Raw genomic sequence first — 57,160 nt, forward strand, 5'->3', positions numbered from 1 at the left:
CTCGTCGAGCATCCCGTACTGCGGCCCGGTCGTACCGGCACGGCAGGCGTGCTCCCACTCGGCTTCGGTCGGCAGCCGGTATCCGTCGGCGGATGCGTCCCACTCGATGCCTTCGCTGTCGGCAGGGAGGTGGTAGGCGGGCGTGAACCCGTCGCGCAGGGACAGGGCGTTGCAGAACCGTGCCGCGTCCCACCAGGAAACGCACTCAACGGGCAACTGGTCCCCCTGGGCGGTGCTCGGCCGCCGGCCGGCGATCTGTGCATACAACGCCTGGGTGACCGGGAATGCCGCGAGCTGGTAGGGCGCAAGCTCGACCGACCAACTGCGCCGCGTCCGCCGGTCCGACAGCGTTACCTGCCCCGGCGGGATGGCGACCATCTCGTTTCCCGCGACCACGTCCATGATCAGGAGATCCTACCGAGACGTGTCAGTTCGCCAAGGCGGGGCCGGCCACATCAAGTGAGACAGCGACCGGCGTCCAAGCGCCCGGAGCCAGACCAACTGAGACTCTCGGCGCCGAGGCGTCCCAAACGATCTGGTCGCCGCAGGGAACAGCTCTGCCCACAGTCCAGATCATCCGAGACGGGACACCTGCCCTGAATCTCCCTGGTCGCCGCGACGCTGCACCGCCTACGCTCCATCCCATGCGCAGCGTGTTCGTGTTCCCCGCAGGTGAGCGAGCCGAGACCGTCGCCTCGCTCGATCAGTACCTGCCCCAGCAGCGTGATCCGTGGACTCTGGACGGCAACCTCTACATCAACATCGACGATGAGGAAGCCGGGTACCTCTTCTCCGACTGGGATCCCGACGATGTCGCAGTCCTCGAAGTGGCCGTCGGGCATCACCCCGGCTGGGCAGTGCAGATCGATATCTCCGGGCGGATCGATGGCACTGCGGAGGTCCACCGACTGGTCGCGCTGCTGCTTGAGCACGGAGGTGTTGCGATTGACGACTACTCCGCCCACCCCTGGACTCTGCAGGAAGTCGAGTCCGGGACCGTGATCGACGGCCTGGGCTTCTTCGACTTCCTCACCTACCACGAACTCCACGGCGAACACTGACATCGCGGGCTCGAGCACCGTTCAGGCAAGTTCAGAGAAGTCACCCATTGCCGGTAAACCCGGCGCCTACCTGCCCCGAACTGGTCTTTTGCTTCGGCGATCGTGCGGCGGGTGGTGTGTTCCCCGCCGGTGAAGCCCATCGCGGCGATCCTCTCGTGCACCACGTCCGCGCGGGCCCGACGGCGCTGGTCGGGGTACTGGCCGGCGGCCCGCATCTTCACGTACCGGGCCACCGTGTGGTGATCGCACCCGGCCGGCTCGGCCGCGGCACGGCAACTGCCCGTGAGGTCGTGTGCCTCAAGGATCTCCTCGTGTCGAACGGAAGTCGCGATCGCCTCTGGCACCACGTAGTTCAGAGAAGGCGCGGGAGCCGTAGCCCCGCGATGCCGATGTCACCGGTCCTGGATACGCCGGAAGGGCCGGTCGGCCTCCAGTTCGAAGGCGATCTCCAGCAGCTTCCGTTCACCGCCGGCGGCGGCGGAGAACATGACGCCGATGGGTAGCCCGTCCGCCGTCGCACTCACGGCGGGCACCGAGATCGACGGAGTGCCGACGATGTTGTCGAGCGGTGTGAACGCTACGTACGCGAGGAGCCGTTCCATCAGCGTCGAGTAGGGAACGTTCGGGCTGAGGTGGCCGATCGGTGGCGTGGTGTGGGCGAGCACGGGCGACATCACGAGGTCGAGCCCACGGAAGGACGCCGCATGCGCCTCCTTCGTACGCTTCAGTCGTCGCACCACGCCGGGAGTCCGCCGCCAGTTCCGCAGATAGTCCTCGCGCAGCCCCTGGCACAGGGCGTCCATGCGGCGCCGGTCGAAGTCCGCCCCGAGGCTGCGGCCCGTGACACCGAGGAGGAAGGACAGCATCCCCCAGTACGTGAGGAAGTCGCTGGTGAAGTTCGGGTCCAAGTCCAACTCCACCGGTTCCACGGTGTGTCCGAGCCGTCCGAGCGTGGCCACGGTCTCCGTGACCGCCGCCCGGGTCGCCGCGTCGGTGTGAGCTCCGTTCGGCGAGTCCAGCAGGAACCCGATGCGCAACCGTCGCTCCGAGGGGCCTTCGACCAGGCCGATGGGCGGCAGCCCGGGACTCCGCCGGTGCGTCTCCGCGGCGGCGAGGAACGCGGCGGTGTCCCGCACCGAACGGCTCACGATTCCGTCGGAGACGATGTCGATCGGCAGCCGACGGCCCAGCTCACTCCCCACGACGCGGCCACGGGTCGGCTTGAGGCCGACGAGTCCGCAGCAGGCCGCGGGTATCCGGATCGAGCCACCGCCGTCGTTGGCGTGCGCGACCGGCACGGCACCGGCGGCGACCAGTGCCGCGCTGCCGCCCGACGAACCGCCCGCCGAGTAGCCCGTGTTCCACGGGTTGCGCACCGGCTCCGCACCGTCGTACTCGGTGCTCGCGTTGAACCCGAACTCGGGCAGCCGGGTCTTGCCCAGCACCGTGACACCGCTGCTCAGGAGCTGCTGGGCGAACGGTGCGTGCCGCCGCGCCGGCCTCGGCCGGAAGGCGGCGCTGCCGTGGCCCGTGGGCAGCCCCTGGTAGTCGGTGTTGTCCTTGACGAACGTCGGCACCCCGGCGAAGGCACCGCCCGTTCCGGCGGCGTGCGCCGGGCTGTCGACCTGCACCTGAACCGCGCCCAGCCGCGCGTCGACCGCCCGCACCCGCTCCACGGCGTCCCGGGCGACCTCGGCGGGGGACACCTCACCCCGCCGGATCGCCTCGGCGAGGCCGACGGCGTCGTGCTCTCCCAAGGAGTCGTCCCGGAAAGCATGAACGATGGTCCGTTCATCGAAAGTCGTCACCGGTGCCTCAGCATCTGCCGTGTGGATGGTCGTCCGCCATCATTCCTTACCGGCAAGTAACACGCGAGGATTTCGCCAACCAATTCGAATTAGCTCAGGAGACGACACGCCTCGGGCCAGCTAGGCCACAGCTTCCGCCGCCGCCTTCTCCGTCACCTCGCTCTCCTCGTTCTCCCCGCCCTCCTCCGTCGACCGACGCCCGCGCATCCACACGTACACCGGGATCCCGGCGAACAGGAACAGCACCCCCTGGTAGACCGCCGCGTACCCCGCGCCCGCGATCAGCCAGAAGGAGAAGGCGAAGGAGAGGCCGGCGACGATCAGGTCGCGGACCAGGCCCGCCGGACGGACCCGGTCCCGCGTGCCCCTGGCGAGCCAGTACAGCTGGGCCGCCGCTGAGAGGAGGTACGGGAAGCAGCCCGTGAACGTCGTGATCAGGACCAGGACGCGGAACGTGGTGTCCGGGCCCGCCGTGTAGTTGAAGGCGATGAGGGTCGTGCCGAGGATCGCGCACGCCAGGACGCCGAACCCGGGCACCCCGCCCTTGCCGACCTTCGCGAACGGTGCCGGGAAGAGGCCGTCGCGAGCCGCCGCGTACGGCATCTGCGCGGCGAGCAGGATCCAGCCGTTGAGGCAGCCGACGATCGACGCCACGGCCACCAGCGCGATGGCCGTGCCGCCCCAGCTGCCGCCGGTGATCGTGTTCACGGCGTCGGCGAAGGGGGCGCCGGAGTCGACGAGCTTGTCGTGCGGGACCAGGCCGAAGACGGCGACCGTGCCGAGGATGTAGACGAGGGCCGAGCCCAGCGTGCCCAGGACGCTGGCGCGGCCGACGTTGCGCTCGGGGTCCTCCACCTCACCCGCGCTGACCGCCGCCGACTCGACGCCGAGGAAGCTGTACAGAAGCAGCGCGGCGGAGGCGGCCAGGGCGCCGGGCACGCTGTCGCCGGACGCGTTGAAGGCGCCGAAGTTGTCCGTGTCGATGAAGAACAGGCCGACCGTGGCGACCACCAGCAGCGGCACGAACTTGAGGATCGTCGACACGATCTGTACGCGCCCGACCCACCGGGTGCCCGCGAAGTTCGCGGCGGCCGGCAGCCAGAGGGCCAGGATCGCGACCAGCGCGCCCAGGGCGTGGCTGTCGTTCAGGGGGATCAGTACGTCGACGTAACCCACTACCGCCACCGCCAGGGCGGCGATGCTGACCCAGGTCATCGTCCAGTACGACCACGCCGACAGGAAGCCCGCGAAGGGGCCGAACGCGTCGCGCGGGTACACGTACAGGCCGCCGGTGACCGGGCTGCGGCGGGCCAGCTTGCCGAAGAGCAGGGCGAGCAGTACCGCGCCGATCGACAGGATCAGGAAGGCGAGCAGGCTCACCGAGCCGTACGGGGCGACCGCGGCCGGCAGGACGAAGATGCCGCCGCCGATGATGTTGCCCATCACGAGCGCGGTGGCGGCGGCCAGACCGAAGGTGCGGCGGGGTGTGTTCTCGGTCGGCGCGGTCGGAGTCAGTTCCGGCTCGTCTGCCTCGGTGGTGCTGGGAGCAGTCATGACACTTCCGGTGGGCGGGGAGGGACGGGGAGGGGAGGAGAGGAGAGGGTGTGGGGAGGGCGTGATCGTAACTCGCCATCCCACATTGTGGTCCATCTGTTCATGTACTGGACACATGCGGCCGTCGGGTGCGCGGTCGACTAGCGTCGAGGCATGACCAGCGAGACCAGTGAAGCCGCCCGCTCCTCCGCCGACGCCTCATTCTCCGCCGCCCTGGCCTCGGGCGCGCCTCTCGTCCTCGACGGTGGCATGTCCAACCAACTGCGGTTCGCCGGGCACGATCTGAACGACGAGCTGTGGTCGGCGCGGCTGCTCGTCGAGCAGCCCGAGGCGATCGTCGACGCGCACCTCGCCTACTACGAGGCGGGCGCGGACATCGCGATCACCTCCAGCTACCAGGCCACCTTCGCGGGCTTCGCCAAGCGGGGCATCGGCCGCGAGCGGGCCGCCGAGCTGCTCGCGTCGAGCGTGGAGCTGGCCCGCGAGGCCGCGCGCCGGGCGAAGGCGGAGCGGCCGTTGTGGGTGGCGGCGTCCGTCGGGCCGTACGGGGCGATGCTCGCGGACGGCTCCGAGTACCGGGGGCGGTACGGGCTGAGCGTGGCGGAGCTGGAGCGTTTCCACCGGCCTCGGGTGGAGGTGCTGGCCGCCGCCGGGCCCGACGTCCTGGCCCTGGAGACGGTCCCCGACCTCGACGAGGCCGACGCCCTGCTGCGCGCGGTGCGCGGGCTCGGGGTGCCGGTGTGGCTGTCGTACAGCGTGGCCGGGGAGCGGACGCGGGCCGGGCAGCCGTTGGCGGAGGCGTTCGCGCCGGCCGCCGAGGCGGACGAGGTCGTCGCGGTCGGCGTGAACTGCTGTGTGCCCGAGGACGTGGACGGCGCCGTGGAACTGGCGGCCCGCGTGACCGGCAAGCCGGTCGTGGTCTATCCGAACAGCGGCGAGGTCTGGGACGCCGACGCCCGTACCTGGACCGGCAGTTCGACCTTCGCCGCCGGTCAGGTGACGGGCTGGCGGGACGCGGGCGCGCGGCTGATCGGCGGATGCTGCCGGGTGGGGCCGCAGGCGATAACGTCGATCGCCGACACGCTGCGGTGACGACGTCGTACGCGGCGCACCTCCCCGTAGCAACTGGTTCCACCCGTCACGCCCCCTACAACCGGGCGTAGGCCCGTACGTCCGCGTCCACGTCCACGTCTCCCGCCATCGAGGCGAGGGCGTCGGCGACTCCCGGTCGCCCGTCGTGGCGGCGCAGCGCCCGGACGGCGGCCTTGCGCACGTCGGCGAAACGGGTCGGACAGTGCGCCGGCCAGGGCGGGAACCGCCAATGCCGGTGCCGCCGCGCCGAGTGCCGTGGCCGCGCCCGAACGGACCTGCCAGGCGGGGTCGTTGAGCGCTGCGGCGGCAGCCGTGTCCAGCGGGGGCGGGCAGCCGGTGGTCGCGACCTGTTCGGGGTGGACCTCGCCGAGGACATTCACGGCGCCGCCCGTCGGTTCGAAGCCCTCGGCCGGAACCGGGTAGGGCGCCACCGGCCGGGTCAGGAACTCCATCGAACCGTCCGCCGCCGTACGGAGGTTGAGGTGCACCGGCCAGTCCGTATCGTCGCGCTGCGGGATGTCGCAGCCGCTCCACGTACAGCACTTGGGCGCGCGGCTCCGGTCCGAGCCGGGCGGCGACCGGCCCGGGTGCGGGGACCGGGCTCATGGTGCGGACCTCGTCGGTGACGTGGCCGTGCTCGGGCAGGGTCTCGGCGAGGCCCGTCAGGCGGTCCAGGCCGTGCGGGTACTTCTGACAGGTGACGACCGTCCCGACCCCGGGCAGCCGCTCGACCATTCGTTCGGTGCGGAGCAGGTCCCGTGCCTGGCGCACGGTGTTGCGGGACGCTCCGTAGTCGGCGCCGATGGCGTCCTCGTGCGGGAGTGCGCCGTCAGGGAAGCCCTCGGTCAGATGCTGGTGGCGCAGCAGGTCGGCGAGTGCCGTGCCCGGTCGGCGCGCAGCCGGCGGCGCCGCGTGGCCGCGACGGGCGCGGTGTGATCGCGAGCGCGGTCGGCGGGCATCGGGGCTCCAGGGTGGCCCGGGGGGCCGATTCCCCCGGACCATGACCGTGGGCCGCCCCCCGATGGTGTTGCGGCACCCTGTCACCGGTCGTTCACCGGTGTGAACCGGCGGTTTGCCGTCGCGAGCGGCAGATCCGCCACCTGGCCGGATCCCGCCTGGTGGCGGTGATCAGCGCCGGGGAACGCCGCCGGGGCGGCGCAGCCGACGTACGACGGACAGCGGTTCCGCACCCCGAAGGGGCAACCGGGGCCGCGCGGCCGACCGGGGTTCGGGCTCCGGAGCCGTCGGGGGCATGGAGGCGCGGTCGGCGGCCCACAGGGCCAGTTCGCGGTCGCGCGGGCCTTCTACGGTGTGCGGGTCGCCGTCGCCGAAGACGCGCACCGGGTGCGAGGCGTCCCACGGCTGCCAGCCCGGGTCGCCGTCGACGGCGAAGCGCACCCACGCCCTGTGCATGACCTCGGCGAGTTCCTCCGGGGCGCCCTGGCCAGCGAGCTTGGCCGACTCGGGGGCCTGGTGGGTGTCGAACACGAATCCCAGTTCGAGGGCGTGGCAGGCACCCAGACCGGGCTGGGTGGACGGCCAGGCGAACTCGTACGCATACGTCCCGGCCTCGCCCCGGGCGTCGGCGAGCCGGTGCAGCGGTACGCGCAGCAGGTGGTCGGTGACCAGTTGGCCGACGAGGTCGGCCGTGCCGGCGCCCGGGTGCAGGGCGCGGTAGCCGCGCGGGACCTCGGGGCCGCAGTGGCAGCGGGCCATCGCGCCGGCCAGGGCGACCGCGCCGAGCCGGTCGACGCGCTCCATCAGCCCGCCCGGCACCAGCCACAGCCGGTACTCGTCACGGGTCCAGCCCAGGAGCAGGTCGACGTCGGCGGCGACCCCGTCGACCAGGGCCTCCAGCGGGTCGCGGGGTACGAGGTCGCCGTCGACGACGATGCCGAAGGCGGGCCCGCCCAGCACCGGGCTGCTCAGCCGCCCCACCTCGCCCTGGACTCGCAGCAGCAGCTCCCGGTCGACGGCGGCGAAGGCCTCGGCGGTCGCCGGGATCTTCAGCCGGGTCGCCATCCGGCGCACCATCCGCCGTACCTTGTCGCGGTCGCTCGCCTCGGGCGACCCGCTCTGCAGCACCGCCCGCCGGAAGAGCCCCTGGGCCCGTGGGGAGGCGAGGAGCGCGCCGATACTGATCGCGCCGGCCGACTGGCCGAAGACGGTGACGCGGTCGGGGTCGCCGCCGAAGGCCGCGATCGACGCGCGCACCCACTCCAGCGCGGCGAGCTGGTCGCGGAGGCCGGGGTTCGGGGGTGCGTCCGGGAAGAGGCCGTAACCCTCCACGCCCAGGCGGTAGTTGACCGAGACGAGGACCACGCCGTCGCGGGCGAAGGCGTGACCGTCGTAGACGGGCACGGCCGAGGACCCGCGGGTCAGGGCGCCACCGTGGAACCACACCATGACCGGGAGCCGGGCCCCGTGCCCGGGCTCCGGTGTCCAGACGTTGAGGTTGAGGCAGTCGTCGCCGGGCACCACCGGGTCCGACAGCAGCCGGGCGAAGGCCTCGGAGTACGGCGGTTTCGGTGCGGTGGGACCGAAGCCGCCCGCGTCGCGCACCCCGTCCCAGGGGGTGGGCGGCACGGGCGGCCGGAACCGGCGGGGGCCGAAGGGCGGTGCGGCGTACGGGATGCCGCGGAACACGGCGATCCTGTCGCCGCCGTGTCCTTCGCGTCCTTCGTAGCCGGCGTAGCCCTCGTATCTGCCGCGGACGTCCCCGTAGGGCGTCCGAACGACGGGCTGCGTCGATTCATCCGTCATCTGCCCACCAGCTCTCTCGCCGCCGCTCGTGAACCGTTCAGATCAGAGCAACACATGACCTGCCGGTATTCCCGCGGAAGGAGCCATTCGGTGGGTGCGGTGCCGTCAGCCCGCCAGGTTGAGCGTTCAGGGACGGGACCGGTCCTTGTGGCAGGCGAACAGGACCGTCGAGGCCGTCGGAAGTCGATGTGCCCGAGTGGCCACCGATCAAGGTGCGGCTGTACTTCCCACTGTTGGCGCCCTCCTGCGGGGCCCGCGACCGGGGCTGGACCAGCGGCGCGGTCGCGTCCGATTCGTTCAAGACCGGCCCGGGGCGCCCGCCTAACCTGGCCGTATGACTTCACAACCGACCCCACGCCCCACGCCCCGGTTCGACGCCGTCGGCATCGTCACCGCCGATCTGGCGGCCTCCGTCGCGTTCTACCGCAGGCTCGGGCTCGACTTCCCCGAGGGGGCCGAGGATCAACCGCATGTCGAGGCCGAACTCCCGGGCGGGCTACGGCTGTTGCTCGACACCGAGGAGACCGTCCAGTCCTTCCACCCCGGGTGGCGGGCCCCCAGCGGCGGCGGACGGATCGGGCTGGCCATGCTGTGCGGCTCGGCCGCCGACGTCGACTCCCTGTACGAGGAGTTGGTGGGTGCGGGGTATCGGAGCGAGCTGAAACCGTGGGACGCCGTATGGGGACAGCGGTACGCGTCCGTGCTCGACCCGGACGGCAACGGGGTCGACCTGTTCGCGCCCCTGGCCTCCTCCCCCGCCTCCTCCCCCGCCCCCTCCGCCGAGTAGCTTCCCCAGCGGCATCCCCGCCAACTCCCTCACGTCCCGGGCGAGGTGGGCCTGGTCGGCGTACCCCGCGCGAGTCGCCGTCTCCGCGAAGGGCACCCCTTTCCGGGCCAGGGCCAGTGCGCGCTGGAGGCGGAGGATACGGGCCAGCGTCTTGGGGCCGTATCCGAAGGCGGTCAGGGAGCGGCGGTGCAACTGACGGGCGCTCAGGCCCAGTTCGTCGGCCGTGCGCGCGACCGGGCGGCCCGCCCGCAGGGCCGTGACCAGGCCGCCCAGCAGCGGATCCGGCGGGTCCGTGCACGCCGCCCGTTCCAGCGCCAGCTCCTCGAGCGCCGTCGCCGGGTCGGCCACCGCGTCGAAGCGTGCCCTGAGGCGTCGCACCTCGGCCGCTCCCCACAGGTCGGACAACTCGACCCGCCGGTCACGGAGTTCGTGCGCGGGTACGCCCAGCAGGGCCGGCGCCGTACCGGGGTGGAAGCGGACGCCCGCCCAGTGCGCGGGGGCGCCTTCGGAGACGTACGGGCGGGTGTCCGGTCCCGCGACCAGCAGTCGGCCCTCGCTCCACAGCAGGTCCATGCAGCCGTCGGGCAGGACCGGCCGCGCGTCGCCGAGCCCGGCCGGGGTGTTGGTCCACACCGTCGCGCCCGGCAGTCGGGAGGCCCGTTCCTCGTACACGTACGACACGCTACGCCGCCCGGTGTTCTTCAGGGCCGGCGCCGTACATCCGTCCGAAGGCGCCGAGCAGGGCGAAGTCGCTGCCGCAGCCGGCCCGACGGGCGTACAGGGAGGCGTTGAAGGAGCCGGGGTGCGTCACTTCCCGGGAGGGGGGCCCTCTCCCGTCTTGGGTGTGCTCTTCACGTGGGTCCGCAGGCGGGACGTCACGTCCTCCGGGGGCAGGAAGCGCGACCAGCGTTCCGGGAACTCGGAGGGCATGTCGCAGTCGTCGGGGTCGTCATCGGCGTCGCCGTCGGGCTCGTAGGAGTGGACGACGGCCATCCGGGCGACGTACTCGGCGGCCTCCTCCTCACGGATCCGTTCGTTGGCGGCGCGCGCGGCGGCGGTGGCGGCGGCCGGCCAGACGCGGTCGATCGCCGCGTTGACGGCGGCCCCTACGAGCACGGCGAACGCGGACACCCCGACCCACAGGAGGACGGCGACGGCAGCGGCGAGCGATCCGTAGATCGTGGCGCCCTCGATCGTCTTGGTCAGGTAGATGCGCAGCAGGAAGCTGCCGAACACCCACATCGCGAGGGCCATCAGCGCGCCCGGGACGTCCTCGATCCACGGTGAGCGCACCGGGACCGACACATGGAACAGCGTCGTCAGAAAGGCGATGGACAGCAGGATCACGACGGGCCAGTACAGGACCTGTACGAGCGTCTCCGACCATGGCAGGACGTTCAGCACGGCGTCCGGGCCCGCCACCATCAGCGGCAGCGCGACCGAGCCGATCAGCAGCCCCACGACGAACAGCACGAAGGCGACGAGCCGGGTCTTGACGATGCCTCGGACGCCGTCGAGGCCGTACATCACGGTGATGGTGTCGATGAAGACGTTCACCGCGCGCGAGCCGGACCAGAGGGCGAACAGGAACCCTATGGAGATGACGTCGGGCCGGCCGCCCTTCATCACGTCGTTCAGGATCGGCCGGGCGATCTCGGCGACGCCCTTGTCGGACAGGACCGTGCGGGACGCCTCCAGGATGTTCGTCTCCAGGCTGGTGATGGTGTCGGTGCCGGTCCAGTCGTCGACGTAGCCGAGCAGCCCGATCAGGCTCAGCAGCAGTGGCGGCACGGACAGCAGCGTGAAGAAGGCCGCCTCCGCCGCCAGCCCCAGGATCCGGTACTCGACACACGAGTTGACGGTGTCCTTGAGCAACAGCCACGCGGTCCTGCGCTTGGATACGTTCCGGTAGAGGACGCGCGCACGGTGGAGTCGGCCGCTGGGGCTCTCGGGAAGTTCACTTGCTGCCTGCACGCCCTAACGGTATCGGGCGGGCGCCACCCCTCTCACCCTCCGGTGCCCCGGTCAGGGCGCAGCGCCCGTGAGCCGCTCCCTTCCCTCCGTTCCCGTGACGCAGCAGAAAACGACGGGAAACCCAGTGGAAACCGGGCGGAACGATACGGCAGATAAATCGAATACTATTTCTGTCATGCTCTTGGCGGCCATATTCCGGCGCCCGTAAACGGAATACCGCCCGGCAATTACACCTGCCTTACGGAAAGCTTCCTGGTGAGGCAGACGAACAGGCGGTCGCCATCTGTGCGAAAAGTCGTGACTCTGTAACAGGAAAGCGACATTACGCCGGGCCACCTTGACCCCTCCATAACCGGGTCGAAACAATTCGGATTGCATTCACCGGGACACACCCGCCCAAGGGAGTGCGAACCAAGACGACACGGGGGCATCCGGGCTCCGACCAAGCCCGGCCAAGCCGAATTACCCGTGATCCGCACGAAAACGTGCGGGTCGACGCCGTGCCGCACGCCGCGCCCATCGATATTTTCCGCTCACACGTCTCATACGTCATTTCATCCCGCACGCCATTCCCCATATCGCGTCACCTGTCACTTCCGCCCACAGCTGCACCGCGGTCGCACAGCGGACGCGTAATCCATCGTGCCAATTTACGGAGCGACCCATGCCTTTATCGACACCGCGCATTGCCGGTGCAGACGTGGCCCGCGGCCTCGCACTGCTCGGTATGTTCTCCGTGCACGTATTCGGAGCCTTCGGGCCTGACGATTCGCCGACGGTGGCCTGGCAGTTGGCGGGCGGCCGGTCCTCGGCGACCTTCGCGCTGGTGGCCGGAGTCGGCCTCGCCTTCACCACCGGCGGCCGTACCCCCCGTGTCGGCCGCGGCTCGCTCGCGGCGGTCACCGCCCGGGCACTGACCGTCGGTCTGATCGGGCTGCTGCTGGGCTACGCCGCCAACGCGGGCGGCCTCCAGGTCGACGTCATCCTCGCCTTCTACGCCCTGCTGTTCCTGCTCGCCCTGCCCCTGCTGGCCCTGCGGGCACGGACGTTGGCCTGCGTCGCCCTCGCCCTGGGCGTGGTCGCGCCGTTCCTCGTCCAGCTGCTCCGGGGGGCGCTGCCCGAACCCGCCTTCGACGGTGATCCGACGCTCCAGGACGTCGTCACCGACCCGGCCGGTCTTCTCGGCGACCTTCTCGTCCACGGCGCCTATCCGGTCCTGGCGTGGATGGCGTACCTGTGCGCCGGGCTCGCCATCGGGCGCCTCGACCTCTTCGACCGGCGCACCGCGACCCGGCTGCTGACCGGCGGGCTGGCGCTCGCCGCCGCCTCCTGGCTGGCCTGCTCGTTGTGGCTCTTCCGCTGGGGCGGTCTGGAGCGGCTGCGGCAGGCCGAGTTCCCCGACGCGACCGGGCCGCACGCCCGCGACGAGGTCCTGTGGGACAGCCCGGACGGCGGGACCTGGTGGTCGATGATCTCCCGCGCCCCGCACTCCACTTCACCGTTCGACCTGCTGCACACCCTCGGCGCGGCCACAGCCCTGCTCGCGGCGGTCCTGCTGCTGACCCGGATCAGCGTGGTGCGGCGGGCGCTGCTCCCGCTGGCGGCTGCCGGAAGCATGCCGCTGACCCTCTACACCGCGCATGTCCTGTTCCTCGCCACCGGAGCGCTGAACAGCTCCCGTGACCTCCAGTACGCCGTGCTGGTCGCGGGATCACTGCTCTTCGCGGTCGGGTGGCAGCTCGCCAGGGGCCAGGGACCTCTCGAGGCCGTGGTCGCGGGGGCGGCGAGGCGCGCCCGGGCGTGGGAACGGCGACGGGCACAGGGGAACCCGCCCGAGCCGCCGGTCCACCGATCCGAACCGACCGAACTGACCGAACCGACTGAACTGACCGAAAGCCAAGACCAGCACCGCTGAGGAGCTCATCGTGGGGGGAAAAGTGGGGGGAAAACCGATCGAGTTGGCGCCCATGCCGCCGACCGATCCGACCGAGCACACGACCAGGCACACTGCCGAGCGCGCGGCCGAGCAGACAGCTCGGCACACGGCCAGGCACACGACCGGCGCCGGGGGCGGCACCGAGCGGATCCTCGCCGAGGTGCTCGCGGGTGTCGTGAAGACCGACCAAGTCCCGCTCGACAGCCACTTCTTCGACGATCTCGGGGCCAACTCCCTGGTCATGGCGCACTTCTGCGCCCGGGTGAGGAAGCGGGACGATCTGCCGTCGGTGTCGATGAAGGACGTGTACGGCAATCCGACGATCCGGAGTCTGGCGGCGGCGCTCACCGACGCCCCCGCCGAGGCTCCCGTCGCGCCGCCGGCCGAGGCCCCGGCGCCCGGCAGCACCGCACGGTATGTCCTGTGCGGGGCCGCGCAGTTGATCGTCTTCGCCGCGTACTGCTTCCTCGCCGGGCTCGTCACCGTCCAGGGCTACCAGTGGATCAACGCCGGTTCGGGGGCCGTCGACGTCTATCTGCGGTCGGTCGGGTTCGGCGGCGCCGCCTTCGTGGGGATGTGTGTGCTGCCGGTGGTCGCCAAGTGGGTGCTGGTCGGCCGGTGGCAGCGGGCCGAGTTCCCCGTCTGGGGTCTCGCCTATCTGCGCTTCTGGACGGTCAAGTCACTGCTCAACGCCAACCCGATGCGCCTGTTCACCGGGAACCCGCTGTACGTGCTCTACCTCCGGGCGCTCGGCGCGCGGATCGGCAAGGGCGTCACCATCCTCTCGCCGGCCCTCCCGGTCTGCACGGACCTGCTCACGGTCGGCGCGGGCACGATCATCCGAAAGGACTCCTACCTCCTCTGCTACCAGGTCGTCGCCGGACGCGTCCGGACCGGCCCGGTGACCCTCGGCAGGGACGTCCACATCGGCGAGAAGACCGTCCTCGACATCGGTACGTCGATGGGTGACGGATCCCAACTCGGACACGCCTCAGCGCTGTTCGAGGGCCAGGCGGTGCCGGCCGGCCTGCGCTGGCACGGCTCGCCCGCCCAGCCCACGGACGTTGACTACGTACGGATCCCCGGGGCCCGCTGCACCACCGCCCGACGGGCCGCCTACGGTCTCGCCAGTCTTCTCCAACTCCTGCTGGTGTACGTGCCGTTGGCGTTCGGCGGCGGCTTTCTGCTGCTCGACCTGGCGCCCCGTCTCGAAGTGCTGGTCGATCCGGACGTGGCCGACATGACCTCGGTCCGCTTCTATGCCGAGGCCATGGGCCTCTCCCTCGCGCTCTTCGCCGCCGTGATCGTCGTCGGAGCCGTGACCGTGTCCCTGGTCCCCCGGCTGCTGAACCTGGTGATCCGGCCCGAGCGGGTCTATCCGCTGTACGGCCTGCACTACGGGGCGCAGCGGGCCGTCGCCCGGCTGACCAACCTCAAGTTCTTCAAGTGGCTGTGCGGCGACAGCTCGTACATCGTCCACTACCTGCGGGCCATCGGCTACGACCTCTCGTACGTCGAGCAGACCGGCTCCAACTTCGGTACGGAGATGCAGCACGAGAACCCGTACCTGGTCTCCGTCGGCCGCGGCACGATGGTCGCCGACGGACTGTCGGTCCTCAACGCCGACTACTCCGCCACGTCCTTCCGCGTCTCACGGGCGGTGATCGGACCGCACAGCTTCCTCGGCAACCACATCGCGTACCCCGTCGGGGGCCGCACCGGCCACAACGTCCTGCTGGCGACCAAGGTGATGGTGCCGCTCGACGGCGAACTCCGGGAGAACGTCGGCCTGTTGGGCTCGCCGTCCTTCGAGATCCCGCGGTCGGTGGAGCGCGACACCGACTTCGACCATCTGCGTGAGGGTGACGAGTTCCGCCGCCGTCTCGCCGCGAAGAACCGCTACAACCTGCGCTCGATGGGCCTGTTCCTGTTCGTCCGCTGGCTGCACTCCTTCCTCCTGACGGTGCTCGGCTTCGCCGCGTTCGCCGTGTACGGCACGCACGGCATCGCCGCCGGCGCGCTGGTCGGCGCGTCCCTGGTCCTCGGGCTCGGGCTCACCGCCGGGTACTACGTGCTGGTCGAGCGGCTCATCACCCGGTTCCGGCGCCTGGTGCCGCGGTTGGTCTCCATCTACGACCCGCACTTCTGGTGGCAGGAACGGCTGTGGAAGGTGCCGGTCGAATTCCTCGTCGTGTTCAACGGGACGCCGTTCAAGAGCCTGCTGTGGCGGCTGATGGGCGTCCGCATCGGGCGCCGGGTCTTCGACGACGGCGCCATCATCACCGAGCGCACGCTCACCACTATCGGCGACGACTGCACGCTCGGCGCCCACAGCAAGATCCAGGCCCACTCGCAGGAGGACGGCACCTACAAGTCCGACCACATCGTCCTCGGCCCGGGCGTCACGCTCGGCACCGGCGCACTCGTCCACTACGGCGTGTCGATGGGCGACGGGTCCCAACTCGCCCCGGACTCCTTCCTGATGAAGGGCGAGGACGTGCCGTGCCTGGCCCGCTGGGGCGGCAACCCCGCGGTGGCCCTGCGCAGCGACCAGGTCGCACCGGCCGGACAGACCGACCAGACCGCACACACCGCACAGATTTCGACGGGGGCAGTCCGATGAACACGATCCCACGCTGGATACCCGGCCCGGTGCCGGGCAGGAGCCCGCAGGACGGGCGCCACTCGGTGTACGCCGAGTACGAAGTCCCGCTCGAGGCGAGCCTGTTGCGGTCGGCCTCGTTCGAGTCCGCGCTGCTCGCCGCGCATGCCAAGGTGCTCGCCGCGCTCTCCGGTGAGCGGGAGGTCACCACCGGGTACGTGGCGGTGAAGGGCGGGCGGCCCGTGCCCCGCCGGATGCTGGTCGGCCCCGGCTCCTGGCGGGATCTGCTGGCACTGACGGACCTCGCCGACGAGGTGGGCGAGACGGAAGAGCCGACGTACGAGACCGTGCTCGACCCGCACGGCGGCGCCCCCTCCGACGAGAGCGCCGACCGCACCGTGTTGCACCTGAGCGTCGGCGAGCGCACCCTTCGGCTGCGCCACCGCACCGATGTCCTCGACACGAGCGCGGCTGCCCGGATCGCCGGCTACCACCTCACCGCGCTCTCGCTGATGGCCGCCGACCCGGACGCCGACCACGAGTCGCAGAGCCTGCTGGCGGGAGAGGAACTCGCCTTCCAGCTGGACGGGTTGGCGGGCCCTGACCGTGAACTCCCGGACCGCCGGGTGCACGAGCTGTTCGAGGAGCGGGTACGGCAGCACCCGGACGCGGTCGCGGCCGTACAGGGCGGCACGGAGTGGACCTACCGGGAGCTCAACTCCCGGGCGAACCAGCTCGGCCGGGCGCTGCTGGCCCGCGGGCTGACCCGGGAGGGTGTCGTCGCCGTGGTCACCGAGCGCAACCTCGACTGGATGGCCGCCGTGCTCGGGGTGCTCAAGGCCGGCGGTGTCTATCTGCCGGTCGAGCCGCACTTCCCGGCCGGGCGGATCGCCGCCACCCTCACCCGCGCCGAGTGCGCGTTCGTCGTCACGGAACACGGCAGCACCGCCACGCTCGACGGGACGGGGACGGACGTACCGAGGCTGTACGTCGACGAGATCGCGGCGGAGGGGTACGCGGACGACGACCTCGGGGTGAGCGTCGGTGCAGACCAACTGGCCTACATCTACTTCACGTCCGGGTCGACCGGTGAGCCCAAGGGCGCGATGTGCGAGCACGCGGGCTTCGTCAACCACGTCCTCGCCAAGCTGGAGGACCTGGGCGTCGGCGAGGGGCAGGTGGTCGCGCAGACCGCTCCCCAGTGCTTCGACATCTCGCTGTGGCAGCTGGTGTCCGCGCTGCTCGTCGGCGGCCGGACGCTGCTGGTCGGGCAGGACGTGATCCTGGACGTGCCCCGGTTCGTGGACACGATCGTGGACGCCGGGGTCAATGTGCTCCAGATCGTGCCGTCGTATCTCGAAGCCGTACTGGCCGAGTTGGAGCAACGGCCCCGCGAACTCCCCGCCCTGCACTGTGTGTCGGTCACCGGGGAGGCCGTGAAGCGGGAGCTGGTGCAGCGCTGGTTCGCCGCCCAGCCCGGCATCAAGGTCGCCAACGCCTATGGCCTGACCGAGACTTCGGACGACACCAACCACGAGGTGATGGACCGGGTGCCGGACGGGCCCCGCGTTCCGCTCGGCCGGCCCGTGCGCAACGTACGCGTGTACGTCGTCGACGAGCACCTCGCGCCCGTGCCGCTGGGGGCGCCCGGCGAGATCGTGTTCTCCGGGGTGTGTGTCGGGCGCGGGTACGTCAACGACCCCGAGCGCACTGCCGCGGCGTTCACGCTGGACCCCTACCGGCCCGGTGAGCGGCTCTACCGCAGCGGTGACCACGGGCGCTGGCTGCCCGACGGCAGGCTGGAGTTCCTCGGCCGCCGGGACACCCAGGTGAAGCTGCGGGGCTTCCGGATCGAGACCGGCGAGATCGAGAACGCGCTGCTGCGGGTGCCCGGGGTCCGGGACGGCGCCGTGGTGGTCGTGCGGGGCGTGCGGCTGGTGGCGTTCTGCACCGGCGCCGAACTCGTCGGCGTACAGGAGTGGTTGGCGCGGTCGCTGCCCGCGTACATGGTTCCGTCGGCCGTGCACTGGCGGGAGCGGCTGCCGCTCACCGCCAACGGCAAGACCGACCGCAGGACGCTCACAGCGCTCGCGGAGGAATCCGACTCTGCCGATGCCGGTGCGCGGGGGCCGGAGACCGCCGGCGAGCGGCGGCTGGCCGTCGCCTGGGCCGAGGTGCTCGGCGTTCCGTCAGACCGGATCGGCCGCCTGGACCACTTCTTCGACCGCGGCGGCACCTCGCTGTCGGCGGTCCGGCTCGCGATCGCCCTCAATCGGGCGATCACCCTCAAGGACGTCATCCGCCACCCGGTCCTCGCGGACCTGGCCGAACTGCTCGACGTGCCGGCCGCCACAGCCTGACGACAGCCGTGCGCCGCACCGAAAGGAACGACACCATGACACTCTCGTCCGCTTCATCGACGTCAACGCCCTTGTCCCAGGCCGCACTTCCCGGCATCGAACTGCTCCCCGGCCGGCCCCCGATCCTGCGCACCCCGCCCGTCACCGACCCTGCCGAGTGGGCAGGCGCTCACCGGGACGCGCTGCGGGCGGTCGTCGCCGAGCACGGCTCGCTGCTGGTGCGCGGCCTCGGCCTGCACGAGCCGGCCACGACCGGCGCCGTCCTGCGGCGGCTGGCCGACGGCCTGATGAGCGACCAGGAGGCCTTCGCGCCCCGGCGGCGGTACGCCGACGGCGTGTACTCCTCCTCCAAGTGGCCGCCGAACCAGCCGATGTGCATGCACCACGAGTTGAGCTACGCGCTGGAGTTCCCCGGCCTGCTGCTGTTCGCCTGCCTGGAGGCGCCCGCCGAGGGCGGCGCTACCGGAGTGGCCGACTCGGCCGCCGTGCTCGACGCGCTGCCCGCCGGCCTCGTCCAGCGCTTCGAACGGGAGGGCTGGTTGCTCACCCGGACGTTCAACGACGAGATAGGCGCGACGGTCGCCGAGGCCTTCGGCACCTCCGACCGGGCCTCGGTCGAGCGCTACTGCCGGACCCACGCCATCGAGTTCGCCTGGGAACTGGACGGCTCCCTGCGCACCCGCCAGCGCCGCAGTGCCGTCCTGCGCCACCCGGTCACAGGCCACCGCTGCTGGTTCAACCAGATCGCGTTCCTCAACGAGTGGACGATGGACCCGGAGGTCCACGAGTACCTGGTCGACGTGTACGGCGCCGACGGTCTCCCCTTCAACACCCGTTACGGCAACGGCGATCCCATCGGCGAGGACGTCGTCCAGACCCTCAACGAGGTGTACGCGGCGCACACCGTGCGCGAGCCGTGGCGGGGCGGCGATCTGCTGCTCGTCGACAACATCCGTACGGCGCACAGCCGGGAGCCCTTCGAGGGGCCGCGCGAGATCCTCGCCGCCCTCGCCGACCCGGTCCGCCGCACCGACTCCACCAGCTCAGCCGGCTCCGCAGACTCCACTGAAGGGACAGCCTCATGACCACGAACCCTGTCACGGTCCCGCCGTTCTCGGTCATCTCCGGCGAGCAGGTCCAACAGACTCTCCAGGGGCGGGAGTCCGACGTCGTCGACCTGGTGGAGACGGTGTACCGGCTGCACGGGGCCGGGGACTCGGTGAACCCGCCCTCGTACTTCCTGCGGTTCCCGGACCGTCCGTCGTCGCGGATCATCGCGCTGCCCGCGTCGATCGGCGGGGACGTGCACGTGGACGGGCTGAAGTGGGTCTCCAGCTTCCCGGAGAACGTGGCGGCCGGGATTCCTCGGGCGTCGGCCGTTCTGATCCTCAACGACCATGACACGGGCTATCCGTTCGCCTGCCTGGAGAGCTCCATCATCAGCGCCTCCCGCACGGCGGCCTCGGCCGCGCTGGCCGCCGACCGGCTGAGCCGGGGACGCGTCCGGCCGACCCGGGTCGGGTTCGTCGGCACCGGGCTCATCGCCCGCTACATCCACACCTGTCTGGCCGCCACCGGCTGGGAGTTCGACGAGACGGGCGTGTACGACCTGTCCGCCGACAGCGCGGCCGGCTTCCGGGGTTACCTGGAGCGGTCGGACGGCGGCGGCAAGGTCACCGTGCACGACAGCGCCGAACAGCTCGTCAGGTCGAGCGACTTGCTGGTGTTCGCCACCGTCGCCGCGAAGCCGCACATCCACGACGTGTCGTGGTTCGACCACCATCCGCTCGTCCTGCACGTCTCGTTGCGCGACCTCGCGCCCGAGATCCTGCTCGCCTCGGCGAACTTCGTCGACGACGTCGAGCACTGTCTTAAGGCGGAGACCTCCCCGCACCTGGCCGAACAGCTCACCGGTGGCCGGGAGTTCATCGACGGCACGCTGGACGACGTACTCACCGGACGCACGAAGGTCCCGGTGGACCGGCCGGTGGTGTTCTCGCCCTTCGGCCTCGGAGTGCTCGACCTCGCCGTCGGCAGGTTCGTCCACGACGAGGTGGCCCGCCGCGGCGAACTGCGTGTCATCGACGGCTTCTTCCACGAACTGCGCCGGCACGGCTGAACCCTCCGGGGGGGGCGGTCGCAGCGCCCGGTCACCGGGTGCCGTGCCACAGATCAGGCGTGCCGAGCACAGGCGCGCCGCACACAGGGGGACAACATGCCAGTCATTTCCCAGCCATCGGACTTCAACGAGGATGAGCTCTACGTCGACCTGCGAGCCACCGTGGGGCTGCCCCTCTTCCTGAAGTGCGAGGGCTTCAACTTCGCCGGTTCGATCAAGATGAAGGCCGCCTACGAGATGGTGACGGCCGCCGAACGGGACGGCAGGCTGCGGCCGGGATCCGTTCTCGTGGAGTCCTCGTCGGGCAACCTGGGCGTGGCGCTCAGTGTCCTCGCGGCGAGCCGGGGCTACCGGTTCCTGTGCGTGACGGACTCACGCTGCAACGCGCAGGCGATCCGCACGATGGAGGCGCTGGGCAGCCGGGTGCACGTCATCGACCGGCCCGATCTGCACGGCGGTTTCCTGGGCGCCCGGATCGGCCACGTCCGCGCGCTGTGCGCCTCCGACGAGCGGTATGTCTGGCTCAACCAGTACGCCAACCAGGGGAATTGGCGAGCGCACTACCGTACGACGGCACCGGCTATCGCCCGCCGGTTCCCGGGCCTGGACGTCCTGTTCGTCGGCGCCGGCACCACCGGCACGCTGATGGGCTGCGCGCGCTGGTTCTGGCAGTGGAACCGGCGGGTGCGGATCGTCGCCGTGGACGCCGTCGGCTCGGTCACCTTCGGGGGGCCGCCCGGACCCCGGATGATCCCGGGCCTGGGCACGAGCGTACGGCCGCCGCTGCTCGACGAGTCGTACCTCGACGAGGTGATCCACGTCGAGGAACCGGACGCGGTGCGCGTCTGCCGCCGACTGGCCTCCCGGGGCTTCCTGTTCGGCGGGTCCACGGGCACGGTGATCAGCGGGGCGACCCAGTGGCTGGCCCGGCACGACGGCCGCGACCTCACGGCGGTGGCGATCGCACCGGACCTCGGCGAGCGCTACCTCGACACCGTGTACCATCCCGGCTGGCTGGAGGCCCTCCAGGGCGAGCAGGAGATGGCGTCCCTCGCCTCCGACGAGCTGGCGGCACTCTCCCGGCCGGCCTGACCGGCGACCACGGCTCGGGGTGCTGCGCGGCGGGGGCCGTGTCCGTCAGCGGCCTCCGGCCGCGGGGGTGACCAGGCGCGTACAGACGGTAGGTTCCCTGTATGGCAGCCAGCACCCACACCGTGACCAACCAGGTGCCGCCCCTGGTCGGATATGACGTGTTCACCGCCGACAAGGCCCTGGTCGCGGCCGTCGAACGGCACCTGGACCCCGGGCTTGTGGAGGAGGCCCGGGAGGACCTCTCCGGGCTGGGACGGTCCGCCGGTTCCGCGCAGGTGCAGGAATGGGGAGCGCTCGCCAACGAGAACCCGCCGAAGCTGCGGACGCACGACCGGTACGGCAACCGGATCGACGAGGTGGAGTTCCATCCGGCCTGGCACCGGCTGCTCGGCAAGGGCGTCTCGGCCGGGATGACGGCGGCCTGGACGCGGCCGGGCGGGCATGTGCGGCGGGCCGCCGGGTTCGTGGTCTGGTCGCAGGCCGAGGCGGGCCACGGCTGCCCGCTGTCGATGACCCACGCGGCGGTGCCCGCGCTGCGCACCGACCCGGCGCTCGCCGCCGAGTGGGAACCCCGGCTGACGTCAACCGTCTACGAGGAGGGGCTCGCGCCGGCGGACCGGAAGGCCGGCGTGCTCTTCGGGATGGGCATGACGGAGAAACAGGGCGGCAGCGACGTACGGGCCAACACGACCGTCGCGAGGCCGCTCGCCGAGGACGGGACGTACGAGCTGACGGGCCACAAGTGGTTCTGCTCGGCGCCCATGTCGGACGGTTTCCTGGTGCTGGCGCAGGCTCCCGGCGGCGTGACCTGCTTTCTGCTGCCGCGCGTGCTGGAGGACGGCACGCGCAACGAGTTCCGGATCCAGCGGCTCAAGGACAAGCTGGGCAACCGGTCCAATGCCTCCGCCGAGGTCGAGTTCGACGGGACGTGGGTGCGCCGGGTCGGGGACGAGGGGCGCGGGGTGCGCACCATCATCGAGATGGTCTCGGCGACCCGGCTCGACTGCGTGCTCGGCGCCGCCGCGCTGATGCGGCAGGCGGTCGCCCAGGCCGTGCACCACTGTGCGTACCGCGAGGCCTTCGGCGGAAAGCTCGTCGACAAGCCGCTGATGCGCAACGTGCTGGCCGATCTGGCCCTGGAGTCGGAGGCGGCGACGACGCTCGCGCTGCGGCTGGCCGCCGCCTATGACGACGGGGGCGAGCAGGAACGGGCCTTCCTGCGGCTCGCGTTGCCGGCCGCGAAGTACTGGGTGACGAAGCGCTGCACCCCGCTGGTGGTGGAGGCGTCGGAGTGCCTGGGCGGCAACGGCTATGTCGAGGAGTCGGGCATGCCCCGGCTGCTGCGCGAGTCGCCGCTCAACTCGATCTGGGAGGGCGCCGGGAACGTGCAGGCGCTGGATGTGCTGCGGGCTATCCAGCGGGAGCCCGCCGCGCTCAACGCGTTCCTCCTGGAGGTCGGGAAGGCGCGCGGAGCGGACCACCGCCTGGACGGCGCCATCAAGGACCTGCTGACCGAACTCGCCGACCTGGACGGCATCGAGGGCCGGGCGCGGCGGCTGGTCGAGCGGGTCGCGCTGGTGCTCCAGGGCTCGCTGCTGGTCCGGTTCGCGCCCCCGGAGACAGCCGACGCGTTCTGCGCCTCGCGTCTGGGCGGCGACTGGGGCAACGCCTTCGGCACGCTCCCTCACACCCTGGACCTGGCGTCGGTCGTGGAGCGGGCCCGGCCGGTGGCGTAACCACTCGACCGCTCATGTGGCGGGGGTGGTGCTGCGCCGACACGGCACCACCCCCGCCCACTTGCCCCGCATCGATCGGGAGCACGGACGCCGCGCCGGCGGCGTCGCCCAAGTTTCAGACACCGCAGGGCAGTTCACCAGGGTTGCAGGGGGTTGCAACTTGTTGGCGTCTGTGGACGGACTGTGGTCCTCCGCTCCCCGGGGGCGGCACCATAAGACTTCGAGTCAATACGGGTTGGGAGGACACAGTGGGGAATCCGCCGATGGACGTCGCGCAACTCGCCGCTCGGGACGCGGCGCAGGCGGCGCGGCTGCTCAGCGACGTACGCGCGGCCCGCCTGACCGGCCGGCGACCGCTCCAGGCGCCCCGCCCGGTGATCGGCCAGTCCTGGGACCGCATGCTGCGCGGCGGCGTCGACCCCGACCACGGCGTCCGGACGGGGCTGCTGACCGGCGAGGAACTGGAGCGGCGGCGCGAGATCTCCCGGCTGCGGCATGTCCTCCCGGTGCTGCGCCAGGGGCTGTTGTCGGTCGCGGACGCCGCTCAGCACATCATGCTCGTCGCGGACGGGGACGGCCGGGTGCTGTGGCGCGAGGGCAGTACGCCGGTGCTGCGCAGGGCCGACCTGTTCGGGTTCGAGCCCGGCGCCGACATGGCCGAGGAGGTCGTCGGCACCAACGGTGTGGGCACCCCGGCGGTCGCCCGGCGCGCCGTACAGGTCTTCGCCTCCGAGCACTTCGTACGGTCGCTCGCCACCTGGACGTGCACGGGCGCCCCCATCCTGGACCCCCGCGACGGCAGGCTGATCGGCGTGGTGGATGTCAGCGGCCCGCTGGAGACCGTGCACCCCGCCACGCTCTCCTGGGTCGACTCGGTCGCCAAGCTCGCCGAGGCACGGCTGCGGGAGCGGCACCACCAGTCGCTGGAGCGGCTGCGCTCGTCGGCGGCGCCGGTGCTGGCGCGGCTCGGCGGGCGGGCCCTGGCTGTGGACCGGGACGGCTGGACGGCCGCGGTCACCGGCCTGCCGTACACGAACCGTGTCGCCCTGCCCAAGGCGCTGTCCCCGGGCCGCCGTCTGCTGCCGGCGCTCGGACTGTGCGCCGTGGAGCCGCTGACCGGCGGCTGGCTGATCCGCGCCACGGACGAGCCCGAACCGCACGGCACCTCACGGATCGTCCTGGACCTGCGCAGACCGCGCCGCTGGTCGGTGGCGGTGTCGGGCCCCGCGGGTTCCTGGACCCATGAACTGAGTCCCCGGCACGCCGAGTTGCTCTACCTCCTGGCCCTGTACCCCACCGGCCGCGGCGCGGCGGGCCTGGCCGACGACGTGTTCGGCGATCCGGCCCGCACGGTGACCGTACGCGCGGAGATGTCGCGGATACGGCGATATCTCGGGGGGTTCCTCGACCATCGCCCGTACCGCTTCAGCGAGGACGCGGAGGTGACCGTCCTCCTTCCGGACGATTCCCGCGACCTGCTGTCCCACTCGACGGCGCCGGCAGTGGTCCGGGGCCGGGAAGCGGAGAAGGACGCCGGGATTCGGACGGCGCCGGACGACACACAGTGACCCGGCCGTGACGCCGGGGTGAGGAAACGGGCCCGAACGGCCCCAGATGCAACACAGGGGTAAGGATTCCGGCGTATTCGACCAGGCCTGGCGCCCCCTGACGTACCATCCATCCCACGGCCCCCCACACTGCGACTCCGGTTCAACCTACGGAACGCGAGCCGCAGTTGGCCTGCCTCGGGAGGATGAATGACGTATCGCGGCAGACACCGCAGGCAGAGAAGGGGCAGAGCGCTGCGCGGCGTTCTCGCCGGAACCGCCCTCGCCCTGACCGCCGCGGCCACCATCGTCAGTGCCTCCCAGGCCGTGAGCAGCGACAACCCGGGGCCCCTGAGATCCATCACGTCCGCCGCCGAACTGAAGGACTTCCAGCTCAAGGAGCACCTGGCGTCGAAGCGTTCGCTCGACCGGCTGGCCACCTCCATGGGCGGCACGGTGGGTGTGAGCAGCGTCCTGGAACACACCAACCGCACACTGCGCGGCGCGGCCGAGTGCGCCCCCACCGAGACCGAGGCACTGCCCGTCGCCCCGACGGCCACCCGCGCGTACTGCTGGGACGACGCCGACTCGGCCAGTCAGCGCTGGCTGCCGCAGTCCGTCACCACCTCCGGCGACGCGGACGAGGACGGCCGCTGGGGCGCCAACCGGGTGATCCTCTCCGGCTGGACGCACAACGACGCCAAAACGGACGAGCCCGAGCTCTCCCGGGGTCTCGCGCGGGTCGCCGTCATCGACGCGAACGACCTGTCCGACATGACGTACCGCTGGGTGCTCCTGGTCGTCCCGACGGAGGACGGCTCGGACTACCGCAAGCTGGCCTCCTCGATCTCCGGCATGGTCTGGTACCAGGACAAGCTGCTGGTCACCGCCTCGGCCACGGACACCGACCAGCAGTCCCTGTACGTCTACGACATGAACCGCATCCAGCGGGCCTCCGTCGACAGCCCGGTGGTCGGCCGGGTGCCCGGCGGCTGGTCGGCGCACGGGTACGGGTATGTCATGCCCGCCGTCGCCTCGTACAGCCTGACCGGTGGCACGTGTGATCCGGCGGCCGACGACCGCACTCCCTGTTTCGGCTCCCTCTCGCTGGACCGCAGCTCCACACCCGACAGCCTGGTCGCGAGCGAGGCCTTCCCGGCCGGCGCCGATCAGCGCAGCCGCCTCTGGCGCTACTCGTTCAGCCGCGCGGGCGACCGTTCCGGCCTCCTCGCCGCCAACCTCTTCGGCCGTGTGAACGCGGTGGAGGCCTACTCGACGAAGGCCACCGGCATCCAGGGCGTGCTGTCCTACCGGTCGGCGGGCGACGAGAAGGCGGACTGGTACGTCGGTCTCGCCCCCAGCGCCAAGGACCGGCACGGCACCCTGTGGCGGCTCGACTCCGAGGGCGCGAAGGCCGCCCGCTGCGGCTCCGATGAGGAGTCGCGCCGCTGCTGGGGCGAACAGGCGGAGTCACTCTCCTACTGGGAGGGCACAGGCGAACTCTGGTCCCTCACGGAACGGGCGTCGGACGAACGCTCCGGCTGGCGCGGCACACCGGTCCCGGAACGGGTCCTGTACGCCGTACCGCTGTCGTCCATCACCGGGTCGCTGAAATAGGTACAGCCCCCACCGGGCCCGCGGGGAAACGAACCATGATTCCCTGACCCTCATGAGCAACATCGCCGTGACCACCTGGTCCCTGGAACAGACCGCGCCGACCGACCTGCTGCCCGCAGCCGGGCCCGACGGGGACGTACGGATCGTCCGCGCCGAAGTGCCCTCCCCCGAGTTCAGCCGCTATCTCTACGCCTCCGTCGGCGGCGACATCCGCTGGACCGACCGGCTGACCTGGACATACGCCCGCTGGCAGGAGCATCTGGAGCGCCCGGGCGTGGAAACGTGGGTCGCCTACGACCACGGCACCCCGGCGGGCTACCTGGAGTTCGAGCCCCAGGACGACGGGGCCGTGGAGATCGTCTACTTCGGGCTGATCCCCGCCTTCCGGGGCCGGCGGATCGGCGGGCACCTGCTGGCGTACGGGACCGCCCGGGCCTGGGACCTCGGGGAACGGTGGCCGGGGCTGGCGCCGACGAAGCGGGTCTGGCTGCATACGTGCAGCAAGGACGGGGAGCACGCGATGGACAACTATCTGCGTCGCGGCTTCACCCTCTTCGACACCAAGGTCGAGGAGGAGAAGGAGGTGGCCGCGCCCGGACCCTGGCCGGGGGCACACCGCATCTGACCTGGTCAGGAGCGGTCGGCCGACAGACGTTCGACCTGTCGTGGACGCGCCATGTGAGCGATGACACTCTCGTCTCACTGTACGAGACAAGGGTGTCCGCATGACGGACAATGCTGGACTGTGTCCAGATCGCCGTGACACGCTTCCGTCATGTCTGGAACTGGGATTGCCTTGGTGAGTCGGCGGCACGTCGACCTCGGCCGTATGTCCAGCGCCATCTGTCCGGCGAGCTGACCAGCTTTCAGCATCGCCGCCCCCTCCCCTTGCCTCAGCCTGCGCAGAGCCGCGCCAGTCTGACCATGCGCCCGTACGCGCAGGTAAGAGCCGCTTTCCGCCTGTCCCAAAGGACTTTGAAACATGGCCGCCACCCCGCAGAACCCTGCCGCCGCGCCCCGCCGCAAGGTGAGCCGTCACCGTGGTGAGGGTCAGTGGGCCGCGGGACACTTCACCCCGCTCAACGGAAACGAGCAGTTCAAGAAGGACGACGACGGTCTCAATGTGCGGACACGCATTGAGACGATCTATTCCAAGCGGGGCTTCGACTCGATCGACCCCAACGATCTGCGTGGCCGGATGCGCTGGTGGGGCCTGTACACGCAGCGCAAGCCCGGGATCGACGGCGGCAAGACCGCGATCCTGGAGCCGGAGGAGCTGGACGACAAGTACTTCATGCTGCGTGTCCGGATCGACGGCGGCCGGCTCACCACCGACCAGCTTCGGGTCATCGGCGAGATCTCGCAGCAGTTCGCGCGCGGCACGGCCGACCTCACGGACCGGCAGAACGTCCAGTACCACTGGATCCGCATCGAGGACGTCCCGGAGATCTGGAACCGGCTGGAGGCGGTCGGCCTGTCCACCACCGAGGCCTGCGGTGACACGCCCCGCGTCATCCTCGGTTCGCCGGTCGCCGGCATCGCCGAGGACGAGATCATCGACGGCACGCCCGCCATCGAGGTGATCCAGCGCCGGATCATCGGCAACAAGGACTTCTCGAACCTGCCCCGCAAGTTCAAGTCCGCGATCTCCGGCTCGCCGCTGCTGGACGTGGCGCACGAGATCAACGACATCGCGTTCGTCGGCGTGGAGCACCCCGAGCACGGCCCCGGCTTCGACGTCTGGGTCGGCGGCGGCCTCTCCACCAACCCGAAGATCGGCCAGCGCCTGGGCGCCTGGGTCCCGCTGGATGAGGTCCCGGACGTCTACGAGGGCGTCATCTCGATCTTCCGCGACCACGGCTACCGGCGGCTGCGCACCCGCGCCCGCCTGAAGTTCCTGCTCGCCGACTGGGGCGTCGAGAAGTTCCGCCAGGTCCTGGAGGACGACTACCTGAAGCGCAAGCTCACCGACGGCCCGGCCCCGGCCCAGCCCGTCGAGCGCTGGCGCGACCACGTCGGTGTGCACCGGCAGAAGGACGGCCGCTTCTACGTCGGTTTCGCCCCGCGCGTCGGCCGCGTGGACGGCACGATCCTCACGAAGATCGCCGAGCTCGCCGAGGCGCACGGCTCGGGCCGCCTCAGCACCACCGTCGAGCAGAAGATGATCGTGCTCGATGTCGAGGAGGGGCAGGTCGACTCGCTCGTCGAGGGTCTGCAGGCGCTCGACCTGACCGTCAACCCGTCCCCGTTCCGGCGCGGCACGATGGCCTGCACCGGCATCGAGTACTGCAAGCTCGCGATCGTCGAGACGAAGGCGCGCGGCGCCTCCCTGATCGACGAACTGGAGCGCCGTATCCCGGAGTTCGACGAGCCGATCACCATCAACATCAACGGTTGCCCGAACGCCTGCGCCCGTATCCAGGTCGCGGACATCGGTCTCAAGGGCCAGTTGGTCCTCAACGACGCGGGCGAGCAGGTCGAGGGCTTCCAGGTCCACCTGGGCGGCGCCCTCGGTCTGGAGGCCGGTTTCGGCCGCAAGGTCCGTGGTCTGAAGGTGACTTCGGACGAGCTGCCGGACTACGTCGAGCGCGTGCTGAAGAACTTCCAGGCGGAGCGCGAGGACGGCGAGCGGTTCGCCACGTGGGCCCTGCGGGCCGGCGAGGAGTCCCTGTCGTGAGCGTCAGCGAACGGCAGCGAACGGAGGGGCCATGAGTGAGCGCGCCGCCCCCTTCTACTGCCCCTACTGCGGCGACGAGGACCTGCGCCCGAACGACCAGGGCCACGGCGCCTGGGAATGCGGAGCCTGCAATCGAGCCTTCCAGTTGAAGTTCCTCGGGCTCCTCGCCCGCGGACTTCAGCACCGGGGAACCGGAGGGGACGAGAAATGACGACGGTTCAGAAAGACCGTACGACCGACGACTTGAAGGCGCTCGCCGAGCAGGCGGGACGTGACCTGGAGGACGCCTCCGCACTGGAGATCCTCACGTGGGCCACAGCCACCTTTGGTAGGAAGTTCTGCGTGACCTCCTCCATGGAGGACGCGGTGGTCGCCCACCTCGCCTCCCGCGCCATGCCCGGTGGCAGCCAAGTCGACGTAGTGTTCCTCGACACCGGCTACCACTTCCCCGAGACCATCGGCACCCGCGACGCGGTCGAGGCCGTGATGGACGTCCGCGTCCTCACCCTCACCCCGGTCCGGACGGTAGCCGAGCAGGACGCCGAGTACGGGCCGAAGCTGCACGAGCGCGACCCGGACCTGTGCTGCAAGCTGCGCAAGGTCGAGCCCCTGGAACGGGGCCTCAAGGAGTACGCGGCCTGGGCGACCGGCCTGCGCCGCGACGATTCCCCGACCCGGGCGAACACCCCGGTCGTCGGCTGGGACGAGAAGCGGCAGAAGGTCAAAATCTCCCCGATCGCCCGCTGGACGCAGGACGACGTGGACGCCTACGTCGCCGAACACGGCGTACTCACCAACCCGTTGCTGATGGACGGCTACGCGTCCGTCGGCTGCGCGCCCTGCACCCGCCGGGTGCTGGAGGGCGAGGACGCGCGCGCCGGCCGCTGGGCGGGCCGCGGCAAGACCGAGTGCGGGCTGCACGGCTGATGACCCAGACCGCGACCCCCGAGGACCAGGAGATACCAGTGACGACCGGAGCCACCGTATGGCTCACGGGTCTGCCGAGCGCCGGCAAGACCACCATCGCGTACGAACTGGCCGGCCGGCTGCGCGAGGAGGGCCACCTCGTCGAGGTGCTGGACGGCGACGAGATCCGCGAGTTCATCTCGGCGGGCCTCGGCTTCAGCCGCGAGGACCGGCACACGAACGTGCAGCGCATCGGCTTCCTCGCCGAGTTGCTCGCCCGTAACGGCGTAAAGACGCTGGTCCCGGTGATCGCGCCGTACGCGGACAGCCGCGAGGCGGTGCGGGGGCGGCACCAGGAGAGCGGCGCCGCGTACGTCGAGGTGCATGTGGCGACTCCGGTCGAGGTGTGCTCCGTACGCGATGTGAAGGGTCTGTACGCCAAGCAGGCCGCGGGTGAACTGACCGGGCTCACCGGGGTCGACGACCCGTACGAGGAACCCGAGACGCCGGATCTGCGGATCGAGTCGCAGGACCAGACCGTCCAGGAGTCCGCGGCGGCCGTCCACGCGCTGCTCGCCGAGAGGGGACTGGCATGACGACGCCCGTTGCCAAGGTCCACGGGGGCGCCACCGACGCCCCGTACACCCTCTCCCACCTGGACGCCCTCGAGTCCGAGGCCGTGCACATCTTCCGTGAGGTGGCGGGTGAGTTCGAGCGGCCGGTGATCCTCTTCTCCGGCGGCAAGGACTCCATCGTCATGCTGCATCTGGCGCTGAAGGCGTTCGCCCCGGCCTCGATCCCGTTCTCGCTGCTGCACGTGGACACCGGGCACAACTTCCCCGAGGTCCTTGAGTACCGCGACCGGGCGGTGGCGGCTCATGGGCTGCGGCTGCATGTCGCCTCCGTGCAGGAGTACATCGACCGCGGGGTGCTGAAGGAACGTCCGGACGGGATCCGTAACCCGCTCCAGACTCTGCCGCTGACGGAGAAGATCCAGGCCGAGAAGTTCGACGCCGTGTTCGGCGGCGGGCGGCGCGACGAGGAGAAGGCCCGGGCGAAGGAACGGGTGTTCTCGCTGCGGGACGAGTTCTCGCAGTGGGACCCGCGCCGGCAGCGCCCGGAGCTGTGGAACCTCTACAACGGGCGGCACGCGCCCGGTGAGCACGTCCGCGTGTTCCCGCTCTCCAACTGGACCGAGCTGGATGTCTGGCAGTACATCGCCCGTGAGGGCATCGAGCTGCCGGACATCTACTTCGCGCACGAGCGTGAGGTGTTCCAGCGGGCCGGGATGTGGCTGACCGCCGGTGAGTGGGGCGGGCCCAAGGCCGGCGAGACCGTCGAGAAGCGGCAGGTCCGCTACCGCACGGTCGGCGACATGTCCTGCACGGGCGCCGTCGACTCCGACGCCGTGTCGCTGGACGACGTCATCGCCGAGATCGCCGCCTCCCGGCTGACCGAGCGGGGCGCCACCCGCGCCGACGACAAGATGTCCGAGGCCGCGATGGAAGACCGTAAGCGCGAGGGGTACTTCTAGCCATGAGCACGACCACGCAACTCACGGAACTGTACGAGACCACACTCCTGCGGTTCGCCACCGCCGGGTCCGTCGACGACGGCAAGTCCACCCTCGTGGGCCGGCTGCTGCACGACTCCAAGTCGATCCTCACCGACCAACTGGAGGCCGTGGAGCGCGCCTCCGCGAGCCGCGGCCAGGACACCCCGGACCTCGCGCTGCTCACCGACGGCCTGCGCGCCGAGCGCGAGCAGGGCATCACCATCGACGTGGCGTACCGCTACTTCGCCACGCCGAAGCGCCGGTTCATCCTCGCCGACACGCCCGGTCACGTGCAGTACACCCGCAACATGGTGACGGGTGCCTCCACTGCCGAGCTGACGGTGATCCTGATCGACGCCCGCAACGGCGTCGTCGAGCAGACCCGCCGGCACGCCGCCCTCGCGGCGCTGCTGCGCGTCCCGCACGTGGTCCTCGCGGTCAACAAGATGGACCTCGTCGACTACCAGGAGTCCGTGTTCGCCGCGATCGCCGAGGAGTTCACGGCGTACGCGCTGGAGCTGGGCGTCCCGGAGATCACCGCGATCCCGATCTCGGCGCTGGCCGGCGACAACGTGGTGGACCCGTCCGCGAACATGGACTGGTACGGCGGGCCGACCTTCCTGGAGCACCTGGAGACGGTCCCGGTCGCCCACGACCTGAGCCACTGCCACGCACGCCTCCCCGTGCAGTACGTGATCCGGCCGCAGACCGCCGAACACCCCGACTACCGGGGCTACGCGGGCCAGATCGCCTCCGGTTCCTTCCGCGTCGGCGAGTCCGTGACGGTCCTGCCGTCCGGCCACGCGTCGAAGATCTCCGGTATCGACCTGCTCGGCGTGCCGGTCGACGTCGCCTACACCACGCAGTCGGTGACCGTCCTGCTGGAGGACGACATCGACATCTCGCGCGGCGACCTGATCGTGCCCAGCAAGGACGCGCCGCCGACCACCCAGGACGTCGAGGCGACCGTGTGCCATGTCGCCGACGCGCCGCTGACGGTCGGACACCGGGTGCTCCTCAAGCACGGCACCCGCACGGTCAAGGCCATCGTCAAGGACATCCCGTCCCGTCTCACGCTCGACGACCTGTCCCTGCACCCGCATCCGGGACAGCTCGTCGCCAACGACATCGGCCGCGTGAAGATCCGTACCGCCGAGCCGCTGCCCCTCGACTCGTACGCCGACTCGCGGCGCACCGGCTCGTTCATCCTGATCGACCCGAACGACGGCACCACGCTCACCGCGGGCATGGTCGGCGAGTCGTTCGCGTCCCCCGAGCCCGTCAAGAACGAGACCGACGACGACGGTTGGGACTTCTGACATGAAATCCACCGATTTCTACTCCACGTTCGCGAAGGAGGGCGGCCGCGTCGGCAGCGGCGCCCTCGGCAGCGGGCAGGGCGGGGTCGCGCGATGTGCGTGCTGACGTACGCGCACTGCCTGCGCGCCCTGTCCCCCCACCGGACGTCCCGACGACGAAGACCTGCCGACCTCCCGGCCACGACCTGAGGGCGTGACCGCCGGGCCAACGAGAGGAACCCCTCCCGTGCCTGCCAAGACCGCTGTACGCCGCACGCTCGCCGTGCTCGCCGCGCTTCCCCTTCTCACCCTCGCCGCCTGCGGCTACGGCTCCGATGCCAAGGACACCGACACCGCCAAGGTCGCCGCCGGAGCGAAGAAGATCGACGGGCTCGGCTCCGTCAAGATCGGTTACTTCGGAAACCTGACGCACGGCACCGCCCTGGTCGGCGTGAACAAGGGGTTCTTCCAGAAGGAACTGGGCGCCACGAAGCCCTCCTACTCGATCTTCAACGCCGGTCCGTCCGAGATCGAGGCGCTGAACGCCGGTTCCATCGACATCGGCTGGATCGGCCCCTCCCCGTCGATCAACGGTTACACGGCCTCCGACGGCAAGAACCTGCGGATCATCAGCGGTTCGGCCTCCGGCGGTGTGAAGCTCGTGGTGAACCCCGACAAGATCAAGTCCCTGAAGGACGTCAAGGGCAAGAAGATCGCCACCCCGCAGGTCGGCAACACCCAGGACGTGGCGTTCCTCAACTGGATCGCCGACCAGGGCTGGAAGGTCGACGCGAAGAGCGGCAAGGGCGACGTGTCGGTCGTCCGCACCGACAACAAGGTGACGCCGGACGCCTACAAGGCCGGCTCCATCGACGGCGCCTGGGTGCCGGAGCCGACCGCGTCCAAGCTCGTCGCCGAGGGCGCCAAGGTGCTGCTGGACGAGGCTTCGCTGTGGCCGGACAACAAGTTCGTGATCACGAACATCATCGTGCGGCAGGAGTTCCTCAAGGATCACCCCGCCGCCGTCGAGGCCGTCCTGAAGGCCGCGGTCGAGACCAACAAGTGGATCAACGCCAACCCCGACCAGGCGAAGGCCGCCGCGAACGCGCAGCTGGGCATCGACTCGGGCAAGGAGCTCAAGTCCGCCGTCCTCGACCCGGCCTGGAAGTCGATCCAGTTCACCAACGACCCGCTGGCCGCCACGTTGAACACCGAGGCCGAGCACGCGGTGAAGGCGGGCCTGTTGGAGGACCCGAAGCTGGACGGCATCTATGACCTCACGCTGCTGAACAAGGTCCTCAAGGCGGAGGGCGAGAGCACGGTCGACGACGCCGGTCTCGGCGTCAAGTAACCCCATCCCACGAGTTCCCAGGAGGTGACGATCATGGCAACCGCCTTCGCCAAGGCCGCCGACACAGAGTCGGTGGAACACGCCGCCCGCATCGAGCACGTCTCGAAGTCCTTCACCGGGCCGACCGGGCAGCAGCTCGTCCTCGACGACATCACGCTGGATGTCGCGCCGGGCGAGTTCGTCACCCTCCTGGGGGCCTCGGGCTGCGGCAAGTCCACGCTGCTCAACCTGGTCGCCGGGCTGGACGACCCGACCGTGGGCAGCATCACGACCAACGGGCGCCCGGCTCTGATGTTCCAGGAGCACGCCCTGTTCCCGTGGCTGACCGCGGGCAAGAACATCGAACTCGCCCTGAAACTCAGGGGAGTCGCGAAGAACGAGCGGCGCGACCGGGCCGAGCGGTTGCTCGAACTGGTGCGGCTGCAGGGTTCGTACGGCAAGCGGGTGCACGAACTGTCCGGCGGTATGCGCCAGCGCGTGGCGTTGGCCCGCGCGCTCGCGCAGGACAGCGGGCTGCTGCTGATGGACGAGCCGTTCGCCGCGCTCGACGCGATCACCCGGGACGTGCTGCACGACGAGCTGACCCGGATCTGGGCGGAGACCGGTGTGTCCGTCCTGTTCGTCACGCACAACGTCCGCGAGGCGGTACGGCTGGCGCAGCGCGTCGTGCTGCTGTCCTCCCGGCCGGGGCGCATCGCGCGTGAGTGGACGGTGGACATTCCCCAGCCGCGCCGCATCGAGGACGCACCCGTGGCCGAACTGTCCGTCGAGATCACCGAAGTACTGCGTGGGGAGATCCGCCGTCATGGCCAGCACTGAGACCACCGACACGACGGCGGACGCCCCCGCCAAGGCCGGCCTCGGCGGTGTGGAGGCGGGCCTCGACGCCCTGGAGACCGTGTCCGGTGGGCGAACACCCTTCCGGCAGACGTTCACCCAGAAGATCCTGCCGCCGATCATCGCCGTCGGGCTGGTGCTGGTCGTCTGGCAGGCGCTGATCTCGCTGAAGGTCGTGGACGACCAGACCAAACTTCCCTCTCCCGGCGACGTGGCGGCCGAGTTCAGGGACTCCTGGCTGGAGGGCGACCTCCTCGGCTACATCTGGACCAGCATCTCGCGCGGTCTGCTCGGATTCCTCTTCGCGCTCGCCATCGGCACCCCGCTGGGTCTGCTGGTCGCGCGGGTGAAGTTCGTGCGCGCGGCCATCGGACCGGTCCTGTCCGGTCTGCAGTCACTGCCGTCGGTGGCCTGGGTGCCGCCGGCCGTGATCTGGCTGGGTCTGAACAACTCGATGATGTACGCGGTGATCCTGCTCGGCGCCGTGCCGTCCATCGCCAACGGCCTGGTCTCCGGCATCGACCAGGTGCCGCCGCTGTTCCTGCGGGCGGGCCGCTCGATGGGCGCCACCGGGCTGAACAACGCCAGGCACATCGTCATGCCGGCCGCGCTGCCGGGCTATCTGGCGGGCCTCAAGCAGGGCTGGGCGTTCTCCTGGCGCTCGCTGATGGCGGCGGAGATCATCGCTCCCTCCCCCGATCTGGGCATCGGTCTGGGCGCGCTGCTGGAGTACGGCCGCAACGCCAGCTCCATGGCCATGGTGTTCGAGGCCATCCTCCTGATCCTGTTCGTCGGTATCGCGATCGAGCTGCTGATCTTCAGCCCGCTTGAGCGGCGGGTGCTGCGCAGCCGCGGTCTGATGGTGAAGAGCTGAGACCCATGTCCAGGAAGCCGGTCCGTCCCGTCCTCGTGGTGATCGCCCACGGCAGCCGCGATCCGCGGCACGCCGCGACGGTGCACGCCCTGGTACGGCGGGTGCGCTCCCTGCGCCCCGGAGTACGGGTGGAGACCGGCTTCCTGGACTTCAACATCCCTTCCGTACGGGGGGTGTTGGAATCGCTGGCGGCAGAGGGTGTACAGGATGTCGTGGCCCTGCCCCTGCTGCTGACCCGCGCGTTCCACGCGAAGGCGGACATCCCGGCGGTCCTCCGGGACGCGCCGCCACAGCTCCGCATCCGCCAGGCGGAGGTGCTGGGCCCGTCACCCCTCCTCCTCTCGGCGCTCGAACGCCGTCTGTACGAGGCAGGGTTGACGCCCACCGACAGGTCCTCGACCGGGGTCGTGCTGGCCGCGGCGGGGTCCACCGACCCGGAGGCGATCTCGGTGATCGCCGAAATCGCGCGGGAGTGGCGGCACACCGGTTGGTACGCCGTACGGCCCGCGTTCGCCTCCGCATCCCTTCCGCGCACCGAGGACGCCGTACGGGAGTTGCGCGACCTGGGCTGCGAGCGCGTCGCGGTCGCGCCCTATGTTCTCGCCCCCGGATTTCTCCCGGACCGCATCGCGCGGGGCGCGGCCCGAGCGGACGTACTCGCGGACGTCCTGGGACCGGCGCCCGAGGTGGCCCGGCTGCTGCTGCGGCGGTACACGGAGGCGGCGGTGCGAGTGCCGTTGCCGGGGCGGACAGCAGTCAGCGCGTAGAGGTGTCCCGGTTCGCCGGCCCGGAACTGGCCTGGAATGCCTGGCCGGTCTCCATCGCCTCGTCCGCCAGCCGCACCAGCTCCGCGACCGGCATCGAACCCGGCTCTCTGTGCTCCCGCGCGAAGTCGTTCGCGAGCCGTTGGAGCAGGGCGTTGAGCGGAGTCGGTACGCCGTGCAGCCGTCCCAGGAGCACGATCTCGCCGTTGAGGTAGTCCGCCTCGATGGTGCCGGTGCCTCGGGTCAGGGACTGCCAGGAGGAGCCGCCGCCTCTCCTGGCCCCGTCCAGCGGCATCAGCGTGATCTTCGTTCCGCGCCGCTCCTTCTGCTCCTCGACGCTCGCGTACGCGATACCGGCCGCGGCGAGCACGGCAGCGCCTTCAGCGCGGACACGCTCGAAGAACGTCAGGCTCTCGTCGCTGTCGACGGACCCGACGACCGCCTCCAGCGCGTTGCCCAGGTTGGTGAGCAGCTTGGCGTACTGCCAGCGTGCCACGTCGGCCACGACCGGGGCCTCGAACTCCGCCTTCTCCAGGTCGGCGCCGATCCGGCTGACGGTGTCGTCGGTGCCGTGCGGGTGGCGGCCGAGGAAGAGGATGCCGGTGAGCGGGGCGCCCGGGGCGGAGACGACGCCGGGTTCCTCGTAGGCCGCGGGGAGCCAGACGCAGACGCCGTACACCCGCCGGAAGCGGCGCAGCGCGAGACGCTGGCTCTCCACGCCGTTCTGCGCGCACAGCAACGGCAGCCGCTCGGCCGCCGTACCGCCGCCCTCTACGGGCACCGGCCCCCAGGCGGCCAGGGCGGCTTCACTGTCCTGTGTCTTGACGGCGAGGACGAGCACGTCGTCGGCGCGCAGTTCCCCGAGTCCGGCGGGTCCGTCGACGGTCGGGAGGCGGTACGTGTACGTCCCGTCCGGCGTCACCAGCCGCAGCCCGTGCGCGCTCAGCGCCTCGTACTGTGCACCCCGGGCGACGAGGACGACCTCATGCCCCGCCCCGGCCAGCCGCCCGCCGATGGCACCGCCGACCGCCCCTGCTCCGACAATGATGTAGCGCATGGCGGCCAGCCTGCCATGGTGCGTGCACCGCACAGGTAGCGTCCGTCGCATGGCTTCGGAAAGTTTCACCATCGGCGGCGACTTCACAGTCCGTCGCCTCGGTTACGGCACGGCCCAGCTGACCGGCCCCGGCTACTGGGGCCCTCGTGGCGACCCTGACGACGCGGTGGCCGTACTGCGCCGGGCCGTCGACCGGGGCGTGACGCTGATCGACACCGCCGACAACTACGGCCCGTCGATCGCCGAGGAACTCGTCGCCGAGGCCCTGTACCCGTACCCGGCCGGCGTGTTGGTCGCGACCAAGGGCGGCGTCGTACGGACGGGCCCCGACGCCTGGCACATCGACGGCCGGCCGGAGCGGCTGCGCGCGATGTGCGAGGCGAGTCTGCGGCGGCTGCACCGCGACACGATCGACCTGTACCAGCTGCACCGGCTCGACCCGCGCGTCCCGATGGCCGAACAGCTGGGCACCCTCGACGAGTTGCGCGCGGAGGGCAAGATCCGGCACATCGGCCTCGACTCGGTGACGGTCGAAGAGCTGGTCGTGGCGCGGGAGTTGACGTCGATCGCGTCCGTCCAGAACCGCTATAACCTCCTCGACCGCTCCTCCGAGCCGCTGCTGGAGCTGTGCGAGGCGCACGGCATCGCGTTCCTGCCGTGGTTTCCGCTGGGCAACGGCGAGTTGGCGGCCGACCCGGTGTGCGCGGAGATCGCCGCCACGCACGGAGCGACCCCGGCCCAGGTCGCGCTGGCCTGGCTGCTGCACCGCTCCCCGGTGCTCTGCCCGACCCCGGGCACGGGCTCCCTCGTACACCTGGAGGAGAACCTGGATGCCGGGACCGTACAACTGTCGGGCGCCGAACTGGCTCGCCTGGACCGGCGGTAGGTCAGTGGCTCGGGGTCAGTGGCTCGGGGTCACTGAACGGAGTCGCCGAACGGAGTCGCCTGGTGGAAGTACAGCAGCCAGCCGCCGTCCTCGGTGTTCCGCCGCCACAGTGAACTCCGGTGGGCGCGGCGGCCGTTGCTCTCGGTGTCGAAGGTGAGGTGGACCAGGTCGGGCGCGAGGCGTACGCCCTTCATGTGCGAGACGGCGATGGGGCGGGCGCCCGGTTCGGTGGTCGCGGCGAGGGACGCGATGATCGACGCCCGGTCCCAGTGCCGCCCCGAGGCGCCGAACTCGTGGAACCCGGGGTGCAGCAGCGCCCCGGTCAGCTCGGGCGAGCGGCGGACCTCCGGGTCGAGCAGCTGTAGCTCGGCCTCGATGGCGGCCTCCACGGCGGGGTCGCGCTCCCGGGCACGGTTGAAGTCGCGGTCGGGCATCGGTTTCACCTCCCCCGGGTCTCGTCCTCGGTCAACTCCACCAGCTTCACGACGGTGTTCCAGTTGCGGGTGGTCGCGATCAGGCCTTTCAGGTACCGGGGCTTGGCGAGCTGCTCGGCGAGCCTGGAGCGGCCGAGTCCGTCGGGTGCGTACAGGTACAGCGCGCGGTCGCCGAGCCTGAACTCCTCGGGGAGGTGGGCGGCCTGGTCGATGTCCGCGAAGCGGGCCTCGTCGACGGGCACGGAGAAGTAGGTGACGTGGAGCTGCTTGGCCTCCAACTCGGCTGCGGGGAAGGGGCAGTTGTCCTTGATCGCCCGCAGGTGGGTGTGGTCGCGCACGATCACGTCGACGGTGAATCCGAAGTGCCGCGCGATGGCCTTCGCGATCTCCCCGGCGAGGGACTCCTCGTCCCCGTGACCGGCGGCGAACACGGCGTTGCCGCTCTGGAGGTAGGTCCGCACGTCGTCGTACCCGAGACCCTCGAGCAGGGTGCGCAGCTCGGCCATCGGGACCTTCTTGTTGCCGCCCACGTTGATGCCGCGCAACAGCGCCGCGTAGGTCGTCGTCGCGTGCTCACCTGTCGTCATCCGCACACCATAGGGCGGCCCGCTGACAGTCCCCCTGATGAACCACCCCGAGATCGACTTTTAGATGTAGGGGGCCAGTGTCCTACCCAGTGGGGAGACACCGGCATCCGACGGGAGTACTTCGGCCGACCGCACCTCACCGGCGAGCACGAGGAGATGCTCTTACCCAGCCCATACCTTCGAAATGAAAGGTGATGGCAGGGGGCTGTCACCTCATACGAGGGGGCAAGCCGGTCATGGGGAACGGAAAAACGCGGGTACGGGGCATAGCCGCCCGGGCCGGTGGGTGGAGTGCCCAGCATCGCTGGGCGGCCGTCGGGATCTGGGTGCTGTTCGTCGTCCTGGCGATGGGGCTCGGCTCTGCCGCCGGCAGCGTCGAGGTCAAGGAGAGCGACCAGCTGGGGGGCGAGACCCACACTGCCGCCAAGATCATCGAGGATGCCGGGATCGACGAACCCGCGAGCGAGACCGTCCTCGTCCAGGCGAAGGGCGCGAGCGTAAAGGCCACGGACGCGGCGTTCCGGACCGCCGTCGCCGACGTCATGAAGGCGGTCGACGGGACCGGCAAGGTCACGGACGTCCAGTCGCCGTACGACACGGGCACCCTCTCGAAGGACGGGCGCAGCGCACTCGTCCAGTTCGACATGCGGGGTGACGCCGAGACGGCGGGCGACCGGGTCGAGCCGGTGTTGAAGGCCGTCGCGGACGTCCAGAAGGAACACTCGGAGCTGCGGATCGAGGAGATCGGCGGCGCCAGTATGAACAAGACGTTCGACGACGCCTTCGGTGACGACTTCAAGAAGGCCGAGCTGTCCGCCGTACCGGTGGCCCTCGGTATTCTGCTGATCGCGTTCGGCGCGCTGGTCGCGGCGCTGCTGCCGGTGGCACTGGCGGTCACCGCGATCATGGCGACGATGGGCCTGATGGGCCTCGTCAGCCACCTCCAGCCGATGGACGACACCGCCAGTTCCGTGATGCTGCTCGTCGGCCTCGCCGTCGGCGTCGACTACTGCCTGTTCTATCTGCGCCGGGAGCGCGAGGAGCGGGAGGCGGGCCGCAGTCCGGAGGCCGCGCTCCAGATCGCCGCGGCGACCAGTGGCCGCGCGATCATCGTCTCCGGTGTCACGGTGTGCGTGGCGATGGCGGGCATGCTGTTCACCGGGCTCGCCACGTTCGAGGCGATGGGACTGGCCTCGCTGATGGTCGTGGCGGTCGCCATGGTCGGCTCGGTGACGGTCCTTCCGGCGCTGCTGTCGCTGCTCGGTGAGCGGGTCGAGAAGGGCCGGATCCCGTTCCTGCACCGGGACAAGCGACGCAAGAACGGCAACGGCGGCAAGGCCGACGGGGAGAGCCGTTTCTGGACGGCCGTGCTGAAGGTCGTACTCGCCAGGCCGGCCATCTCACTGGTCGTGGCGGCCGGTGCGCTGCTCGCCGTGGCCGCGCCCGCGCTCGGTATGAAGACCCAGAACCTCACCCTGGACCAGGAGTTCGGCGACTCGCTGCCGATCGTCGGTACCTACAACCGTGTCAACGACGCGTTCCCCGGCGGCTCCGACCCCGCCGAAGTGATCGTCAAGGCACGGGACATCAACGCGGCCGACGTGAAGGCCGCGCTCGCCGACTTCCGTGAACTGGCGATCAGTTCGGGCGCCTCGCGCGGCCCGGTGGACATCAAGCTGCACGACGCCGAGAACATCGCCTTCGTGTACGTCCCGCTGGTCGGCGGCTCCGACCTGGACAAGGCGGGCGAGAGCCTGGACAAGCTCCGCGACGAGGTACGCCCCGCCACACTCGGCAAGGTCGACGGCGTCGAGGCGCCGATCACCGGGCAGGTCGCGGGCTCGAAGGACTTCAACGACCAGCTGGCCGGCGCGGTCGCCCCGGTCTTCGCCTTCGTCGTCGTGTTCGCCTTCCTGCTGATGCTCCTGTCGTTCCGCTCGCTGACGATCGCGATCACGTCGATCGTGCTCAACCTGCTCTCGGTCGGGGCTGCTTACGGCATCCTGGTCGCCGTCTTCCAGCACGGCTGGGGCGCGTCGCTGGTGGGCGCGGAGGGCGTGGGCGCCATCATCACCTGGCTGCCGCTGTTCCTGTTCGTGATCCTGTTCGGCCTGTCGATGGACTACCACGTGTTCGTCGTCTCCCGTATCCGCGAGGCGCACCTGCGGGGCCGTACGACGAAGGACGCGATCCAGCACGGGGTGGTCACCACGGCCGGGGTCGTCACCAGTGCCGCCGTCATCATGGTCGCCGTGTTCGCCATCTTCGGGACACTGTCGATGCAGTCCATGAAGCAGATGGGTGTGGGCCTCGCGGCTGCGGTGCTCATCGACGCGACGATCATCCGGGGTGTGCTGCTGCCCGCGGTGATGGCCCTGCTCGGCGAGCGCAACTGGTACTTCCCGAAGTGGCTGAACCGGCTGCCGGACCTGACGCACGACGAGGCTCCCGAGGCGGTTGCGCCGACAGTGGAGGGCGACGAACGGATCAGGGTCTGACCGACCTGATCCACTCTCGATCTCCCTCCGAGGAGGGCCCGTTGGTCGCTGGGGAGCCAACGGGCCCTCTTCCCGTTCATGTCGTGCGTGCGGTCGACAGCTCGGTCTCGGTCGGACCGACGGCCCGCCGGGTGCCGCCGGTGCGAATGCGACACTGACCGGCGGATGGCGTGAACCCGACGTCGTTCGCGGATGTACATGGGCATACACAGCCGTGCACAGCCGGACTCAGTTGGTTACGAGTGACTGCGCGGAAGGCGGACGATGGACGAGGCACAGGCCCGGGACGTACTGGCCACGGCGGGCGTACTGCCCGGCACGGCGTCGGACGCACGGCTCCTCGCCCTGGGCGAGAACGCGGTGTTCGCCGCCGGTGACCTGGTCGTCAAGGTGGGCCGCGACGCCGAACTCCTCGACCGTGCACGGCGGGAACTGGACATCGCGCACTGGCTCGCCGAGGCGGACGTCCCGGCGGTACGCGCGGTCGACCCGAAGGCGCGCCTCGTCGAGGGCCACCCGGTGACGGTGTGGCACCGGCTGCCCGATCCCGTACGCCCCGCCGGCCCCCGGGACCTGGCCGAACTGCTGCGGATCGTGCACGCCCTGCCGCTCCCCCGCTCCTTCGCGTTGCCGCCCCGTGAGCTCCTGGGCGGCGTCGAACGCTGGCTGCGGCTCGCGGGCGACGCGATCGACCCGGCGGACGCGGCGTATCTGCGCGAGCGCCGAGACGGTTTCGCCACGGCCGCCGCCGCGCTCACCCCGTACCTGCCGCCGGGCCCGATCCACGGCGACGCGCTCCCCCGCAACGTCCACATCGGCCCCGGCGGCCCGGTCCTGGTCGACCTGGAGACCTTCTCCGCCGACCTGCGCGAACACGACCTGGTGGTCATGGCTCTGTCCCACGACCGATACGCCCTCCCTGCCGAGTCCTACGACGCGTTCACGGAGGCGTACGGGTGGGACGTGCGGGAGTGGGAGGGGTGCGGGACACTCCGCGGGGCGCGGGAGACGGCGAGCTGTGCGTGGGTTGCCCAGCATGCGCCTGCCAATCCGAAGGCGTTGGCTGAGTTCTCGCGGCGGGTGGGGTCTTTGCGGGAGGGGGATTCGACTGTGCGGTGGTATCCGTTTTGAGCGCCTGTTGAGTTTTGGCTTGCTGTTGGTCTGGCGGCTGCGGGTTGTCTGTGGCTTGTCGCGCAGTTCCCCGCGCCCCTAAGCGAGCTGGTCCTCGGCCTGGATTTTCTGTGCTGCTCGGCGCAGTTCCTCCAGTACCGTTCGTACCGCTCTTCGGGCCGTTCGTTCCGGGCGGTGGAGGGCGTCGATTCGGCGTCTGGCCTGGATGCCGCTGAGGGGCTTGAGGACGAGGGCGGGGTGTGGGCGCGAGGTCCAGCGGGGCATCAGCGCGAGGCCTCCTCCGGCGGCCACCACCTCCGCCGCCACCGCGAACTCGTTGATGCGATGGGCGAGACGGGGCCGGCGGCCCGCCGCGGTGGCGATGGCCTCGATCGTCGCCATGATCGGGAAGCCGTCGTGTACGGCGATCCAGGGCTGGTCGGCCACATCGCCGGGAGTCAGCCGTCGTCTGGCGGCGAGCGGATGGTCGGCGGGCATGGCCACGTCGAGGGGTTCGCGCAGCAGCGGTGTCGCCGTCACCGTGCGCGGCCAGGGCGCGGCGTGATCCAGACGGTGAGCGAGGACGAGGTCGTACTCCCTGGTCAGCGCCGGGAAGTCGTCCTGCGTCACATCCTCGTCGGCCAGCGCGAGCACCGGCCCGTCCGGTCCGGCGAGGGCCCGCAGCAGCAGCGGGAAGAACGCGGCGCCCGCACTGTGGAACGCCGCCACGGACACCTCCCCGTCCGGCCGGTCCAGGAACTCCTCGACGGTGTGCCGGGCCCGCGCCAGCGCCGACTCCACCTCGGTCGCCGCGCCCGCCAGCGCCTGCCCGGCGTCGGTCAGCACCAGACGGCGCCCCTGTCGCTCGGTGAGCGGGACCGGGATGGCGCGCTGGAGCAGCCGCAGTTGCTGGGAGATCGCCGAGGGCGTGACGAGCAGCGCGTCGGCGACCGCGGTGACGCTGCCCAGCTCGCCGAGTTCGCGCAGGATCCGCAGCTGACGTTCGTCCATGGGGCCAGTGTAGGCGGATGATGTAGGGAAACTAAAAGATCGTTTAAGAAGTTGGCTCTGGCCTTCAGGGTTGCTGCCGGTGCACCGTAGTCGCGTGTCCGACTCCCGCCGTACCGACGCGGTACTCCTCCTTGTCGCGCTTGTCTGGGGTTCCAGTTACCTGTCCGCCCAGACGGCCACCTCCGCCCTGCCCGTCCTCGTGGTCCTTTTCGCGCGGTACGCCCTCTCCGCGCTCGCCTGTCTCGGCCTGGTGGCCGCCGGACAGGGGAAGGAACGTGAGCGGGGCGGCGGCTTTCGCCTGTGGACCCGGGAGGAGGTGCGGGCCGGGCTGCCGCTCGGGCTCACGCAGGCCGCCGTCCTCGTCGTGGAGACGTACGGGGTCGCCCACACCACCGCCGCCAACGCGGGGCTGATCATCAGCCTGACCATCGTGCTCACCCCTCTCCTCGACCGCGCCGGACACCCCGGCGGACTGCCCCCGGCCTTCTACGCCGCCGCCGGCGTCTGCGTCCTCGCCGTTGGCCTGCTGATGTCCGGCAACGGTTTTCACGCTCCGCGTCTCGGTGACCTGCTGATGCTGGGCGCGGCGCTGATACGGGCGGTCCACGTCGCCCTGGTCGGCCGCCTGACCACAGGCCGGCCGATCCGTCCCCTTCACCTCACGACACTCCAGACCGTGATCGGCACGGCTCTGTTCCTGCCGGCCGCCGCTCCCGACCTGTCGGCGCTCGTCCGGGCCGACTCCGGGACGTGGACGCAGTTGCTCTATCTCGCCCTGTTCTGCAGCGTGTTCGCGTTCCTCGCCCAGACGTGGGCCGTGCAGCGCACCTCGGCGAGCCGGGCCAGCCTGCTGCTGGGTACGGAGCCGATCTGGGCCGCCGCGATCGGGATCGCCCTGGGCGGCGAGCATCTGACGCCGCTCACGGCGTTGGGCGCGATGCTCATGGTCACGGGCACGTACTGGGGCCAGTCGGTGGAACGCGCCCACCGGGCGACCCAGGCCAGGTTGCTCGCCCCCGCCGCCCCTACCCGTCCCATCCCTGAGGGCTCCGCCCCCAGACCCCCGCTACGGCCCTGAACGGGCCTCGTCCTCAAACGCCGGACAGGCTGAAATGTGCCCCGCCCCGCGCTGAACAGATGCGGTGAACGGGTGGACGGGTGAGCGGGTGGGAAACTCCCCCGTCAAACCACCCCACCCACAACCTCCCGTACAGGCCACGTCCCGTCCACCACCGCGTCAGCCTCCCCCTTGCGCCGCAGAAAGCTCTGGAAATCCGCCGCCCACTCCGCGTACCACTCGATCTGCCGCCGATGCAGCTCCACCGGCCCGAGCGCCGCGACCTTGGGATGCCGCTCGGCTATCGCGCACGCCAGCCGCGCCGCGGCCAGTGCGTCCGCCGACGCGTCGTGAGCCGCGTCCAGCGAGACGCCGTACTCCCTGCACACTGCTTCGAGGTTGCGCTTGCCTCGCCGGTAGCGGTCGACGGAACGGTCGATCGTGTACGGGTCGATCACCGGAGCCGGGTCCAGACCGCCCAGCCGATCCCGCAGGGACGGCAGGCCGTGCCGCCGCAACTCCGCGGAGAGCAGGGTGAGGTCGAAGTTCGCGTTGTACGCGACCACCGGGACGCCCGTCTTCCAGTACGTGGTCAGCACGTCCGCCATCGCGTCCGCGACCTGGTCGGCCGGTCGGCCCTCACTGGTCGCGCGCTCGTTGGTGATGCCGTGCACGGCCACCGCGTCCGCCGGGATCTCCACACCCGGATCGGCGAGCCATTCCCGGTGGCCGAGCGGCTCACCGCCTCTCACCTCGATCACCGCGCCGGTGACGATGCGTGCCTCGCTCGGATCCGTCCCGGTCGTCTCCAGGTCGAAGCCGATCAGCAGCTCATGGTGCCAGCCCATGCCTGGCCCCCCTTCTTGCCTTCTTGGTGGTGCTTTCCCCCAGTGGTCTCCACGATCCCACGAGCCACTGACAATCAGAGGACCGCATTCCGCTTGCGGAGGACGAGCAGGCCGGGCAGGCCGGACAAGTCAGGACACCGGCAAGTCAGGACACTGGGCGTGAATCCGCCCAGGCCACCTCGAACTCCTCGCGATATGTCACGAAAAGGCCGCTCTCTTCCGCCTCGCCCGGCTTGACCAACCGGCTTCCGCCCCGCAGCACCAGCACCGGCGCCTCCATCCCCCGCGTCCGGCGCAGATACGTCTGCACGATCGCGACCCCGTCCGAGCCGTCCCCGTCGACGAGGTAGGCGGTGAAGCGGGGCGTCTCGTCGAAGACCTGGATCTCGAAGGCGCCCGGGTCGCGCAGCTTGGACCGCACCCGGCGCATGTGCAGGATGTTCATCTCCACAGCCCGGCTCAACTCACCCCGTTTGAGGCCGAGTTCCCGCTCGCGCCGCTTCACCGAACTGGACGCGGGGTTCAGGAACAGCAGCCGCACCCGGCAGCCCGACTCCGCCAGCCGCACCAGGCGCCGCCCGGAGAAGTTCTGCACGAGCAGGTTGAGGCCGATTCCGATGGCGTCGAGGCGACGCGCGCCGCCGAAGATGTCCTCGGCCGGGAACTGGCGCATCAGCCGTACGCGGTCGGTGTGTACGGCGACCACGTCCCCGTACCGTTCGCCCACCATGTCCTCGACCGCGTCCACCGGCAGGCGACGGGCGGAGGGCACGTCTCCGCCCGAGCCGAGGGTCTCCAGGAGCTTGCCCGAGGCCCGCTCGGCCTGGCCCAGGACAGCCTCGGACAGGGCCCGGTTGCGGGAGACGACGTTGCGGGTGACCTCCAGCTCGTCCAGGGCGAGTTCGACGTCGCGGCGCTCGTCGATGTACGGCTCGAAGCACGGCCAGTGCTGCACCATCAGCTCGCGCAGCTGCGGGAGGGTCAGGAAGCTGAGGACGTTGTCGTCGGCCGGGTCGAGCAAGTAGCCCTTGCGGCGGCTGACTTCGCGTACGGCGACCGCGCGCTGCACCCACTCCTGGCCGGCCGGTCCGGCGGCGGCGACCACCCACTCGTCGCCGTGGACGGGTTCGTAGATGGGGCGCAGGACGGCGGCCACGACCGCGCGCAGCCGCTGTTCGACCAGGTTCAGCCAGATATAGGCCCGGCCGGCCCGCTGGGCGCGCGTACGCACCTCGTGCCAGGCGTCGGCGTCCCAGTCCAGTTCCGGGCCGATGGAACCCGTCTCCATCGGCCGTGCCAGGGACACCGCGCCGGGCGGGACCTCTGTGGAGTGACCCTCGTGACCCTCGTCACCAGGGGGCAGCTCCAGCCCTCCCGAGCCCACCCGCGCACCGCCTTCCGCTCCCCCGAGCTCTCCCCGTGGCCGAGCCCGGCCGACGATCAAGGAAGGGTACTCCGGGAGCGGTCGGCGGTGCAGCAGGATGGACAGGGTCGTTTCTCAACTACCGCTTTCGACATGCCCGTTCTGGTTGGCCAGCCCGGCGGGAGTGAGCGGATTCATAGCCGTGACATCGCGCGGGGCGATGGAGAAGCCCTGCCAGTGGACGGGCATGGGCTGCTGGTCCTCGTCCCGGGCTATGTGGTGGAAGCCCACGTTCACCCAGACCAACGGGTGGGTGAGGGTCTGGCCGTTGACCCATCCGTCGACGGACTTCTTGGCGCCGGCCCCGCAGTCGCCCAGGTTGTCGCTGGCGAACTGCTCGCACTTGTTGTATTCGGTGAAGTAGACGTCGTGCCGGGTGAAGCTGCGGCCCGGGTACTTGGTGGTGGCGGCGGGGACTATCTCGTACGACCGCGCGTGGCCGTCCTTGTTCTTGCCGGTGGCGCTGACGACACGCCACCAGCGCATGTTCTTGGCGTCGCCAGCGAGTTCCTTCTTGACCTGGGTGCGGGTCGTCTTGTTGGTGGGCCCCTCCTGGCCGGCGACGGGCGGGCTGACCACGGAGTCGTACTGCTCGACCTTCCCCTTGGAGGAGCCGTCGAGGCCGAAGTCGAGCCGCCAGAAGACGTTGTGGCTGTGGCTGGTGGCGTACGCCTTGGCGCCCTTGCCTATGGGCCAGCCGCGGCCGTCACCCGCGTCGTAGTCGTCGGGCGCGAGGCTGCCGGTGGCGCCGACGTTCATGTTGACGGTGCCGTCGTCCTGGAAGCGCCACTCGGTGATGTACTCGTACCAGCCGACCTGGTTGACGGTGTAGACGAGCAGGTCCTTGCCCTGTGTCTGCCAGACCTTGTTGCCGGTGTCGCTCTGCATGCGGTAGGCGTGGCCGCGCGAACGGGTCGTGGTGCACAGGCCCTTGACGTTCTCGTTGTCCGGGTCCCAGGCCTCGGGAACCTTGACGGTCTTGATGGTGCCGCCGGGGCATTCACCGGGCGCCAGGTTCATCAGTCCCTGGCCGAAGCCCGCCTGGGTGAGGTCGCTGTACTCGGCCTTCCCGTCGTCATAGGGGACGTGTATCTGGCCGAGCTTCGCCGAGTTGAGGACCTTGATCGGCTGGGACTCGCCCGGGGGCTGGTACGAGACGTTCTCCAGCACGAGCCCGGCCTCGCTCTCGTAGCGCCAGCACATCCGCCAGGTGGTGCCGGTGGCGAGCTTCTTCTCGATGCGGTACGGCGCACTGCATTCGGCGGGCGGCACGGGACCGGCCTTCGGCTGGGCGGCGGCCGGTCCCGCCGCGGTGGTGAGGCCGGCGGACAGCGCGACCGCGCAGAGGCCTACGAGTCCGACCGTCGCCCGTCCCCGGGTACGGCTGTTTCTGTTGACACGCATGAGGAAGAGACTCCCTGGGAGGAGAGAAGAGGGTGTGGAGAGTGGCGAGAGCCCGAAAGGCGCCCGGGTCAGCCGAGCTTGGCCACCTTGCGGGCGCTCAGGTCGATCACGAGTGAACGGGCGTCGATCCACGCCCCGTTCTTCACCTTCGGGAAGAGCCGCACACAGCGGTGGTCGCCGCAGGCGTCGAGTACGGAGGGCTGGGCGCCCGGAGCCGCCCGATACACCATGCTGCTGACGAGCAGCTGGTCCGGCGAGGTGAGTTCCGCGCCGGTGGCGTCCTTGTAGTCGGCCTTCAGGCCCGCGCCCAGCGGGTCGGCTATCAGGAGCTTCGTCGCCTCGGTCGTCTCGGCACGGCTCAGGGGCGGTTGTACGCCGTGCTGGGTGCCGGTCCGCTCGACCTTGCCGGTGTCGAGGTTGACGGTCCTGGTGACCAGGGTGTCGTCCTTGTAGTCGTAGTACGACACGTCCGCGCGCCGCGGCGCGTTCGCGTTGTCCGCCTCGGCGGCGTCGGGGTCGGCGAGGTCGATGCCGATCCGCTGCGGGCCACGCCCGCCCTCGACGTTCTCGCTGGAGTTCAGGAGCTGCCGGTTCAGGACGATCCGTTCGACCCGCGCCGTCTCAGCGTCGGTCAGCGGATCACGGCCCTCGCCCTTCTCGCCCTCGGCGGGCGCCTGTTCGACGACACCCGGCTGCACCGCGGCCTGCCCCTGCGCGGACTCCCCCGCACCGCCGCCCGTACTCGCCGTGCTCCCTGCGGTCCCGGTGCCCCCCGGCTCGTCGGCCCCCGCCGATCCCGGCAGCGTCACGGCGACCATCAGTGCCGTACCGGCCACCGCGATCCCCGTACCCGCCACCACCTTGCCCAGGTGGCGGCGCACGATCTTGCGCACGTTGTCCCCTTACTCCCCCTCGCAGCCCAGGGAGTACGTGAAGAAGAATTGTTTTGACATACCCGGGTATACGGGCACGCACTGGTCGACCGGTAAGAGGGACGTAAGTCGTAGGTGGTTCCATCACTTTCGGGCAGACTCAAAGGGGAGTCGGCCCCAGCGGCGGACCACAACTGAGAGAGTCGAGCGCATGCAGGTCTGGCCAGGAGAGGCGTACCCACTCGGTGCCACGTATGACGGCGCCGGTACCAATTTCGCGGTCTTCTCGGAGGCCGCCGACCGGGTCGAGCTGTGTCTGCTGCACGACGACGGCTCGGAGACCGCGGTGGAACTGCGGGAGAGCGACGCGTTCGTCCGGCACGCGTATCTGCCCGGGGTGATGCCGGGGCAGCGGTACGGCTTCCGGGCACACGGTCCGTACGCGCCCGAGCACGGCCAGCGGTCCAACTCGGCGAAGCTGCTGCTCGATCCGTACGCGAAGGCGATCAGCGGTTCGGTCACCTGGGGCGAGGAGGTGTACGGCTACCACTTCGAAGAGCCCGAGCGGCGCAACGACCTCGACTCGGCGCCGCACACCATGTCGTCGGTGGTGGTCAACCCGTACTTCGACTGGGGCGACGACCGGCGCCCGCGCACCGAGTACCACCACACGGTGCTCTACGAGGCCCATGTGAAGGGCCTGACGATGCGCCACCCGGCGCTGCCCGAGGAGCTGCGCGGCACCTACGCGGCGCTCGCCCACCCCGCGATCATCGAACACCTGACCAAGCTGGGCGTCACAGCCCTGGAACTGATGCCGGTGCACCAGTTCGTGAACGACCACCGCCTGGTGGACATGGGTCTGAACAACTACTGGGGCTACAACACGATCGGCTTCTTCGCCCCGCACAACGCGTACGCGTCCTGGGGCGACCGCGGCCAGCAGGTGCTGGAGTTCAAGTCGGCGGTGCGGGCGCTGCACGAGGCCGGTATCGAGGTCATCCTGGACGTGGTCTACAACCACACCGCGGAGGGCAACCACCTCGGCCCGACGCTGTCCTTCCGGGGCATCGACAACACGCAGTATTACCGGCTCATGGAGGACCAGCGCTACTACATGGACACCACGGGCACCGGGAACTCGCTGCTCATGCGGTCCCCGCACGTACTCCAAATGATCATGGACTCGCTGCGCTACTGGGTCACCGAGATGCACGTCGACGGCTTCCGCTTCGACCTCGCGGCCACGCTGGCCCGGCAGTTCCACGAGGTGGACCGGCTGTCGTCGTTCTTCGACCTGGTCCAGCAGGACCCGGTGGTGTCCCAGGTCAAGCTGATCGCCGAGCCGTGGGACGTGGGCGAGGGCGGCTACCAGGTGGGCAACTTCCCGCCGCTGTGGACCGAGTGGAACGGCATGTACCGCGACACCGTGCGGGACATGTGGCGGGGTGAGCCGCGCACGCTCGCGGAGTTCGCGTCCCGGCTGACGGGCTCCTCGGATCTCTACCAGGACGACGGCCGCCGTCCGCTGGCCTCGATCAACTTCGTGACGTGCCATGACGGTTTCACTCTCAACGACCTGGTGTCGTACCACGAGAAGCGCAACGCGGCCAACGGCGAGGACAACCGCGACGGCGAGAGCCACAACCGGTCCTGGAACTGCGGCGCGGAGGGCGAGACCGACGACCCGGACGTCCTCGCCCTGCGGGCACGCCAGCTGCGGAACTTCATCGCGACGCTCATGCTGTCCCAGGGCGTGCCGATGATCAGCCACGGCGACGAGTTCGCGCGCACCCAGGGCGGCAACAACAACGCGTACTGCCAGGACAACGAGATCTCCTGGGTCCCCTGGCCGGGCGACGCAGACGGAGACGAATCCGGCTCGGGTTCCGCCGAGCTGCTGGACTTCACGCGCGCGATGGTGTGGCTGCGCAAGGACCACCCGGTCTTCCGCAGACGGCGCTTCTTCCACGGCCGCCCCGTGCAGGGCACCCACGACGACCTGTCGGACATCGCCTGGTTCACTCCGGCGGGCGAGGAGATGGTCCAGCGCGACTGGAACTCCGCGCAGGCGGGCGCGATGAGCGTGTTCCTCAACGGCAACGCCATCTCGGAGCCGGATTCCCGCGGGGAGCGCATCGCCGACGACTCGTTCCTGCTGATGTTCAACGCCTCGCCGAAGACCCTGGAGTTCATGGTGCCGGTCAACCACGGTCGGCAGTGGCAGGTCGTGGTCGACACGGCCCGCCCGGAGGGCGTGGCACCGGGCACGGGCGCGAAGGTTGCGGCGGGCGACCGCCTGACCCTGGTGGACCACAGCCTGACGGTGCTGCAACGCCCGGCCTAGTCCCCCCTACGGCCCTCCACGCGCGCGTGGAGGGCCGTTTTCGACGGCCGTGTGCGGGAGTCGATGACACGAAAGGCGGTGGGGCGGGTACGTAGGTTCCCATGACACCTGAGCGTCCTGACCCGGTCGTGCCCACGGCGACCTATCGGCTGCAACTCCAGCCCGCGTTCCCGTTCGGCGCCGCGGCGGCGGCCGTGCCGTATCTGGCCTCGCTCGGCGTCTCGCACCTGCATCTGTCGCCGTTCCTGGAGTCCGTCCCGGGATCGACGCACGGATACGACGTCGTGGACCACGCGCGCGTGCGCGGTGAACTGGGCGGCGAGGAGGGCCTGCGCGCGCTGGCGCGCACCGCGCGGGAGCACGGTCTCGGCCTGGTCGCGGACATCGTGCCCAACCACATGGCCATGTCCCCGCGTCACAACCGCCCCCTGTGGGAGGTGCTCCGGGAGGGCCCCGGGTCACCGTACGCGCGGTGGTTCGACATCGACTGGGAGGCGCAGGGCGGGCGCCTGCTGCTGCCGGTGCTCGGGCAGCCGCTCGGCGCGGTGTGGGACGAGCTGAAGGTCGAGCGGTGGCAGGACGCGCACCTGGGGTACGACGGCCACGTCCTGCGCTACTACGACCATGTCCTCCCCCTGCGCGAGGGCACCGAGGAGCTGCCGCTGCCACAGCTCGTCGACGCCCAGTGGTACCGCCCGGCGTGGTGGCGGCTGGCGCGCACCGAGCTCAACTACCGGCGTTTCTTCAGCATCTCGGAGCTGATCGGGGTGCGGGTCGAGGACCCCGAGGTGTTCGCGGCGACGCACGGGAAGCTGCTGGAGCTGCTCGCCGACGGGGTGGTGGACGGGCTGCGGGTCGACCATCCGGACGGTCTCGCGGACCCGGGCGGGTATCTGCGCCGGCTGCACGAGGCGAGCGGGGGCCGCTGGACGGTGGTCGAGAAGATCCTGGCCGACGGGGAGCACCTGCCGGCGGGCTGGCCGGTCGCGGGGACCACCGGCTACGACGCCCTGCGGCACCTGGACGGCCTGTTCACGGACCCGGCGGGCGCGGGTGAGCTCCTCGGCCAGTACCGGCGGTTCGCGGCCCCTCAGGCCGACCGGGGCGGGCACTGGGAGGCGACGGTACGGCGGGCCGCGTACAAGGTGGTGACGCACGAGCTGGCCACCGAGGTGGACCGGCTGACCCGCGTGGCGAACCGTCTCTGCGCCGCCTCCGCGGACCCCGCGCTGCGCGACCGTGCCCCCTGGGCCCTGCGTACCGCGCTGCGCGAGCTGCTGGTCCGCATGGAGGTCTACCGCCCCTACACCCCCGGGGACACCGCCTCCGTGGTCACCGAGGAGGCCTCCGCCGAGGCCCGGCAGGCGTTCGTCGTCCCGGAGGAGGGCGGGGCCGTGGACGTCGTACGGAACCTGCTGCTCGGGCGGGCCGACGGCAAGGACGCTGTGGGGGCCGAGCAGGTGGAGTTCCGGGACCGGTTCGCGCAGACGTCGTCGGCGCTGCGGGCCAAGTCCGTGGAGGACACCGCGTTCTACCGCTATGTGCCGCTGCTGTCGGCGACCGAGGTCGGCGGCAGTCCGGGGAGCCCCGCGGTGTCCCCGGAGGACTTCCACGCCTACTGCGCGCGCGTGCAGCGTGACTGGCCGGCCACGGGGACGGTGCTGTCGACGCACGACACGAAGCGCAGCGCCGACGTACGCGCGGCGCTGGCCGTGCTCACCGAGTGCCCGCAGCGCTGGGCCGACGTCCTCGCCGAGGTCACGCGCACCGGTGAGGGCGTGCCCGACGCCCAGCTGGCATGGGCGGCCTGGCAGACGGCCTTCGGCCTGGGCCCGGCGGACGCGGAGCGCCTCCAGGGCGCCCTGCTGAAGCACGTCCGGGAGGCGGGCCTGCACACCGCCTGGACGGAGCAGGAACCGGCGTACGAGGAGGCGGTGGCGGCGTTCGTGGCGGCCGGCCCGTGCGGGGCGCCCGGCGAGCACGTGGCCGCACTGCGGAGCGTCCTGGAGCCGTACATCCGGGCGAACGTCCTGGGCGCGGCCCTGGTCCACCTGACGATGCCGGGCGTACCGGACCTCTACCAGGGCACGGAGAGCGAGTACCGGGCCCTGGTGGACCCGGACAACCGCCGTCCCGTCCCGTTCCCGCCCGAGGCCCCCGGCGAGAAGGACGAGCTGACGGCGACGGCACTGCGGCTGCGCGCGCGGCGCCCGGAGGTGTTCGGCGACACGGCGACCTACACGCCGCTCGTCGCGCAGGGCCCGGGGGCGGCGCACTGTGTGGCGTTCGCGCGTTCCGGGGAGGTGGTCACGGCGGTGACCCGGCTGTCCCTGCGGCTGGCGGACACCGGCGGCTGGCACGACACCCGGTTGCCGCTGCCGCCGGGCCGGTGGGCCGATCTGCTGGCTCCGGAGCGGGAGTTCACCGGGCACGCGCGCGTGGAGGAGCTTTTCGCGCGGCTGCCGGTGGCGCTGCTGGAGCGTGTCGGCGAGGAGTGAAAGCCCGGATGCGTGGGGGCGCGAATACTTCGCCGCGCGCCTGTGCGAGCACTCAAGCGCCCGGCTCGCAGAGGCGCGCACTCCCGGCGCTTGTTCGGGACCACCGGCGCGTGGTGGTGAGTACCATCGCCCCCTTCGCGCCGGGCCGCCGACACGCGTTCACCCCCTCGGAGGGCGGTGTACGGCCGTCCAGCACGGCAGATGTCCCTGCTGACCGTTCCCGTCGGCGGTGAATGCTCCTTGGCGCCCCCTGGAGCCGCCCCACGACCTCCTTGACAGTTCCTGGACGCCATGGGGTACTGCGGATTGCGACGCAGGGTGGACCAGACGGGGGTGAGTCTCCTGCCGGAGCAGCGCTACCCCAGTGTGAACGAAATCGTCTCGTCCGCCCGGGCGCTGGCGGCTCAGCGGCCCCTTCTGTGCGCCTTCAAGCAGGTGGGGTCCTCCCGCGCCGGACGGCCCCTGCACCTGCTGTCCGTGGGCCACGCACGACAAGCCGTGCTCGTCGTCGCGGGCGCCCACGCCAACGAACCCACGGGCGGTTCCACGCTCCTGGCGCTCGCGGAACGGGTTGTGCACGACCGCGAGTTGCGGACGGACACCTCCTGGCACTTCCTGCTGTGCGCGGATCCGGACGGGGCCAGCCTGCACGTCACGCCGGCGCCGCGCAGCCTGCTCGACTACCACCTCGGCTTCTACCGGCCCGCCGGGCCCGAGCAGCCGGAGTGGGCGCCCTCCGTGCTGCCGCCCGACCGGTTGCCGCCGGAGACGCGTGCCCTGACCGGTGTCATCGACGAAGTGCGGCCCTATCTCCAGGTCACCCTGCACGGCACCGACGTGGGCGGCAGCTGGGTGCAGCTGACGAAGGACGTCCCCGGGCTCGCCGAGCCGTTCGCCAAGTCGGCGGCGGAGCTGCGCATCCCGGTGGAGACGGGCGCCTCGGACGCGGCGGGCTGGCCCGCGTCGGGTCCCGGCGTGCACGTGATGCCGGCGCCGGGCTCGGAAGTGGCGTACCCGAGCATGCCGGACGACGCGCGGCACAGCACCTGGTACCACGCCCACCGGTACGGCGGTCTGACGGCGGTCGTCGAGGTCCCGATGTGGGCGAGCGACCTGGTGGACGACCCGGCCCCGCATCCCGCGCCGGCGGCGGCGATACGGCGACTGGCGAGCCGGCTGCTGCGGGACGGCATGGAGGTCGAGCGGGTCCTCGGCGACGCGCTGCCGCGTCTGGCGGGCGCCGAGGGGCCCCTGCTGCGGGCAGCCCAGTGGGCGCTGGAGCTGGTGCCCGGGCTGGCGGCCGACTGGACGCACATGCCGCCCGCCGACACGACGATGGCGTACGTCGGCAGCGTGGACGCGTTCGGCCGCCGGCTGCCGCTGCGGGCCGCCGCGATGCTGCTGCGGGTCCTGCGGGAGACCGACGACCGCGCGGCACCGCGCCTCGAACACCTGGTCGCGGCCTGGAGCGAGGCCTTCATGGACCGCTTCCGGGCCCGCTGGGTGCCCCTGGAGCATCAGGTCGAGCACCAGGCCCGCACGGTGGTGGCCGCCGCGCGGCACGCGCGCGAGGCTGCTCCCCGGCGGTAGGCGGGCGAGACCGTTCGCCTCTCCCGAGCACACCCGATGGGTCCCTACAGGGCGAACACCGCCCCGGTCCTCGCCCCGAGTTCGCATCCGTTGGAGAAAGTCCTGTCGTACTCCCGCGGGCGGCCGTTCCACTCGCCCTCCGCGTGCACGGTGACGGGCGAGTAGAGCATCGGGCAGAGGGTCTTCCTCGGCGGGATGCCGCCGATGTCGCCGTCCACCGCGGCGAGTTCCGCACAGGCCCGGGCCGCCTGCGCGTGCCCCAGGGGCGGGTCGCACAGCACCAGCGTGCCGTGGGTGCCGGCGGCGCCCGACTCGCCCCGGCTGACGGTGACGTACAGCCAGTTGCCCCGGACGTCCTCCTGGGAGACCGCCTGGGCCGGGGTGGAGCCCGCGAGGAGGAGGCCGACGGCCAGCAGGGCACCGCGTACCGCTCGTGCGGCGGGGACGGGCCTGATGATCCGGACGGGCCCGGTCGTGTTGCCGGTACTGATCGTGTGGGTCATTCCCTGTGCATCGGCAACGCGGCCCCCGCACCCCAGCCCGACTCACCCGAACGTGAGCCCGCGCGCGTGCGGCGGCCCGCCAGTTCGAACGCGGCGAGCGCCACCCGCGACTGGTACTCCACCTGACGTGCGACCGGTATCCAGCGCGCCCCGCAGCCGTATCGGTAGTCGGCGCACCACTCGTCGATCAGCCGGTCCAGCTCGCGCAGGACGTCGGCTGCCGCCGGACCCGCGTCGCGCGCCAGCTGGTGCAGCAGCCCCGCCGTACGCAGCACCAGCCGCCGCCCGGCGATGCGCAGCGCTGCCAGGTGGGCGGTCCTGAGCGGTGGCAGCGGGCGCGCGGTGCCGTCGTCCGTGTCGGGGTCCCAGCCGTCGGCGAGACCGGGGCAGACCAGTAGATAGTCGTCCACCGGGGCGAGGAGACGGTCCGCGTCCGCCACGCGCCCGAGGTGGGGCCGCAGCTGTCCGAGGGCCGCCTCCAGATACCGCGTGTCGTGCCGCAGCGTGTGGCTGACGGTGCGCAGCACCGCGTCGGCGTCGGCGGGCGGCGTGTCGTCCTCCACGGCGGCCACGCCCCACATGGGCGCCTCGACGATCGCCGTCACCGTGCCGTGCCGGTGCGGATGGAACCAGGTCGACTCGACGGCGGCCTCCGTGATGGCGGCGGCCAGGTCGCCACGCCTCGGCGGCGGTATCCGGTGCACGGCGGGTCCCAGACTGGGCCA

Annotated in this window: 48 protein-coding genes and 3 pseudogenes (2 of these 51 only partly in view); 31 read left to right on the forward strand and 20 right to left on the reverse strand. The window is 70.8% G+C overall.

The window, feature by feature from the left end; genetic code table 11:
- Positions 1-402, reverse strand: the 5' portion of a protein-coding gene (locus tag G3I71_RS30245; RefSeq protein ID WP_164319475.1) for a formylglycine-generating enzyme family protein. The gene continues 270 nt to the left of window position 1, outside the view; only the first 402 of its 672 coding nucleotides appear in the window; it begins with the start codon at positions 400-402; the stop codon falls past the left edge of the window.
- A gap of 242 nt (positions 403-644) precedes the next feature.
- On the opposite strand from G3I71_RS30245, the gene G3I71_RS30250 reads away from it, so the two are divergent.
- The gene (locus G3I71_RS30250; protein WP_164319477.1) at positions 645-1,061 is read left to right on the forward strand and encodes a hypothetical protein; all 417 of its coding nucleotides are present in this window, start codon (positions 645-647) and stop codon (positions 1,059-1,061) included.
- 38 nt (positions 1,062-1,099) lie between these two features.
- Here the strand turns inward: G3I71_RS30250 and G3I71_RS30255 are convergent.
- The 3 genes and pseudogenes from G3I71_RS30255 to G3I71_RS30265 all read right to left on the reverse strand — a co-directional run.
- Positions 1,100-1,393, reverse strand: a pseudogene (locus tag G3I71_RS30255) (IS21 family transposase); the annotation flags it as partial.
- A 60-nt stretch (positions 1,394-1,453) separates the two neighbouring features.
- Entirely contained in the window at positions 1,454-2,869 is a 1,416-nt protein-coding gene (locus tag G3I71_RS30260) for an amidase (RefSeq protein ID WP_164319479.1), read from the reverse strand.
- Between the two features lie 120 nt (positions 2,870-2,989).
- On the reverse strand, positions 2,990-4,423 hold the full coding sequence (locus tag G3I71_RS30265) for an amino acid permease (RefSeq protein WP_164319481.1): 1,434 nt from the start codon (positions 4,421-4,423) through the stop codon (positions 2,990-2,992).
- A 153-nt stretch (positions 4,424-4,576) separates the two neighbouring features.
- On the opposite strand from G3I71_RS30265, the gene mmuM reads away from it, so the two are divergent.
- Positions 4,577-5,515, forward strand: a complete 939-nt coding sequence (mmuM, locus tag G3I71_RS30270; protein WP_164319483.1) for a homocysteine S-methyltransferase — start codon at positions 4,577-4,579, stop codon at positions 5,513-5,515.
- Between the two features lie 55 nt (positions 5,516-5,570).
- Here mmuM and G3I71_RS52755 read toward each other — a convergent pair whose 3' ends face one another.
- The 3 genes and pseudogenes from G3I71_RS52755 to G3I71_RS30280 all read right to left on the reverse strand — a co-directional run bounded on the left by G3I71_RS52755 (position 5,571) and on the right by G3I71_RS30280 (position 8,278).
- Positions 5,571-5,696: a hypothetical protein gene (locus G3I71_RS52755; RefSeq protein WP_343243117.1), complete on the reverse strand. Its 126-nt coding sequence runs from the start codon at positions 5,694-5,696 to the stop codon at positions 5,571-5,573.
- A gap of 338 nt (positions 5,697-6,034) precedes the next feature.
- Positions 6,035-6,474 (reverse strand): annotated as a pseudogene (locus G3I71_RS30275) (GntR family transcriptional regulator); the annotation flags it as partial.
- Positions 6,475-6,643: 169 nt separating this feature from the next.
- Positions 6,644-8,278 (reverse strand): carboxylesterase/lipase family protein, encoded by a 1,635-nt coding sequence (locus G3I71_RS30280; RefSeq protein WP_164319485.1) that lies wholly within the window; start codon positions 8,276-8,278, stop codon positions 6,644-6,646.
- A gap of 334 nt (positions 8,279-8,612) precedes the next feature.
- On the opposite strand from G3I71_RS30280, the gene G3I71_RS30285 reads away from it, so the two are divergent.
- A complete protein-coding gene (locus tag G3I71_RS30285; RefSeq protein WP_164319487.1) occupies positions 8,613-9,065 on the forward strand; it encodes a VOC family protein in 453 nt (150 codons plus the stop codon).
- Here the strand turns inward: G3I71_RS30285 and G3I71_RS30290 are convergent.
- The 3 genes and pseudogenes from G3I71_RS30290 to G3I71_RS30295 all read right to left on the reverse strand — a co-directional run.
- A pseudogene (locus G3I71_RS30290) lies at positions 9,048-9,737 on the reverse strand (helix-turn-helix domain-containing protein); the annotation flags it as partial. The gene G3I71_RS30285 and the pseudogene G3I71_RS30290 overlap by 18 nt on opposite strands.
- 10 nt (positions 9,738-9,747) lie before the next feature.
- Complete coding sequence (locus tag G3I71_RS52370; RefSeq protein WP_275409297.1) at positions 9,748-9,876, reverse strand: hypothetical protein; 129 nt, start codon at positions 9,874-9,876, stop codon at positions 9,748-9,750.
- Positions 9,873-11,039 carry a YihY/virulence factor BrkB family protein gene (locus tag G3I71_RS30295; RefSeq protein ID WP_164319489.1) on the reverse strand — a complete coding sequence of 389 codons (1,167 nt, stop codon included), beginning with the start codon at positions 11,037-11,039 and terminating at the stop codon, positions 9,873-9,875. The genes G3I71_RS52370 and G3I71_RS30295 overlap by 4 nt, the downstream gene beginning before the upstream one ends.
- Before the next feature lie 664 nt (positions 11,040-11,703).
- Between G3I71_RS30295 and G3I71_RS30300 the strand changes: the two genes are divergently transcribed.
- The 21 genes from G3I71_RS30300 to G3I71_RS30400 all read left to right on the forward strand — a co-directional run bounded on the left by G3I71_RS30300 (position 11,704) and on the right by G3I71_RS30400 (position 36,313).
- Positions 11,704-12,954 (forward strand): heparan-alpha-glucosaminide N-acetyltransferase domain-containing protein, encoded by a 1,251-nt coding sequence (locus tag G3I71_RS30300; protein WP_164319490.1) that lies wholly within the window; start codon positions 11,704-11,706, stop codon positions 12,952-12,954.
- Positions 12,955-12,964: 10 nt separating this feature from the next.
- Positions 12,965-15,598 (forward strand): Pls/PosA family non-ribosomal peptide synthetase, encoded by a 2,634-nt coding sequence (locus tag G3I71_RS30305; protein ID WP_343243118.1) that lies wholly within the window; start codon positions 12,965-12,967, stop codon positions 15,596-15,598.
- On the forward strand, positions 15,595-17,937 hold the full coding sequence (locus G3I71_RS30310; protein ID WP_164319492.1) for an amino acid adenylation domain-containing protein: 2,343 nt from the start codon (positions 15,595-15,597) through the stop codon (positions 17,935-17,937). Before G3I71_RS30305 ends, G3I71_RS30310 begins: the two co-directional genes overlap by 4 nt.
- 35 nt (positions 17,938-17,972) lie before the next feature.
- Complete coding sequence (locus G3I71_RS30315; RefSeq protein ID WP_164319494.1) at positions 17,973-19,022, forward strand: TauD/TfdA family dioxygenase; 1,050 nt, start codon at positions 17,973-17,975, stop codon at positions 19,020-19,022.
- Positions 19,019-20,056, forward strand: a complete 1,038-nt coding sequence (sbnB, locus tag G3I71_RS30320) for a 2,3-diaminopropionate biosynthesis protein SbnB (RefSeq protein ID WP_164319496.1) — start codon at positions 19,019-19,021, stop codon at positions 20,054-20,056. The genes G3I71_RS30315 and sbnB overlap by 4 nt, the downstream gene beginning before the upstream one ends.
- Positions 20,057-20,152: 96 nt before the next feature.
- Complete coding sequence (gene sbnA, locus G3I71_RS30325; protein ID WP_164319498.1) at positions 20,153-21,148, forward strand: 2,3-diaminopropionate biosynthesis protein SbnA; 996 nt, start codon at positions 20,153-20,155, stop codon at positions 21,146-21,148.
- 101 nt (positions 21,149-21,249) lie between these two features.
- On the forward strand, positions 21,250-22,884 hold the full coding sequence (locus G3I71_RS30330; protein ID WP_164319500.1) for an acyl-CoA dehydrogenase family protein: 1,635 nt from the start codon (positions 21,250-21,252) through the stop codon (positions 22,882-22,884).
- A gap of 263 nt (positions 22,885-23,147) precedes the next feature.
- Positions 23,148-24,452 carry a GAF domain-containing protein gene (locus G3I71_RS30335; protein WP_164319502.1) on the forward strand — a complete coding sequence of 435 codons (1,305 nt, stop codon included), beginning with the start codon at positions 23,148-23,150 and terminating at the stop codon, positions 24,450-24,452.
- 189 nt (positions 24,453-24,641) lie between these two features.
- On the forward strand, positions 24,642-26,048 hold the full coding sequence (locus tag G3I71_RS30340) for a hypothetical protein (protein WP_164319503.1): 1,407 nt from the start codon (positions 24,642-24,644) through the stop codon (positions 26,046-26,048).
- Positions 26,049-26,100: 52 nt separating this feature from the next.
- Positions 26,101-26,673, forward strand: a complete 573-nt coding sequence (locus tag G3I71_RS30345; RefSeq protein WP_164319505.1) for a GNAT family N-acetyltransferase — start codon at positions 26,101-26,103, stop codon at positions 26,671-26,673.
- 150 nt (positions 26,674-26,823) lie between these two features.
- The gene (locus G3I71_RS52760; RefSeq protein WP_309486338.1) at positions 26,824-26,907 is read left to right on the forward strand and encodes a putative leader peptide; all 84 of its coding nucleotides are present in this window, start codon (positions 26,824-26,826) and stop codon (positions 26,905-26,907) included.
- Between the two features lie 123 nt (positions 26,908-27,030).
- Positions 27,031-28,725 (forward strand): nitrite/sulfite reductase, encoded by a 1,695-nt coding sequence (locus G3I71_RS30350; protein ID WP_164319507.1) that lies wholly within the window; start codon positions 27,031-27,033, stop codon positions 28,723-28,725.
- Between the two features lie 31 nt (positions 28,726-28,756).
- A complete protein-coding gene (locus tag G3I71_RS30355) occupies positions 28,757-28,936 on the forward strand; it encodes a hypothetical protein (protein WP_164319508.1) in 180 nt (59 codons plus the stop codon).
- The gene (locus G3I71_RS30360) at positions 28,933-29,652 is read left to right on the forward strand and encodes a phosphoadenylyl-sulfate reductase (protein WP_164319510.1); all 720 of its coding nucleotides are present in this window, start codon (positions 28,933-28,935) and stop codon (positions 29,650-29,652) included. Before G3I71_RS30355 ends, G3I71_RS30360 begins: the two co-directional genes overlap by 4 nt.
- Positions 29,652-30,227 carry an adenylyl-sulfate kinase gene (gene cysC / locus G3I71_RS30365; RefSeq protein ID WP_164319511.1) on the forward strand — a complete coding sequence of 192 codons (576 nt, stop codon included), beginning with the start codon at positions 29,652-29,654 and terminating at the stop codon, positions 30,225-30,227. Before G3I71_RS30360 ends, cysC begins: the two co-directional genes overlap by 1 nt.
- Positions 30,224-31,165 (forward strand): sulfate adenylyltransferase subunit CysD, encoded by a 942-nt coding sequence (cysD, locus tag G3I71_RS30370; protein ID WP_164319513.1) that lies wholly within the window; start codon positions 30,224-30,226, stop codon positions 31,163-31,165. The genes cysC and cysD overlap by 4 nt, the downstream gene beginning before the upstream one ends.
- 2 nt (positions 31,166-31,167) lie before the next feature.
- Complete coding sequence (locus G3I71_RS30375; RefSeq protein WP_164319515.1) at positions 31,168-32,505, forward strand: sulfate adenylyltransferase subunit 1; 1,338 nt, start codon at positions 31,168-31,170, stop codon at positions 32,503-32,505.
- A 226-nt stretch (positions 32,506-32,731) separates the two neighbouring features.
- Positions 32,732-33,835, forward strand: coding sequence for an aliphatic sulfonate ABC transporter substrate-binding protein (locus G3I71_RS30385; protein ID WP_164319518.1), 1,104 nt, complete (start codon positions 32,732-32,734; stop codon positions 33,833-33,835).
- Between the two features lie 33 nt (positions 33,836-33,868).
- Positions 33,869-34,654 carry an ABC transporter ATP-binding protein gene (locus G3I71_RS30390; RefSeq protein WP_164319519.1) on the forward strand — a complete coding sequence of 262 codons (786 nt, stop codon included), beginning with the start codon at positions 33,869-33,871 and terminating at the stop codon, positions 34,652-34,654.
- Entirely contained in the window at positions 34,641-35,546 is a 906-nt protein-coding gene (locus G3I71_RS30395; RefSeq protein WP_164319521.1) for an ABC transporter permease, read from the forward strand. Before G3I71_RS30390 ends, G3I71_RS30395 begins: the two co-directional genes overlap by 14 nt.
- Positions 35,547-35,551: 5 nt before the next feature.
- Positions 35,552-36,313, forward strand: coding sequence for a sirohydrochlorin chelatase (locus tag G3I71_RS30400; protein ID WP_164319522.1), 762 nt, complete (start codon positions 35,552-35,554; stop codon positions 36,311-36,313).
- Here G3I71_RS30400 and G3I71_RS30405 read toward each other — a convergent pair.
- Entirely contained in the window at positions 36,303-37,367 is a 1,065-nt protein-coding gene (locus G3I71_RS30405) for a ketopantoate reductase family protein (RefSeq protein WP_164319524.1), read from the reverse strand. The genes G3I71_RS30400 and G3I71_RS30405 overlap by 11 nt on opposite strands.
- Before the next feature lie 49 nt (positions 37,368-37,416).
- On the opposite strand from G3I71_RS30405, the gene G3I71_RS30410 reads away from it, so the two are divergent.
- Positions 37,417-38,253, forward strand: a complete 837-nt coding sequence (locus G3I71_RS30410) for an aldo/keto reductase (protein ID WP_164319526.1) — start codon at positions 37,417-37,419, stop codon at positions 38,251-38,253.
- A 29-nt stretch (positions 38,254-38,282) separates the two neighbouring features.
- On the opposite strand, the gene G3I71_RS30415 is transcribed toward G3I71_RS30410, so the two are convergent.
- Together G3I71_RS30415 and G3I71_RS30420 are read right to left on the reverse strand one after the other, a co-directional pair.
- The gene (locus G3I71_RS30415; RefSeq protein WP_164319528.1) at positions 38,283-38,687 is read right to left on the reverse strand and encodes a DUF4440 domain-containing protein; all 405 of its coding nucleotides are present in this window, start codon (positions 38,685-38,687) and stop codon (positions 38,283-38,285) included.
- A gap of 5 nt (positions 38,688-38,692) precedes the next feature.
- Positions 38,693-39,274 (reverse strand): DUF1697 domain-containing protein, encoded by a 582-nt coding sequence (locus tag G3I71_RS30420; protein ID WP_164319530.1) that lies wholly within the window; start codon positions 39,272-39,274, stop codon positions 38,693-38,695.
- Positions 39,275-39,510: 236 nt separating this feature from the next.
- Here G3I71_RS30420 and G3I71_RS30425 point away from each other — a divergent pair, with 236 nt between their 5' ends.
- Both G3I71_RS30425 and G3I71_RS30430 read left to right on the forward strand, forming a co-directional pair.
- Entirely contained in the window at positions 39,511-41,772 is a 2,262-nt protein-coding gene (locus tag G3I71_RS30425) for an MMPL family transporter (protein WP_164319532.1), read from the forward strand.
- A 264-nt stretch (positions 41,773-42,036) separates the two neighbouring features.
- On the forward strand, positions 42,037-42,903 hold the full coding sequence (locus tag G3I71_RS30430) for a phosphotransferase enzyme family protein (RefSeq protein ID WP_164319534.1): 867 nt from the start codon (positions 42,037-42,039) through the stop codon (positions 42,901-42,903).
- A gap of 78 nt (positions 42,904-42,981) precedes the next feature.
- Here the strand turns inward: G3I71_RS30430 and G3I71_RS30435 are convergent, their stop codons facing one another.
- On the reverse strand, positions 42,982-43,893 hold the full coding sequence (locus tag G3I71_RS30435; protein WP_164319536.1) for a LysR family transcriptional regulator: 912 nt from the start codon (positions 43,891-43,893) through the stop codon (positions 42,982-42,984).
- Positions 43,894-43,987: 94 nt separating this feature from the next.
- On the opposite strand from G3I71_RS30435, the gene G3I71_RS30440 reads away from it, so the two are divergent.
- Positions 43,988-44,971 (forward strand): DMT family transporter, encoded by a 984-nt coding sequence (locus G3I71_RS30440; protein ID WP_343243119.1) that lies wholly within the window; start codon positions 43,988-43,990, stop codon positions 44,969-44,971.
- Between the two features lie 104 nt (positions 44,972-45,075).
- Here the strand turns inward: G3I71_RS30440 and G3I71_RS30445 are convergent, their stop codons facing one another.
- The 4 genes from G3I71_RS30445 to G3I71_RS30460 all read right to left on the reverse strand — a co-directional run bounded on the left by G3I71_RS30445 (position 45,076) and on the right by G3I71_RS30460 (position 49,518).
- Positions 45,076-45,798, reverse strand: a complete 723-nt coding sequence (locus G3I71_RS30445; protein ID WP_164319538.1) for a 3'-5' exonuclease — start codon at positions 45,796-45,798, stop codon at positions 45,076-45,078.
- 145 nt (positions 45,799-45,943) lie between these two features.
- Positions 45,944-47,182, reverse strand: coding sequence for an SAV2148 family HEPN domain-containing protein (locus G3I71_RS30450; protein WP_164319540.1), 1,239 nt, complete (start codon positions 47,180-47,182; stop codon positions 45,944-45,946).
- Between the two features lie 114 nt (positions 47,183-47,296).
- Positions 47,297-48,625: a copper amine oxidase gene (locus tag G3I71_RS30455; RefSeq protein WP_164319542.1), complete on the reverse strand. Its 1,329-nt coding sequence runs from the start codon at positions 48,623-48,625 to the stop codon at positions 47,297-47,299.
- A gap of 68 nt (positions 48,626-48,693) precedes the next feature.
- Positions 48,694-49,518 (reverse strand): Tat pathway signal sequence domain protein, encoded by an 825-nt coding sequence (locus G3I71_RS30460; RefSeq protein ID WP_164319544.1) that lies wholly within the window; start codon positions 49,516-49,518, stop codon positions 48,694-48,696.
- 190 nt (positions 49,519-49,708) lie between these two features.
- Here G3I71_RS30460 and glgX point away from each other — a divergent pair, with 190 nt between their 5' ends.
- From glgX to G3I71_RS30475, 3 genes are all read left to right on the forward strand, one after another.
- Positions 49,709-51,844: a glycogen debranching protein GlgX gene (gene glgX, locus G3I71_RS30465; RefSeq protein WP_164319546.1), complete on the forward strand. Its 2,136-nt coding sequence runs from the start codon at positions 49,709-49,711 to the stop codon at positions 51,842-51,844.
- Positions 51,845-51,945: 101 nt separating this feature from the next.
- Positions 51,946-54,342 carry a malto-oligosyltrehalose synthase gene (gene treY / locus G3I71_RS30470; protein WP_164319556.1) on the forward strand — a complete coding sequence of 799 codons (2,397 nt, stop codon included), beginning with the start codon at positions 51,946-51,948 and terminating at the stop codon, positions 54,340-54,342.
- 333 nt (positions 54,343-54,675) lie between these two features.
- Positions 54,676-55,932 carry a M14 family zinc carboxypeptidase gene (locus G3I71_RS30475; protein ID WP_164319558.1) on the forward strand — a complete coding sequence of 419 codons (1,257 nt, stop codon included), beginning with the start codon at positions 54,676-54,678 and terminating at the stop codon, positions 55,930-55,932.
- Between the two features lie 44 nt (positions 55,933-55,976).
- Here G3I71_RS30475 and G3I71_RS30480 read toward each other — a convergent pair whose 3' ends face one another.
- Positions 55,977-56,435: an SSI family serine proteinase inhibitor gene (locus tag G3I71_RS30480; protein ID WP_164319560.1), complete on the reverse strand. Its 459-nt coding sequence runs from the start codon at positions 56,433-56,435 to the stop codon at positions 55,977-55,979.
- Positions 56,432-57,160, reverse strand: the 3' portion of a protein-coding gene (locus G3I71_RS30485) for a M14 family zinc carboxypeptidase (protein ID WP_164319562.1). Its footprint extends 597 nt past the window's final position; only the last 729 of its 1,326 coding nucleotides appear in the window; its start codon lies off the right edge, out of view; it ends in the stop codon at positions 56,432-56,434. Before G3I71_RS30485 ends, G3I71_RS30480 begins: the two co-directional genes overlap by 4 nt.

It is taken from the genome of Streptomyces sp. SID12501 (assembly GCF_010550245.1).
Lineage (GTDB): Bacteria > Actinomycetota > Actinomycetes > Streptomycetales > Streptomycetaceae > Streptomyces.

Excerpts from the sequence above, each read along its gene's own strand:
- G3I71_RS52760 (WP_309486338.1), top strand. The coding sequence starts at position 26,824 with ATGTCTGGAACTGGGATTGCCTTGGTGAGTCGGCGGCACGTCGACCTC.
- G3I71_RS30300 (WP_164319490.1), top strand. The coding sequence starts at position 11,704 with ATGCCTTTATCGACACCGCGCATTGCCGGTGCAGACGTGGCCCGCGGC.
- G3I71_RS30420 (WP_164319530.1), bottom strand. The coding sequence starts at position 39,274 with ATGACGACAGGTGAGCACGCGACGACGACCTACGCGGCGCTGTTGCGC.
- G3I71_RS30400 (WP_164319522.1), top strand. The coding sequence starts at position 35,552 with ATGTCCAGGAAGCCGGTCCGTCCCGTCCTCGTGGTGATCGCCCACGGC.
- glgX (WP_164319546.1), top strand. The coding sequence starts at position 49,709 with ATGCAGGTCTGGCCAGGAGAGGCGTACCCACTCGGTGCCACGTATGAC.
- G3I71_RS30340 (WP_164319503.1), top strand. The coding sequence starts at position 24,642 with ATGACGTATCGCGGCAGACACCGCAGGCAGAGAAGGGGCAGAGCGCTG.
- G3I71_RS30375 (WP_164319515.1), top strand. The coding sequence starts at position 31,168 with ATGAGCACGACCACGCAACTCACGGAACTGTACGAGACCACACTCCTG.
- sbnA (WP_164319498.1), top strand. The coding sequence starts at position 20,153 with ATGCCAGTCATTTCCCAGCCATCGGACTTCAACGAGGATGAGCTCTAC.
- G3I71_RS30265 (WP_164319481.1), bottom strand. The coding sequence starts at position 4,423 with ATGACTGCTCCCAGCACCACCGAGGCAGACGAGCCGGAACTGACTCCG.
- G3I71_RS30335 (WP_164319502.1), top strand. The coding sequence starts at position 23,148 with ATGGACGTCGCGCAACTCGCCGCTCGGGACGCGGCGCAGGCGGCGCGG.
- G3I71_RS30355 (WP_164319508.1), top strand. The coding sequence starts at position 28,757 with ATGAGTGAGCGCGCCGCCCCCTTCTACTGCCCCTACTGCGGCGACGAG.
- G3I71_RS30410 (WP_164319526.1), top strand. The coding sequence starts at position 37,417 with ATGGCTTCGGAAAGTTTCACCATCGGCGGCGACTTCACAGTCCGTCGC.
- G3I71_RS30425 (WP_164319532.1), top strand. The coding sequence starts at position 39,511 with ATGGGGAACGGAAAAACGCGGGTACGGGGCATAGCCGCCCGGGCCGGT.
- mmuM (WP_164319483.1), top strand. The coding sequence starts at position 4,577 with ATGACCAGCGAGACCAGTGAAGCCGCCCGCTCCTCCGCCGACGCCTCA.
- G3I71_RS30415 (WP_164319528.1), bottom strand. The coding sequence starts at position 38,687 with ATGCCCGACCGCGACTTCAACCGTGCCCGGGAGCGCGACCCCGCCGTG.
- G3I71_RS30455 (WP_164319542.1), bottom strand. The coding sequence starts at position 48,625 with ATGCGTGTCAACAGAAACAGCCGTACCCGGGGACGGGCGACGGTCGGA.
- G3I71_RS30430 (WP_164319534.1), top strand. The coding sequence starts at position 42,037 with ATGGACGAGGCACAGGCCCGGGACGTACTGGCCACGGCGGGCGTACTG.
- G3I71_RS30480 (WP_164319560.1), bottom strand. The coding sequence starts at position 56,435 with ATGACCCACACGATCAGTACCGGCAACACGACCGGGCCCGTCCGGATC.
- G3I71_RS30405 (WP_164319524.1), bottom strand. The coding sequence starts at position 37,367 with ATGCGCTACATCATTGTCGGAGCAGGGGCGGTCGGCGGTGCCATCGGC.
- cysC (WP_164319511.1), top strand. The coding sequence starts at position 29,652 with ATGACCCAGACCGCGACCCCCGAGGACCAGGAGATACCAGTGACGACC.
- G3I71_RS30435 (WP_164319536.1), bottom strand. The coding sequence starts at position 43,893 with ATGGACGAACGTCAGCTGCGGATCCTGCGCGAACTCGGCGAGCTGGGC.
- G3I71_RS30350 (WP_164319507.1), top strand. The coding sequence starts at position 27,031 with ATGGCCGCCACCCCGCAGAACCCTGCCGCCGCGCCCCGCCGCAAGGTG.
- cysD (WP_164319513.1), top strand. The coding sequence starts at position 30,224 with ATGACGACGCCCGTTGCCAAGGTCCACGGGGGCGCCACCGACGCCCCG.
- G3I71_RS30395 (WP_164319521.1), top strand. The coding sequence starts at position 34,641 with ATGGCCAGCACTGAGACCACCGACACGACGGCGGACGCCCCCGCCAAG.
- sbnB (WP_164319496.1), top strand. The coding sequence starts at position 19,019 with ATGACCACGAACCCTGTCACGGTCCCGCCGTTCTCGGTCATCTCCGGC.
- G3I71_RS30445 (WP_164319538.1), bottom strand. The coding sequence starts at position 45,798 with ATGGGCTGGCACCATGAGCTGCTGATCGGCTTCGACCTGGAGACGACC.
- G3I71_RS30250 (WP_164319477.1), top strand. The coding sequence starts at position 645 with ATGCGCAGCGTGTTCGTGTTCCCCGCAGGTGAGCGAGCCGAGACCGTC.
- G3I71_RS30315 (WP_164319494.1), top strand. The coding sequence starts at position 17,973 with ATGACACTCTCGTCCGCTTCATCGACGTCAACGCCCTTGTCCCAGGCC.
- G3I71_RS30285 (WP_164319487.1), top strand. The coding sequence starts at position 8,613 with ATGACTTCACAACCGACCCCACGCCCCACGCCCCGGTTCGACGCCGTC.
- G3I71_RS30360 (WP_164319510.1), top strand. The coding sequence starts at position 28,933 with ATGACGACGGTTCAGAAAGACCGTACGACCGACGACTTGAAGGCGCTC.
- G3I71_RS30345 (WP_164319505.1), top strand. The coding sequence starts at position 26,101 with ATGAGCAACATCGCCGTGACCACCTGGTCCCTGGAACAGACCGCGCCG.
- G3I71_RS30390 (WP_164319519.1), top strand. The coding sequence starts at position 33,869 with ATGGCAACCGCCTTCGCCAAGGCCGCCGACACAGAGTCGGTGGAACAC.
- G3I71_RS30280 (WP_164319485.1), bottom strand. The coding sequence starts at position 8,278 with ATGACGGATGAATCGACGCAGCCCGTCGTTCGGACGCCCTACGGGGAC.
- G3I71_RS30310 (WP_164319492.1), top strand. The coding sequence starts at position 15,595 with ATGAACACGATCCCACGCTGGATACCCGGCCCGGTGCCGGGCAGGAGC.
- treY (WP_164319556.1), top strand. The coding sequence starts at position 51,946 with ATGACACCTGAGCGTCCTGACCCGGTCGTGCCCACGGCGACCTATCGG.
- G3I71_RS30330 (WP_164319500.1), top strand. The coding sequence starts at position 21,250 with ATGGCAGCCAGCACCCACACCGTGACCAACCAGGTGCCGCCCCTGGTC.